The following is a 54,176-nucleotide window of genomic DNA, read 5'->3' as shown; positions in this document are numbered from 1 at the left end:
CGATCAGGCCGCGGAAGGAGGCGAGAAACTTCGACGGAGCCGTTCCGGTCCCTGCGATCATGGCCACTCCTTCCGTGTTGCCCACAATATAGGCTCTTCTTCGGCAAACCACACTCCCGATTGCGGGCAGGGCCGGCATGCCGCCCTATCCTGGCCTGGACGCCCCTGCTGCCGAGTTGACGGCGGCGCCCGCGCGGTCTAGGGGAAGACCTTTCCGTTGCGGAGATTTCCAAGCCATGTCCTTCACCCGCCTGTTGTGCGCCGCGGCGGCACTCGCCGCCTTCGTCGGTCCGATCGCCGCGCCGGTTTCGGCCATGGCGCAGAGCAAGACCGTCGCCATCACCGCCATCGTCCAGCACCCGGCGCTCGACGCCACCCGCGACGGCATCGTGGAGGCATTGAAGGACGCCGGCTTCGTCCAGGGCCAGACCCTGAAGGTGGAATACCAGAGCGCGCAGGGCAATCCGGCCACCGCCGCGCAGATCGCCCGCCAGTTCGTGGGATCCCGCCCGGACGTGATCGTGCCGATCTCCACTCCTTCGGCCCAGGCGGTGGCGGCGGCGACCCGCGACATCCCCGTCGTCTTCACTGCGGTGACCGATCCGATCTCGGCCCAGATGGTGAAGTCGATGGAGAAGCCCGGCGCCAACATCACCGGCCTGTCCGACATGGCCCCGGTGGGCGAGCATGTGGCGCTGATCCGCGAGATCCTGCCGCAGGTCAAGCGCATCGGCGTGCTGTACAACCCCGGTGAGCCCAACTCCATCGTGCTGGTCAAGGCGCTGAAGGACGAGGCGGCCAAGGTTGGCCTGAGCGTCGTCGAGGCCTCCGTGCCGAAATCGTCCGATGCCCAGCAGGCGGTGCGCAGCCTCGTCGGCAAGGCCGATGCCGTCTACATCCCGCTCGACAACACCGTCGTCTCGGCCCTGGAAAGCGTGATCGCGGTCGGCCAGCAGGCGAAGCTGCCGATCTTCTCCGCCGACACCGACAGCGTCGCGCGCGGCACGGTCGCCTCGGTCGGCTTCGATTATTTCCAGGTCGGCAAGCAGACCGGCGCCATCGTCGCCCGCGTCCTGAAGGGCGAGAAGCCGGGCGACATCCCGGTGGCGCTCGCCAAGGGCACCGACCTGTTCGTCAATCCCAAGTCCGCCGCCGCCATGGGCGTCACCCTGCCCGACGCGGTGGTGAAGCGCGCGACGAAGGTTGTCGGGCAGTAAGCGAACATCAGGGGGAGCGGAACGCTTCCCCCGCCAAGCCCTTTCAAAAGCACCGCAATGACTGAAATCGCCCTGTTCGGCGCCATCGAGATCGGCCTCGTTTACGCGCTGGTCGCCATTGGCGTCTATCTGTCCTTCCGCATCCTGGACTTCCCCGACCTGACGGTGGACGGAAGCTTTCCGCTGGGGGCGGCCGTCTGCGCGGTGCTGCTGATCGCCGGGGTCAACCCGTGGCTGGCCAGCCTCGCGGCGGCACTTGCCGGTGCGGCGGCCGGGCTGGTCACGGCGACGCTGAACGTCCGCTTCAAGATCCTGCATCTGCTCGCCAGCATCCTGACGATGATCGCGCTGTTCTCGGTCAACCTGCGGGTCATGGGCCGGCCGAACGTCGCGCTGCTGATGCAGGACACCGTGCTGACGCCCTTCTATGGGCTGGGGATTCCCGACCACATCGTCCGTCCGCTGGTGGTCGGCGTCATCGTCGCGGCGGTCGTCCTGCTGCTCGCCCGCTTCCTGGGCAGCGAGTTCGGGCTGGCGATGCGGGCCACCGGCGTGAATGCGCGGATGGCGCGGGCGCAGGGGGTCGACACCGATGCCCATGTCTATGCCGGCATCGCCCTGTCGAACGCCCTGACCGGTCTGGCCGGCGCCCTGTTCGCCCAGACCAACGGCTTCGCCGACGTCACCACCGGCATCGGCACCATCGTCGTCGGGCTGGCCGCCGTGATCGTCGGCGAGACCGTTCTACCCGCCCGCGCCCTGGCCCTGGCGCTGATCGGCTGCGTCGCCGGGTCGATCCTCTACCGTCTCGCGGTCCAGCTGGCGCTGTCGGCCGACGCCATCGGCCTGCAGGCCTCCGACCTCAATCTGGTGACCGCGGTGCTGGTCGCCGTCGCCCTGATCCTGCCGCGCCTGAAGGCGAAGGCCAGCCGTAGCACGAAAGCCGCCCGATGATCGTCGTCGAAGACATCCATGTCACCTTCGGGCGCGGCACGCCGCTGGAAAAGCATGCACTGCGCGGCGTCGATTTGACCATTCCCGAAGGCCAGTTCGTCACCGTCATCGGCTCCAACGGCGCCGGCAAGTCGACCTTCCTCGGCTCGCTGGCCGGCGACGTTCTGGCGGAGCAGGGGCGCATCGCTATCGACGGCACCGACGTCACCCGCTGGGACACGCCGCGCCGCGCCGGTCTGGTGGCCCGTGTCTTCCAGGATCCGATGGCCGGCAGCTGCGCCACCTTGACCATCGAGGAGAACATGGCACTCGCCGCTGCCCGCGGACGCCGCCGCGGTCTGGCGCCGGCGCTGGGCGGCGACCGCCGCAAGGGCTTCCGCGACCGCATCGCTGCGCTAGGGCTGGGGCTGGAGAACCGGCTGCACGACCGCATGGGCCTGCTGTCCGGCGGCCAGCGTCAGGCGGTCAGCCTGCTGATGGCGACGCTCGCCGGTTCCAAGATCCTGCTGCTGGACGAGCATACGGCGGCACTTGACCCGGCCACTGCCGACTTCGTGCTGGATCTGACCCGCCGCATCGTCCGCGACAACCGCCTGACCACGCTGATGGTCACACATTCGATGCGGCAGGCGCTCGACTATGGCGACCGCACGCTGATGCTGCACGAGGGCCGCGTCGTGCTGGACGTGGCGGGAGAGGAGCGCGCCGGACTGGACGTGCCGCACCTGCTGGCGCTGTTCGCCAAACAGCGCGGCGGGGCGGAGATCAGCGACGACAGCCTGCTGATCGGTTAGGCGCTGGCGGTTCTCGGTTCCGCCTCTCCCTGCACGGCGTCCTCGCGGTCTGCCTCGAACAGCGACTGAAGCTCGGCGGCGGCATCGCGCGAGGTCTGGATCAGCTTGGTCTCGTCATTGTGGACGGCATGCTGGCGGATCAGGGTGCGCTCGTCATGGGCGCGGAAGGTCTCCAGCGTCCGCCCGACCTCACCCTCCGGCATGCCCATCTGGCGCAGCACGTCGCCGGTCAGCCGGATGCTGCTGTCGAAGGTCTCGCGCACGATGTGGGTGACGCCGCGGTCCATCAGATGGTGGACATGGCGGCGGTTGCGGGCGCGGGCGAAGATGGTCAGGTTGGGGAAATGGCGCGTCGCCATCTCCACCACCCGCAGCGACTGCTCCATGTCGTCCAGCGCCACCACCAGCACCCTGGCCTTGTCCGCCCCGGCGGCGCGCAGAAGCTCGACGCGCGTCGGGTCGCCGTAATAGGCCTTGCTGCCGAACTTGCGAACGAAGTCGACCTGCGCCGCACTGCTCTCCAGCGCGGTGAAGGCGATGCCGCGCATCCGCAGCACGCGGCCGACCACCTGCCCGACCCGGCCGAAGCCGCAGATGATGACCGGCGGATTCTCGTCGGGCGGGGTGTCGAAGGGCCGCTTGGGCTTGCCGCTCATCAGGCGCGGCGCGAGCCAGCGCTCTTCCGCGGCGAACAGGAAGGGGGTCGCCAGCATCGAAAGCGTGACCACCAGCATGGCCGCCGACGCCTGTTCCCCCGCCATGGCGCCGCCGCCGACCGCCAGCCCGAACAGGACGAAGCCGAACTCGCCGCCCTGGCTCAGCACCGTCGCCATTCGCCCCGCCCCGGCCCAGGGCACACCGGCGATGCGGGCCAGAACCAGCAGAACCGCCCCCTTCACCACCAGCAACGCCACGGCAAGGCCGAGGAAGCGGATCGGGTGCGCCATCAGCGTCGGCACGTCAGCCCCCATCCCGACCGAAACGAAGAACAGGCCGAGCAGAAGCCCCTCGAACGGCTCGATGTCCGCCTGCACCTCGTGCCGGTATTCCGAATCCGACAGCAGGACGCCGGCCATGAAGGCGCCCAGCGACATCGACAGGCCGGCCTCCTGGATCAGCACGGCGGTGCCGATGACGATCAGCAGGGCGGTGGCGGTGAAGATCTCCGGCGCGCCGGCCCGGTCGACGGCATGGAAGATCGGCCGCAGCAGATAGCGCCCGCCGATCAGAACCAGCACCACCGCGACCACCGCCTTGGCCACCGCCATCCAGGCGCCGTCGGCCTGCGGAACGGAGCCGTTGCCCAGCAGCGGCAGCAGCGCCACCGCCGGGATGATGGCGAGGTCCTGGAACAGCAGGATCGAAAAGGCGTTGCGCCCGGACTGGTTGGCGAGCAGACCGCGCTCCGCCATCATCGGCAGGGCCATGGCGGTCGAGGACAGGGCGAAACCGAAGCCCAGCACCACCGCGGTCGGCCAGGCGAGCCCCAGCCCCCAGCCGCACAGCGCGGCGATTACCGCACCGGTGACGGCGACCTGCGCACCGCCCAGCCCCAGCACCGATTTGCGCATGACCCACAGGCGGGCGGGCCGCAACTCCAGCCCGATCAGGAACAGCAGCATGACGACGCCGAGTTCCGAGGCGTGGGCGATCGCCCCCACATTGGTCACCAGCCCAAGGCCCGCAGGCCCCACCGCCAGTCCGGCAGCGAGATAGCCGAGCGGCGCCCCGAACCCGAACCTTTTCGCCACCGGCACGGCGACCACCATCGCCGCCAGCAGCACAACCAACGTCACAAGCTCCGCCATATTCCCCGCCGCTCGACTGTCGCAGCGGCACTATGACGCGATTTCAACGGGCAAGGCCAGACGCTTGACCGTCAGCCCGGCCCTACACCGTCATGCTATTGATCATTCCGCGGCGGACGCAACCCGCGACCGGTTGGACGGCGAATTGCCGGCCGCCCAGCGGGTCAGCAGCAGAATGCCGACGACCACGCCGACATAGGCGATCAGCTGCGCCTCGGTCGGACGGTCGGTGTAGCCGACCAGAACATGCAACGCCTGCCCGATCAGGCTGTTGTCGCGCAGAATGGCCGAGCTGTCCCACAGCACCGTCCCGCCTGCATTCAGCATACCGCCCTGCGCCAGGAAATTGACCGCTGTGGCGGCCATGCCGGCGGCCAGCAGTGTCAGCAGCCAGGTGGTTGTGGCGAACAGGTGCCGCGTCGGGATCTGCACCAGCCCGGCATAGAGCAGGATCGAGACAAGCCCACCGAGCGCCACGCCCCCAAGCCCACCGGCGGCCACAGTGGCGATGCCGCCCTCCTCCGAGGCCAGGATTCCGGTCAGGAACAGCACGATCTCCGACCCTTCACGGAGGACGGCGACGCCGATGACGATGGCCAGTGCGGCCAGCGATTTCTCGCCGCTCCGCACCGCATGGCCGACCGCCTTCATGTCACGCGCCAGCTCGCGGCCATGCTGCGCCATCCAGGCATTGTGCCAAGCCAGCATGACGACGGCGATCAGCAGGACGGTGGCGTTGAACAGCTCCTGCCCGGTGTCGGCGAACAGCGAGCTGATGCCGTCGGCGAAGGCGGCGACGATGCAGGACCCGATGATGCCGCCGACGATGCCGAGCGCGATCCACCGGCCGCGCCCGGCCACCCCCTGGGTGGCGGCCAGCACGATGCCGACGATGAGGCCCGCTTCGAGGACCTCGCGAAAGACGATGATCAGACTGGCGAGCATGGTCGTCTCCGGTACGGGGCGGTCTCTGGCTTAAGACTGCGCCCTAAGACTGCATCGAACGGTCTTAAGACTGCGTCACTCGGCGATCACGGCACCTTGCGCCGTCGCCTCGTGGAACTCGCCGAAGAAGGGATAGCGCCCCGGCTTCAGCGGACCGACCATGACCTTGATCTGCTTGCGGCCGCCGACGATCTTCTCGACCTTCATCTCGCCGCTCTCGAACTCTTCCGACGTGGCGTCCTGGTTGTCGACCAGCAGGGTCACCCGCTTGTTGGCAGGCACCTTGACCTCGGCCGGTTCAAACTTGTGGTCCTTGATGACGATGGTGATCGCATCGTCGGCCCGGACCGGAGCGGCGCTCAGGAACGCAGCGCCGGACAGAGCCATGGCGCAGGCGGCGGAGAGCAGGGAAACACGGCGCATTCGCGGAAAACCTCGGGGGCTGGGGGCCTTTGCTTCTGAAAATCATTCTCACCCCAACCACCGAGGGTCAAATGAAAAGGCACCCGCAGGCTCCGCAACGCACCTGCGACGGAAACGCGCACCCGGCAGGAATGCGGCCGTCCACAAACAACTGTCCTCGCTGACTTTCCGTGCTTGAAATCCCGGCCCGTCTATTCCGGTTCCGACGACCCCGGGAACTGTTCCAGCCCGTCGGCGATCTCGTAGTAGTCGGCCTTGCCGGCGACATAGCCATGGCGGAGCGTCGTCAACCCGGTCGGCTGGTCCAGGCTGCCGGCCGCGATTTCGATCTCGCTTTTGCCGTCGCCCTTCCAGAACAGCGACGATCCACACCGGCCGCAGAATCCACGCTCCGCGATGCCGGACGAGCGGTACCAGGACAGGGTCGCGTCGGCATCGAAGGCGACCGTGTCGCGCGGCACGGTGATGTAGGCGCCGATATGACCATGGAAACGGCGACATTGCCCGCAATGGCAGGTCACCACCCCGTCCGGCCGTTCGGCCAGCAGGAAGCGCACGCCACCGCACAGGCAGCCCCCGGAAAGTGCCCTGCCCTGTTCGCTCATTCCACCGTCTCTCCCGTGCTGGCCCGGCGTTCGACGCCGTCGTCGCCGATGTCGTAATAGGCGCCCTTGTGGTCGACAAAGATGTGGCGCTCGACCCGGAGCCCCGACGCATCGTCCAGGCTGCCGGCGGTCACGGTGATGCGCGGACCATCCTCGGCGCCGCTCTGGTTGAGCGCCTCCCAGAACAGCCCGGCACCGCAACGCGCACAGAAGCCGCGCCGCGCCCGGTCGGAAGAGGCATACCATGTCAGCGTGGCGTCGTTCAGCAGACGCAACGCCGCACGCGGCAGGCCGGTGTAGGCGCCGACATGGCTGTGCTGGCGCCTGCACTGGGAACAGTGGCAGAAGGAGATCGGCTCAGGATGCGTGTCGATGGCATAGCGCACACCGCCGCACAGGCAACCGCCGGTCCAGACCTGCTCTCCCCCTGCCGTCGCGTCGGTCATCGCTCAACCCCGCCAAAACGGCTTCTCGGCCTCATGGTCGGCATCGGCACGGGAAATGCCGATGTCCGACAACAGATGATCGGGCAATGCCTCCAGCGCACGGCGCTGCCGGCGGCGCTCGTTCCAGGTTGCGAGACGGTCGAACAGCGACACAACGCGCTCGCCCAGACCGGGGTTGGCCTGCACCGGCTTGGCGACGAACAGCTCTGCGGCGGAAAACTGCGACTGCGTTCCCTTTGCCATGATCCTCTTTCCTTCGCTGGAGGGGGAGCGGGGCATCGGCCTCGCCGCTCCGTTCAGTGTGATCGCTTGTGGAACTGAGGATGGGGCACGGGACGCTTGCCGACAAACGACGCTTTCTCATAGAATTGATTAGCCCTGCTAATCCGAATCCACCTCCGGCCCAGAACCGCCCCATGTCCCGCCGCCTGCCCCCGCTGAACGCGCTGCGCGCCTTTGAAGCCGCCGCCCGCCATCTTTCCTTCACAAAGGCCGCCGAAGAGCTGCATGTGACGCAAGCCGCCGTCAGCCATCAGATCAAGGCTCTGGAGGAGTGGCTCGGATTACCGCTGTTTCGCCGAATGAACCGGGCTTTGGCGCTGACCGAGGCGGGGCAGAGCTACCTGCCGCCGGTGCGCGAGGCGATGGACACGTTGTCCCAGGCGACCGACCGGCTGATCCGCGCCGACAGCAGCGGCACGCTGACCATCTCCACCATGCCCAGCTTCGCGTCCAAATGGCTGGTGCCGCGGCTGGTCCGCTTCCAGAAGCGTCATCCCGATATGGATGTGCGGGTCCACAGCACGGCGCAGGTGGTCGATTTCGCCCGTCACGACGTCGATCTGGCGATCCGCTTCGGCAACGGACTGTGGCCGGATCTGCGGGTCGAACGGCTGTTGACCGAGGACATCTTCCCGGTCGGCCATCCGTCCCTGTTGTCCGGCAAGCGGCCTCTGGTCAATCCGGAGGATCTGCGGCACCACACACTGCTGCACGACGACTACAACATTTCCTGGGCGGTGTGGTGCCGGGTGGCGGGGATCGAGGGGGTGGACACCGAACGCGGCCTGCGCTTCGACGATTCGTCCTTCACGCTCCAGGCGGCGATCAACGGCCATGGCATAGCGCTGGCCCGCGGCGTGCTGGTGGCCGACGACATCGCCGCCGGACGGCTGGTCCGCCTGTTCGATGTGCGGCTGCCGGGAAGCCTCGCCTATTACGTCGTGGCACCGCAGCATTACTTTTCCCGGCCCAAGGTGAAGGCCTTCTACGACTGGTTGTTCGAGGAAGCGGGAGCGGTGTGAAACCCTTCGCATGGAGCGGCTTGCGGGCGTAACGGACCGCTCCTATAGTCCGCGCCCATGAGCGCGAACCCGCCCCCCGACACGGTCTTCCCGCACCGCCACCTTCTCGGAATCGAGGGGCTGCGGGCCGGCGAGATCACCCGGATTCTCGACCTCGCCGATGGCTATGTCGAGCAGAACCGCCGACCCGTGAAGAAGTCCAACCTTTTGGACGGCCGCACGCAGGTGAACCTGTTCTTCGAGAACTCCACCCGCACCCGCACCAGCTTCGAGCTGGCCGGCAAGCGGCTGGGGGCCGATGTCATCAACATGTCGACCGACAGCAGTTCGGTGAAGAAGGGCGAGACCCTGATCGACACGGCGATGACGCTGAACGCCATGCACCTCGACGCGCTGGTGGTGCGCCACGCCGATTCGGGTGCCGTCAAGCTGCTGGCCGACAAGGTCAACTGCTCGGTCATCAATGCGGGCGACGGCCACCACGAACACCCGACCCAGGCTCTGCTCGACGCCCTGGCGATCCGCCGCCGCCTCGGCCGGCTGGACGGGCTGATCGTGGCGATCTGCGGAGACATCCTGCACAGCCGCGTCGCGCGCTCCAACATCCACCTGCTGAACGCCATGGGTGCCCGCGTGCGCTGCGTGGCGCCGCCGACCCTGCTGCCCTCGCAGATCGAACGGCTGGGCGTCGAGGTCCATCACTCGATGAAGGCCGGCCTGCGCGATGCCGACGTGGTGATGATGCTGCGCCTTCAGACCGAGCGGATGAGCGGCCAGTACGTCCCCTCCACCCGCGAGTACTTCTACTTCTACGGCCTCGATTACGAGAAGCTGGAGGTGGCGAAGCCCGACGCGGTCATCATGCACCCCGGTCCGATGAACCGCGGCGTGGAGATCGATTCGGAGGTCGCAGACGATCTCAAGCGCTCGATGATCCTCGATCAGGTGGAGCTGGGCGTGGCCGTCCGCATGGCCGTGCTCGACCTGCTGACCCGTGAACGCCGCCAGTCCGACCTTGCGGGAGCCGTCTGATGAGTGCGCGTACCGTCTACCGCAACGCCCGCCTGCTCGATCCGGCAACAGGCCTCGACCAACGCGGCGACCTGCTGATCGATGGCGAGACCATCGCCGATTTCGGCCCCGGCCTGTTCAACGACTCCACGCCCGAGGGCGCGGAGGTGATCGACCTTGCCGGCCAGTGCCTCGCCCCCGGCCTCGTCGACATGCGCGTGCTGATCGGCGAACCGGGTGAGGAAGAAAAGGACACGATCAAGAGCGCGTCGCGCGCCGCGGCGGCCGGCGGCATCACCGCCATGGCGCTGCTGCCCAACACCGACCCGGTGCTGGACGAGGTCGCGGGACTGGAGTTCATCGCGCGGCGTGCCCGCGAGGTGAAGCTGGTCAAGGTCTTCGCCTACGGCTCCGCCACCCGCGGCACCGAAGGCAACGAGATCACCGAGATGGGCCTGCTGGGCCAAGCCGGTGCGGTCGCCTTCACCGACGGCATCAAGGCCATCGTCAGCGCCAAAACGATGCGCCGGGCACTGAGCTACGCCAAGACCTTCGGCAAGCTGATCGTCCAGCACCCCGAAGAGCCCTCGCTGGCGTCGGGCGGCATGATGAACTCCGGCGAGATCGCCACCCGCCTCGGCCTCGTCGGCATCCCGCGCGAGGCCGAGATCATCATGATCGAGCGCGACCTGCGGCTGGCCGAGCTGACCGGCGGGCGCCTGCACTTCGCCCACGTCACCACGAGCGAGTTGGTCGACCTGATCCGCCGCGCCAAGGCGCGCGGGCTGAAGGTGACCTGCGACACCGCCCCGCATTACTTCGCCCTGACCGAGACCGACGTCGGCGATTACCGCACCTACGCCAAGGTGTCACCGCCGCTGCGCGGCGAGATGGACCGCCGCGCCATCGTCGAGGGGCTGGCCGACGGCACCATCGACGCCATCGCGTCCGACCATGTGCCGCAGGACCAGGACCAGAAGCGCCTGCCCTTCGCCCAGGCCGCCCCCGGCGTCATCGGGCTGGAGACCCTGTTCCCGCTGACGCTGGAACTGGTGCACAAGGGCAGGATGCCGCTCCTGAAGGCGCTGGCCTGCGTCACCGCCAACCCGGCGGCGATCCTCGACCTGCCGCTCGGCCGCATCGTCAAGGGCGGGCCGGCCGATCTGGTCGTCTTCGATGCCGACGTGCCATGGCAGATCGACGTCAGCCGCTTCAAGTCGAAGTCGAAGAACTCGCCCTTCGAGAACCGTCCGGTCCAGGGCCGGCCGCTGCGCACCATCGTCGACGGCCGCACCGTCTGGCAGGCGGAGGGCTGATCCGGTGCTGACTCCCATCGCTGGCGTGCTTGCCGCCCTGCTGGGCTACCTGCTGGGCTCGATCCCCTTCGGGCTGGTGCTGACCCGGATGGCCGGCCTGGGCGACATCCGCCAGATCGGCTCCGGCAACATCGGCGCCACCAACGTGCTGCGCACCGGCAACAAGCCGCTGGCGCTGGCGACCCTGCTGCTCGACAGCGGCAAGGGCGCCATCGCGGCTCTGCTGGCTCTGTGGTGGGCCGGGCCGGAGGCGGCGGTTCTGGCCGCCGGCGGCGCCATGCTGGGCCACAGCTTCCCGGTTCTGGCTGGGCTTCAAGGGCGGCAAGGGTGTCGCGACGGCAATCGGCGTCCTGCTGGCCGTGTCCTGGCCGGTCGGGCTGCTGGCCTGCCTGACCTGGATCGTCATGGCGGCGCTGTTCCGCATCTCGTCGCTGTCGGCGCTGACGGCTCTCGGCCTCAGCCCGCTGACCGGCTGGTATTTCGGCGGACCGCTGGTCGCCGGCCTCTGCCTGTTCATCGCCGTGCTGGTCTTCATCCGGCACGAGGCGAACATCCGGCGCCTGCTGAAAGGCGAGGAGCCGAAGATCGGCGCCGGCAAGAAGAAGGCCGCCTGACCGGCGGTCCGATTGACCGAAGGCACGGGGGGCGGGGAGGAAACTCCCCGCCCTTTTTCTTTTGCAGCGCCTTGATTCCGTTACCGTTGCCCTCCGTCACCCTATCCGATTTCGCCCACCCGGACGCAGACAACCGGTGCGGCCATGCGCTATGCTGCACGGCAATCCGGGGCACGAACAAGCAACCCGGCAGGAGAGCCGGCCGCTGGGGCCGGCGGAAAACGAGACGCTGAGGGAACCGAGAATGGACACTCCGCTGTGGAGCCCGAGTGAGGAGCGCATCGCGCAGGCCAACCTGACCGTCTTCCGCGAGGCGGCGAATGCGCGATTCGGACTGCGGCTGGACGATTACGACGCGCTCTACAACTGGTCGATCGCGGAGAAGGAACGGTTCTGGCGCTTCCTGTGGGAATGGGCCGGGCTGACCGGCGATCTCGGTGGCGTCGATCTGCTGGACGGCGACAAAATGCCGGGCGCCCGCTGGTTCCCGGAAGCCCGCCTCAGCTATGCCGAGAACCTGCTGGCCAGCGCGCCGGACGACACTGCGGTCGTCTTCTGGGGCGAGGACAAGGTGAAGTATCGCTGGAGCGGGGCGGAGCTGAAGGCCACCGTCTCCCGCCTGCAGCAGGCGCTGAAGGCCAAGGGCGTCGGCAAGGGCGACCGTGTCGCCGCCATCATGCCGAACATGCCGGAAACGCTGGCGGCGATGATCGCCACCACCAGCTTGGGCGCGGTGTGGTCCTCCTGCTCGCCCGATTTCGGCATCCAGGGTATCACCGACCGCTTCGGCCAGATCGAGCCGAAGGTGGTCTTCGCCCCCGACGCCTACTGGTACAACGGCAAGAGCCACGACGTCCGCGCCAAGGTGGCCGAAGTCCTCAAGGATTTGCCGACCGTCGTCGCCACCATCATCGTCCCCTATGTCGACAAGGCGCCCGACCTGTCGGCGATCCCCGGCGCCGTCGGCTTCCAGGAGTTCATGGCGCCCCATCCGGTGGCCGAGCCGACCTTCGAACGGGTCGAATTCGACCACCCGCTGTTCATCCTCTATTCGTCCGGCACCACCGGAAAGCCGAAATGCATCGTCCACGGCACCGGCGGCACCATCCTTCAGCATGTGAAGGAACATCGGCTGCACTGCGACCTCAAGCCCGGCGACCGGCTGTTCTATTTCACCACCTGCGGCTGGATGATGTGGAACTGGCTGGTGACCGGACTGGCCAGCGGCACGACGCTCGTCCTCTATGACGGCTCGCCCTTCGCTCCCACCGGCAACATCCTGTTCGACTATGCCGATGCGGAGCAGGTGACGCTGTTCGGCACCTCGGCCAAGTTCATCCAGTCGCTGGAAAAGTCCGGGCTGGAGCCGCTGAAGACCCATTCGCTGGCCAGCGTCCGCGCCCTGGCCTCAACCGGGTCGCCGCTGATGCCAGAGAATTTCGAGTTCGTCTATCGCTCGATCAAGCAGGACCTCCATCTCGCCTCGATCAGCGGCGGCACCGACATCATGTCCTGCTTCGTGCTGGGCAACCCGATCTCTCCGGTGTGGAAGGGCGAGATCCAGACGCGCGGCCTCGGCATGGCGGTGGAAGCCTTCGATGACAACGGCCATGCCGTCCGCGGCGAGAAGGGCGAACTGGTCTGCACCCGCCCCTTCCCAAGCATGCCCATCGGCTTCTGGGCCGATCCGGACGGGTCGAAATACCGCTCCGCCTATTTCGACCGCTTCCCCAACATCTGGGTCCATGGCGACTTCATCGAGCAGACGGAGCATGGCGGCTGGGTAATCTACGGCCGGTCGGACGCGGTGCTCAACCCCGGGGGCGTGCGCATCGGCACGGCGGAGATCTACCGCCAGGTCGAACAGTTGCCGGAAATCATGGAGGCGGTCTGCATCGGCCAGGAATGGGACGGCGACGTGCGCGTCGTGCTGTTCGTCGTTCTGCGCGAAGGGATGACACTGGACGAGGCCCTTGCCGCCACCATCCGCAAGCGGATCAAGGACAACTGTTCGCCCCGCCATGTCCCGGCGAAGATCGTGCAGGTCACCGACATCCCGCGCACCCGCTCCGGAAAGATCACCGAACTGGCGGTGCGCGACGCCGTCCACGGCCGGCCGATCAAGAACACCGAGGCGCTGTCCAACCCACAGGCGCTCGACGAGTTCCGCGAGCGGACGGAACTGAGCGGGGCCTGACATGGCGCCGCCGCTGTTCCTCGACCTCGACGGCGTGCTTGCCGATTTCGACCGCGGCGTCGTCGCGGTCACCGGCAAGCGGCCGGAACAGCTGGCGATGAAGGAGATGTGGCGGGCGCTGTCCCGGCATGCCGACTTCTTCGGCACGCTGGAGTTCATGCACGACGCGCAGGAGCTTTGGAGCTTCTGCGCACCGCACCGGCCGACCATCCTGACCGGCCTGCCGCTGGGCAGTTGGGCGCCTGCGCAGAAGACGCGCTGGGTCGCCCGCATGCTGGGGGCCGACATCCCGGTCATCACCTGCATGGCCCGGGACAAGGCCCGCTATGCCACTCCCGGCGCCATCCTGGTCGACGACCGCGAGAAGGCCCGCGAGCCTTGGGAAACGGCCGGCGGACGCTTCATCCTCCACCGCACTGCCGCGGACAGCATCGCCGAACTGGCGAAGCTGGGGTTCTGAGACGGACGGGAAGGGCGGCATCGGCGTGCCGCCCCCCAGCGTCGACCGTCGCGGTTACTCGGCCGCCACCGCCTTGTTTTCGCGGCTGGTCTTCCACAGCGACACCGCCACGCCGCCGCCAATGAGAGCGAAGGTCACGCCAAGCGCGATCAGCGGGTCGGGCTTGCCGAAGACCTGCGTGTAGAAGATCTTGCCGCCGATGAACACCAGCACCAGCGCCAGGGCATATTTCAGGTAACGGAAACGGTGGACCATCGCGGCCAGGGCGAAATACAGCGCGCGCAGGCCCAGGATGGCGAAGATGTTGCTGGTATAGACCAGATACGGGTCGGTGGTGATGGCGAAGATCGCCGGCACGCTGTCCACCGCGAAGACCAGATCGGCCAGTTCGACCATGATCAGCGCCAGCAGCAGCGGCGTCGCCGTCCAGCGCATCGTGCCGCTGTCGCCCACCGGCTCCTTGATCAGGAAGTGATGGCCGTGGAAGCGGTCGGTGACGCGGATGTGGCGCTTCACGAACCGGAGCGCGACATTCTCGCCCAGGTTGGTCTCCTCGTCCTTGGCGAACAGCATCTTGATGCCGGTCAGCACCAGGAAGGCGCCGAAGAGATAGAGAATCCAGTGGAATTCCGACACCAGCGCCGCGCCGGCGCCGATCATCAGGCCGCGCAGCACGATGACGCCCAGGATGCCCCAGAAAAGCACCCGGTGCTGCAATTCACGCGGCACCGCGAAGTAGCTGAATATCAGCGATATGACGAAGACGTTGTCGAGTGACAGGCTCTTTTCGACGAAAAAGCCCGTGTAATACTGCAAGCCGGCTTCGCCGCCCATCGACCACCAGACCCAGCCGCCGAACAGCATAGCGACCGCGATGTAGAAGGCCGAGAGCTTCAGGCTTTCGCCGACGCCGATGACATGGTCGCGGCGGTTCAGAACACCAAGGTCCAGGACCAGAAGGGTCAGGACAATGCCGACGAATACCAACCAAATCCAGACCGGCTTTCCCATAAATTCGAGAAAAACAGTCGCTAACAAACTGTCCATCGTAAAACCCACTTGATGACGCTGCGTGAGCGGAGAGATCAAGCGGTTCCGACATCACGACCGACGCCTCGATCGTCAGAGGGGCCCGGACCCGAACTTGCCAGCAGATGGTGTCGCTCTGCCGCGGGTCAAGACCGCGATAAGGAGCGAACGCACCCGACAAGCAAAAGCAGCGCTCAGCGTCTTTCGCTGACCTTTGCGAGTTGCAGTCCCGACAGCGTGCCTGAGATGCCAAAGCCCTGGAAATCTGCGGCGATGACGAACGAAACGCCATCCGGACCCGCTACTTGATGCAGCGACGCCACAGATGGCGAACGAATGATGCGCAAGAAAAACACCAACGGTTGCCCAATCTGTGTTCGCTCTTGTGCGGATGGTGCCGTTCTGCCAATAACTCCGAAAAACCGAAACCAAACCGAACAAATGGAGTTTTGCATGAACCAGGCCGAGCTGATCGAAACCGTCGCCACCAACGCCGGCATCAAGAAGGCCGACGCGGCCAAGGTCGTTCAGGCTGTGTTCGAGGGCATCTCCGGCGCGCTGGGCCGCGGCGAAGATGTGCGCCTGGCCGGTTTCGGCATCTTCGAGGTGGCCGAGCGTGCCGCCCGTGAAGGCCGCAACCCGCGCACCGGCGAAGTCGTGGCGATCGCCGCCTCCAAGGCTCCGAAGTTCAAGCCGGCCAAGCAGCTGCGCGATCTGGTGAACGGCTGATCCGCCCGCATCCGCGTCACAAGGGGATCGCAGCCATGACCATCGATCAAACCGAACTGCAATCGCTGACCGCCAAGGTCGTTGCCGCCTATGTCGGCAACAACTCAGTGCCGGTTCAGGAATTGCCCACGCTGATCAACAGCGTCCAGATCGCCTTCCGCAATTTGGGCGACGACAAGCCGGCCCCGGCCAAGGCCGAACTGGTCCCGGCCGTCGCGATCAAGAAGTCGGTCACGCCGGAATTCATCGTCTGTCTGGAAGACGGAAAGAAGCTGAAGATGCTCAAGCGGCATCTGAAGACCGTCTATGACATGACGCCGGACGAATACCGCGCCAAGTGGGGCCTGCCGCCGGAATACCCGATGGTTGCCCCGAACTATGCCAAGGCGCGTTCGGAGATGGCGACCAAGCTCGGGCTTGGCCGCAAGCGTGCGGCGGCCGAATAACGGCTCTCCGTCCATCGCTGCTCGATCGGGCGCGTCCTTCGGGACGCGCCTTTTTCTTTGCCCGGCCCCGGCTCCGCCCGGCGCCGCCCCACTCCCCCCGGGCTACCTCCTTGCCCATTGTTGTCATATGACCAATGTTCTGGTGGCGAAGTGGCTCGGCCTTCCCATCTAGGGTTCCGGTATGGTTGAGGAACCACGGGCGGTTCTATCACCATCCTCATCGCAGAGGCATAGTCGCCTCCCGCCAATCCGGTCGACCCGGGAACTGCCTGCCTCCGTTCCCTTTCGCAGATGCGGTATAGCGATGTTGTCCGGTCCGACGTCCGGCCGGCCGATTGGGGATGAACCGCTCGCCCGTACGTCACCCGGCCGAAGGTCAGGGGTCATAGAAATGCCCCTCCTCCAGACTGCCGGTGCGGGTGGAAGAAGAGCCTGGGTATACGCCGAAAAACACCCGGAACACGCCCTTTACAGGGTTGATCCGTCGCATTTCTGCGGCCACATTAACAGTGTCATAAGGACGCAGTTCCTTAAGACGCCAAGCAAATACAGACCCCAATACAAACCAAAGCCGGCCAGAGCCGATAAAGACGGACGATATTCCTGCGTCCGCCAATGGATCATCGCCTCTAAGGCGATCCCCGCCATGGGCCCCGACCGGGCCGGCCTTGCGAAAGAGGCCGTTTCGGGAAGCGTTGGAGAGGAGGCAAACACGTGCTGAAGAAACTGCTGATCGGTGAAAACGCCAGCTTGACCCGCTACATCGAGGAGTCGAAGCGCTTCCCGATCCTTGCCCCGGATGTCGAGCGCGACCTCGCCATCGCCTGGCGGGAGCGCGGCAATCCGCAGGCCCTGGAACAGCTCGTTGGCAGCCATCTCCGCCTCGTCATCAAGATCGCCCGCGGCTTCGGCGGCTATGGCCTGCCGCTGGTCGATCTGGTGGCAGAGGGCAATGTCGGCCTGATGCAGGCGGCCCAGAAATTCGATCCGCAGCGCGGGTTCCGCTTCGCCACCTACGCCACCTGGTGGATCCGCGCGGCGATCCAGGAATACATCCTGCACAGCTGGTCGCTGGTGAAGATGGGCACCACCGCCGCGCAGAAGAAGCTGTTCTTCAACCTGCGCCGCCTGAAGAGCCAGATGGCCGAGCTGGAACAGGGCGACCTGTCGCCGGAGACCGTCGCCACCATCGCCGCCGAACTGGACGTGCCGGAGACCGAGGTGGTGGAAATGAACCGCCGCCTCGCCGCCAACGACAGCTCGCTCGACGCCACCCTCTCGTCGGATGGCGAAACCAATTGGCTGGAACTGCTGGCCGATGACCGGCCCACCCAGGATGCCATGCTGGCCGAGGCCGACGAACTGGCGCTGCGCCGCCGGCTGGTCGGACAGGCGCTGGACCGGTTGGACGCCCGCGAACGCCGCATCCTCTTTGAACGCCGCCTGAAGGACGACCCTTCGACCCTCGAAGCGCTGAGCCAGCAATTCTCGGTTTCGCGCGAACGGGTTCGCCAGATCGAAGTGCGGGCTTTCGAAAAGCTCCAGAAGGCGGTGCTCAGCGCCGCACAGGCCCTGCGCCGCCCGGTCACCCCCATGGTGGCCTGACCGGACATCGTTTTCCCGTCCGTCTGCCACACTGCCGGACGGGACATATGCGGGACCGGCTTTGCCGTGCTCCGCATCGTTCCAGCGGGTTGTCGGCCCGCCTGTTGCCTCCAGACCTGTAACCTTCACGCCGGCGGTGCCCCTGGGCTCGCCGGCCTTTTCTTTTATGGACTGTTTCGGCTTCGATCCCAACCGGCCGCGATCCGTTGCCCTTGCTGCCGCTTGAAGATGCCATGCGACAAAGTGACAGGTTCAAAGTTGGGAATGCTTGCGCATGATGTGCGGCCCGCGGAGAAAATTGCATTTTCGCCAATTTATAGTACGCTAGTCATATCACATATGGGAGAGGGCTCCATGTCGAACGCTGCCCAGACTCAATCGATTATCGACCGCATCACCTTCCTGCGCATCGACGAAGCGACGAAGGCAACCCTGCGGGAGTTCCAGCCTTATCTGGCGCAGCGCATCGATCAAATTCTGGAAGAGTTCTACGGCTACCTGCGCGCCGTGCCGCAGGTGGCGCCGATGCTGGTCAATCCCGTGGTGACCGGCCGCGCCCGCGACCTGCAGAAGCAGCATTGGCTGCGCAACGTCTTCACCGGCACCTTCGACGAGGCCTACGTCAATCAGGTTTTGAAAATCGGCCAGACCCACCAGCGCATCGGGCTCGAACCGCGCTGGTACACCGGCGCCTATTGCTTCACCCTGAACAAGCTGATTGAACTGGCGACCCAGATCTACCGCAAGAAGCCGGAAAAGCTGTCGCAGCTTCTCCAGGCGATCAACAAGGCGGTGTTCCTGGACATGGATCTCGCCACCTCCGTCTATATCGACCTGAACACCGCGGCGATCATCGCGCGGGAACTGGGCAGCACTGCCGACAGCTTTGAACGCGAGGTCAAGGGCGTTGTCCAGGCGGTGGCCAGTGCAGCCCAGCAGTTGCAGGGCACTGCCCAGGCGATGAGCCGCACGGCGGAAACCACCAGCGAGCAGTCGACCCAGGTCGCCGCCGCCGCCGAGGAGGCCTCGGTCAACATCCAGACCGTCGCCGCGGCGGCTGAGCAACTGACCGCCTCGATCGGCGAAATCAGCCATCAGGTGACCCAGTCGGCGGCCATCGCCAACGCCGCGATGACCGAGGCCGAGCGGACCAACGCCACCGTTCAGGGCTTGGCAGATGCTGCCAGCCGGATCGGGCAGGTGGTCAAGCTGATCCATGACATCGCCAGCCAGACCAACCTGCTTGCCTTGAACGCCACCATCGAGGCGGCACGTGCCGGGGAGGCCGGCAAGGGCTTCGCCGTCGTGGCGAGCGAGGTCAAGAGCCTCGCCAACCAGACCGCCAAGGCGACGGAGGAGATCAACTCGCAGATCGGCGCCGTCCAGGGGGCGACGCAGGAGGCGGTCGGGGCCATCCGCTCGATCTCCGGCACCATCGCCCGCATCAACGAGATCTCCACCTCCATCGCCACGGCCATGGAAGAGCAAGGTGCCGCCACGACGGAGATCGCCCGCAACGTGCAGCAGGCTTCGATCGGCACCCGCGAGGTCAGCGAAACCATCGTCGCGGTAAACGCATCGGCCAACAATGCCGGTGAAGAGGCCCGTCAGGTTCTGGAGGCGACCAACGAACTGTCGCGCCAGTCGGGTACCCTGAGGTCCGAGGTCGAGCGCTTCCTGACCCGCGTCCGCGCCGGCTGATCCGCTTCACGGTGCAGGTTCGAGGAAAGGGCGCGCTCCCCCAAGGAACGCGCCCTTTTTTTAATGTCCGGGCTTTGCGGCGATGCGACCGCTCAAGCCAGCGTGCGGACCACGAGATCGCTGACCGGAACATTCTCCGCCAGCGCGGCGCGGCGAACCTCGTCGGCGCTGCGCCAATGGCTGTGACCGCCCAGGCTGGTCATTACTCCACCGCGCATCGCCACGAACAAACCGGTACGCCCCAGATTGACGATTCTCGTCATGATGCAATCCCCCGCCTGATGTTGAGAATTTTAGGTAAAATTGCTTTATTCTTCATACGCAAGAGAGAGTTAATCTCTTCCGACAGATTTATCAAACTGCGTCTTACAACGTCAATAAGACTTCCGGCATTCAACCCATTGCTGTTTTCATAGATCAGCTTTCATCCCAGAGAACAAACCCTCTCCACAACACAAGCAGCGCCCAGTAATTTCTTATTATAGTAAAATTTTATTTGTTTTATATAAAACCACGAAAATGGGGTGTCCCACCGAAAGCCTTATCCCAACCGCGCAGCGTGGGAACGTCCGCATGGCGTGTAGGGTTGTCAGCGAAGCCGCCATCCGATCCATCGGCGGCACAGTGCGGGGAAAAACCTGCGAGGCATCGGCATCATGGCAACAGCACAGCGCCGCGTCGGCATCCGCGGCACAGCCACCAACGCTCACTTCGGACTGGATGCGGCAGAGGAGGACGGCAGTGAGGGCGGGAACAGCGAGACGCTCGATTTGCCGCTGACCATCCGTCCGGCAAGGCAGGAGGATTTGTCGACGCTCGAATGGTACGGCCTGCACACACCCCATCGCGAAATCATCGCCGGCGCATTCCATCTTCAGGAACGCGGTGACGGCGCCATGCTGCTGGCCGACGTCAACGGTTTTCCGGTCGGCCAGATCTGCATCGATTTCCTGCGCAAGCGGCCGAGCGGCCGAGCGACCCTATGGGCACTGCGGGTGTTCCAGCCCTTCCGTGGCATCGGCATCGGTGTCCGGCTGGTGCGGGCAGCCGAACGGGTGGTGTTCCAGCGTGGCGTGCCCTTCGCCGAACTGGGGGTGGACCGCGACAATGTCGGCGTGCTGCCCTTCTACGAACGGCTGGGGTACGACCATTGCGGGCGGGAGCGCGGGCACTTTCTCTACCACACGCCGGAAGGCCGGCTGGTTCGCGTCGCCATCGACCAGTGGCTTCTGCACAAACGGCTGCCCGAAGCCAGTGGCGCGACCGGCGCCCCCTCGGACCGCAGCCAGAGCCTGAAGATGGCGGGCGACTGACCCCTGCTCCGCCACTCTCTATTCGGCCGCCATCGCCATGTCGCCCATGGTCGGGCCGGTTGCCGGCGTCACCAGCCGTGCCGCCCGTCGGCGCGGCAGGAAGATGCGTGCGCCATCCAGCACGCCGCCCAGTTCAGCCATCGCGTCGGTCGCCATGAGCAGTGCGACCGGCGGCAGCCAGCGGTCGAGCAGTTGTGTCGCGACCTCCGCATCGCCACTCTGCACCGCGGCGAGGGAGTCCAGCAGGGCGGCTTCGTCGATGCTGATCCGGCTGCAGGCCGGGCAGCGGATCTCCGGCCGGCGGGCGCCGGCAACCGCAAAGGTGCCGAGCAGGGCGAAGAGCGGCAGCAGTGCGGTGTTCGGCACGCCGGCCACATTCAGACCGATGCGCATCGATGCCATCGCCCCGGCGGTGCCAGCACGGAACCACTGGCGCACGCCGGTCAGCAATGCCCGTTCGGCGGTCGTCAGGTCCGCCACCGTCCAAGGCGAGTACCGCCCCTCATCCACCGTCCCGCACATGCCGATACTCCTTCATCCGGTTGCAGGAAGACCCTACCGCTTCCCGTCACTAATTGCGAGTCATTCTTATTTGCGAAAATAGCCTGTGACAAAAAGCGTCCGTGCGTGACAGTGAAAACCATGGAAAGGTCGCGTTAACGAACGGCGGCAATCCTGAAGCGACTAAGCAGTTCAGGGGGATCGCTGGGCATGAGGCGGACGATTCGGGGGGGTGTTCTCGCACTGGTCGCGACGATCGGATTGGCTGTCGCCGGGGGCCTGACGGTCGCCCACCCGGCAATGGCCCAGATCGTTCTCAAATCCGCCTACGGCGAGGCCTCGCTGGCCGGTCCGGCAAAGGCCCGCGGCGCGGTGGTCTGGAGCCACGGCCGCTCGGTGGACTCCGAAGATTCGGAAGCCCCCACCCCGCTCTTCATGAAAGCGATGCGCGACGCCGGCTGGGACGTGTACCGGCTGGACCGCATGCGGGTCAGCGACACCCTGCCCAACAGCTCCCGCGCGCTCGCCGGCTATTCGGAGGCGCTGAAGGCCAAGGGCTATCGCCGGGTCGCCCTGACCGGCCAGTCATTCGGCGCCTTTATCTCGCTGATCGCTGCCGGCCAGACCAACGCCATCGACGCCGTCATCGCCACTGCACCGGCCGCCTTCGGCAACTTCACCGAGGCGTTCGACAGCTACCGCGAGAACGCCGCCCAGCTCTGGCCGATCCTGCGCGAGGTCCGCCGGGCGCGGGTGATGATGTTCTTCTTCCACGGCGACGATTTCGATCCGGGCGGGCGCGCCGAACCGGCCCGCAACATCCTGACCCAGCGCGGGTTGAGCAGCCTGATCGTCGACCAGCCGTCGCTGCTGACCGGCCATGGCGCCGCCAACACCGGGCTGTTCGTCCGCCGCTTCGGCGCCTGCATCGTCCGCTTCGCGGAGGAGCCGCCAACCCCCAACGATCCGCCCTGCGACGAGACCTGGGGACGCAGCCCGAGTGCCGAGATGCTGCAGGCCGCTCTGCCCGCGAACGCATCGGGCTCGGCCAGGGGCAACGACGCGACGGCCACGCTGCGCCCCTACATGGGCATGTGGTACGGCAGCTACATCAATGGCCGCGAGGTTGCCCTGTCGGTGGAGAAGGCCGAGGGCGACGCCGTCTATGCCGACTATGTGCTGGGCGCCGGCATGGAATCGGACCAGCCCGCCGAACGGGTGCGCCGCAAGGGCCGCATCGAGAATGGCGAGCTGGTCTTCGACGAAAAGGGCCGCAACATCCTGCGCTACCGCCTACGCCCCGACGGCCGCGTCGCCGCCAGCTGGCTCGACAAGGACGGCCATGGCCGGCTCGACACGGTGCTGCGCCGGGTGAATTGATTGCCTGCCCCGGAGGGTGCTCAGCCCTCCGCCAGGAAGCTGCGGACGATGGCGATCTGTTCGTCCGTCATCAGGGACGGGGCGTGGCCGGTGTTGGCAAACTCCACCACCTGCACCAGACCGGCGGCTCCCGGTCCACGTTCCGCCATCCGCTCCGCCGTTTCGGCGCTCAGCAGATCGGAGTCCGCGCCGCGAAGGACCAAGACCGGGCAGCGCACCCGATCCCACAATGCCCACAGATCGACATCGCCGATGGGCGCGGTCTTGAACGCATCGCCGATGGCCGGATCGTAGGCCAAGCGGAACCGCCCGTCGGGCAGCGGCCGGGCGCTGTGCTGCGCCATATGGCGCCAGCACTCGTCACCGATTGTGCCGAAGCCCATCAGGACGAAACGCAGGTAGGATTCCAGCGCCGGCAGATCCTCGAACACCGGGTCCTTGCCGACATAATCGGCGATCCGCTGCAACCCGGCCTGGGCAATGAAGGGGCCGACATCGTTGATCACCATGCGGCGGATCGGGCTGTTCGCCTGCGCCGCCAGGGTCATGCCGATCAGCCCGCCCATCGAGGTACCGATCCAATCGACCGTCTCCACCCCCATGCGGGCGATCAGCGCCACCATGTCGGAGCAGTATTGCGGATAGCCGTAGAGCGCCGGCACCGGCAGCCAGTCGCTGCGGCCGCGCCCGACCACGTCGGGGCAGGCCACCCGCCAGCCATCCGCCAGGGCCAGCGCCAGCCGGTCGAAATCCCGGCCGTTGCGCGTCAGCCCATGGACGCAGACCGCCGTGCGCGCGGCATCGTCACGCCCCCACTGGGTGTAGGCCATCCTGTGGAACCCGGCGGCGCTGAGGCCGAGGACGTTGCGTTCGGACATCGGCACGGGCGGGCACTCCTGTTCAGAATTGACGGGACTATCCCTTTTTCGGCGATTTGGCGCCGCGTGGCAACTCCGCCTCGACCGCGCGTTCCGCCGCGGCACGGATGGCTGGCATGGCCGACGACGGCTCCGCCACCGACCCGTCGAAGGGATGGCGGGTGTTTTCATAGATGCGGCGGATGATGCGGACGTAGTTGCGCGTCTCGTCATAGGGCGGAACGCCCTTGTAGCGGTCCACCGCCCCCTCCCCGGCATTGTAGCCGGCCAGCGCCAGCGTCACGTCGCCCTGGAAATAGGCCAGCAGCCAGCGCAGGTACTTCACCCCTCCGGTGATGTTCTGCTTGGGGTCGAAGACATCGCCGACGCCGAAACGGTCGGCCGTGTCGGGGATCAGTTGCATCAGCCCGGCGGCGTCCTTGGGCGACACCGCATCGGTGCGGAAGGCGCTCTCCGCCTGGATCACCGCCAGCACCAGCGCCGGGTCGATGCCGTATTTCGGCGCGATGCCGTTGACCAGGGCCACCACATCCGCCGGGGGCGGCCCCATCTCCCGCACCGGGCCAGCGCCGGGGCGGCACCAGGGACGGATGCGCCCCATGCGGCCGGGAACATAATTGACCAGCCGCCGCGCCTCCGGATGTCCACGCGAGGCGGCGGCGCGCAGCCAGGCGGTGCCGAGCCGGCGATCCTTGCGCACCCCCTTGCCGAACAGATAACGGCGGGCCAGCCGGAATGCCGCATCGGCGTTGCCCTGCTCCGCCAGTTCGCAATCGCCGGACTTGGTCTTGAGCGACGGCGGCGGCAGTTCGGCCACTGCGTTCGGCTTCGCCGCCGATTTCGCATCCGCCGCCGCGGCGATGGATGCCGACCCGATGCCGACGCCACACAGCGCCAGCGCAATCAGCGGCACCCTCACGACACGACGAACGAACAAGCCACGACCCTCCTGCGATCCCGCGCCACCCTACGGGAAGCGGAAGTATGGTGTTGCAACCTGTTCAGGACAAGGGTGGGTCAACAACAGGTGGATCACGGCCCCCGCCGGCGCCTGTCCTGCTTCTTCGGCGCCCCTTCCGGAATGCCGCGACCCTGGCGGGCACTGCTGATGCCGATGCTGCCGGGAGTCTCCAGCCCCAGATCCATCGCTTCCAGCCGGCGCAACTCGTCGCGCAGACGGGCGGCCTCCTCGAACTCCAGGTCGGCGGCGGCGGCCCGCATGCGCTTTTCCAGGTCGGCGATGACGCTCTTGAGGTTGTGCCCGACCAGTTCGTTGGAGTTCAGGCCGGTCTTGACCGTCACATGGTCGCCGCGCTCGTACACGCTTTCCAGAATGTCGCCGATGGCCTTCTTCACCGATTCCGGCGTGATGCCGTGTTCCAGATTGTAGGCCATCTGTTTCTCGCGGCGGCGTGCCGTCTCGTCGATGGCGTACTTCATGCTGTCGGTGATCTTGTCGGCGTAGAGGATCGCCCGTCCGTCGACGTTGCGGGCGGCACGGCCGATGGTCTGGATCAGCGAGGTCCTGGACCGCAGATAGCCTTCCTTGTCAGCGTCGAGGATCGCCACCAGAGCGCATTCCGGGATGTCCAGCCCCTCGCGCAGCAGGTTGATGCCGACCAGCACGTCATAAGCACCCAGCCGCAGGTCGCGGATGATCTCGATGCGCTCCAGCGTCTCCACATCGGAGTGGATGTAGCGCACGCGCAATCCCGCCTCGTGCATGTATTCGGTCAGCGCCTCCGCCATCTTCTTGGTCAGGGTGGTGACCAGAACGCGATAGCCCTTGGCGACCACCTCCTTGCACTCGCCGATCAGGTCGTCGACCTGGGTTTCGGTCGGGCGGATGATCACCGGCGGATCGATCAGGCCGGTCGGGCGGACCAGCTGCTCGGTGAAGACGCCGCCGGTGCGCTCCATTTCCCAGGGACCGGGCGTGGCGGAGACGAAGACCGTCTGTGGCCGCATGCCCTCCCATTCCTCGAACTTCAGCGGGCGGTTGTCCTTGGCGCTGGGCAGGCGGAAACCGTAGTCGGTCAGCGTCGATTTGCGCATAAAGTCGCCACGGTACATGCCGCCGATCTGCGGCACCATGACATGGCTCTCGTCGACGATCAGCAGCGCGTCGCCCGGCAGATATTCGAACAGCGTCGGCGGCGGATCGCCCGGGGCGCGGCCGGTCAGGTAGCGGGAATAGTTCTCGATGCCGGCGCAGGAGCCGGTCGCCGCCATCATCTCGATGTCGAAGGTCGTGCGCTGCTCCAGCCGTTGCGCCTCCAGCAGCTTGCCTTCGGCAGCGAACTCCTCCAGCCGCTCCTTGAGGTCCCTCTTGATCTGGCTGATCGCCTGATTCAGTGTCGGCTTCGGCGTCACATAGTGGCTGTTCGGATAGACGCGCACCGCCTCCAATGCCGCCAGCTTCTCGCCGGTCAGCGGGTCGATCTCGTGGATGGCCTCGATCTCGTCGCCGAACAACGAGATGCGCCACGCCCGGTCTTCCATGTGGGCCGGGAACAGTTCCACCGTGTCGCCGCGGACGCGGAACAGGCCGCGGCCGAAGGCGGCGTCGTTGCGCTTGTACTGAAGCTCGGTCAGCTTGCGCAGCAGCTCCGGCTGGGCGATCACCTCGCCCTTGCGCAGGTCCACCGTCATCTCGGAGTAGGTCTCGACCGAACCGATGCCGTAGATGCAGGACACCGACGCGACGATGATGACGTCGTCGCGTTCCAGCAGGGCCCGCGTCGCCGAGTGGCGCATGCGGTCGATCTGCTCGTTGATCGACGATTCCTTCTCGATATAGGTGTCGGTGCGCGGAACGTAGGCTTCCGGCTGGTAGTAGTCGTAGTAGGAGACGAAGTATTCCACCGCGTTGTTCGGGAAGAAGGATTTCATCTCGCCATACAGCTGTGCCGCCAGCGTCTTGTTGGGCGCAAGGACCAGCGTCGGGCGCTGCACCGTCTGGATGACATGCGCAATGGTGAAGGTCTTGCCCGACCCGGTGACGCCCAGCAGCACCTGGTCCTTCTCGCCCTGCCGCAGGCCGCCGGTCAGTTCCTCGATGGCGTTGGGCTGGTCGCCCGCAGGCGTGTAGTCCGACACGATGACGAATTGCTTTCCGGCTTCCAGCTTCGCGAGAGGCTTGGCGGGAATGGCGGACAGGACAGGGCTTGCCATGGGGCGGCGATCCGATCGAAGGAATGGTACGGAACGGGAACCGATTATATGGCTGCATTGCCCCCGTCTGTCGAGCGCAGGCTTGGCGGGAATTGCGATAGGGCCCATGCCCTGCCACGCCTCCGACGGTCTGGTGCGCTTGCCCGCGGTGCACTCGCCCGGACTTCAACGCCTCGGACAAATGGCTTGGAAGTTGATGACACGGCATGGACAGACGCCCCAACTTGAACGCTGCATTAGGTTATGGCATCATACTGTTCAGAGTATGAAGTTGAGGCGGTTCACCAAGCGTATCCGGGATGGTCCGACGGCATTTGGCCCTTCCTCATGTACGGCCACAACGTTTCATAGACCCACTATTGTCGTGCAGTCGACGGATCCTCCATGTCAGACAAGTTTTTCTCCGAGATTTCCGAGACCCTGTCCTCCGCTCGGTCGGTTGAGGATTTGACCCGCCCGCTGCTGAGCCTGCTTGAAGCGGTAACGGAACTGGAGGCCACCTATCTGACCTGCATCGACCAGGAAATGGGCATACAGCGCGTTCTGTTCGCCTACAACACCAAGACGATGCAGATCCCCGAAGGGCTTGTCGTCCCCTGGGAGGGAACACTGTGCAAACGCGCGCTCGACGAAGGAAGATTCCATACCGAAGACGTGCCGGCGCTGTGGGGCGATTGCGACGCCGCCAAGGCTCTCGGCATCCAGACCTATGTCAGCACGCCGGTCAGGCTGAATGACGGCACGCTGTTTGGAACGCTGTGCGCGGCCGGTTCGGAACGCAAGCCGCTGACCCCGAAGGGGGAACAGACTCTTCGCCTGTTTTCCTCGCTGATCGGCCTGCATGTGGAACGGGAACAACTTCTCGAAAACCTGCAATCGGTCAACAGCGCGTTGGAGGCCCATTCCTTCACCGACGTCCTGACCGGATTGCCCAACCGGCGCTTCCTTCTGAAGGAGATGGACCGTCTGTTCGCCGGAGCCGAATCGACAGGGCAGACTGTGCTGATCGCCTTCATCGATCTGGATGGCTTCAAGGCGATCAATGACCGTCACGGCCATGAAGTCGGCGATGCGTTTCTGATCGAGGTGGGCACGCGCCTGTCGGCAGGCCTCCGGTCTGGGGACATCCTCGGACGCTTCGGCGGCGACGAATTCATCGTCACCGGCCTTGGCCCATCCGACGATGCTGCGGGTCAGGCGGCAGCGGAGACCCTCTGCAACCGTCTGGCGCCGCTGCTGATCGGCGACTACGAGTTGCGGGGCGTCACCCTGCACTATTCCGGCGCAAGCTTCGGCCCCACCGCCGTCGATCCACGCACCATCACCGTGGACGCAGCGTTGCGGAAGGCCGATGCCGCCATGTATGAGGTCAAGCGCGAACGGAAGGCACAGAGAGCCTGACCGGGAAGCGGGGCGCCGGGAGCGTCCCGCCCTCGGTACCTTTACCCCAGCGCCTTCGGGTTCGAGATGCCCAGCCGCGCTTCGACGATGGCCTCCAGCGCGTCCATCAGCACGTCCTGCCCCTCCTGGTCGAAATCGCCGGCGGCGATCTCGATGCACAGGCGGTGCTGCAAGGCCTCCACCCGCTTGCGCAGGTCGTCGCCGGACAGCGCGTCGTCGGCATCCTCGCCATAGAGCAGGGCGAGCGCGCCCAGCATCGAATGGCCGGCAGCGTCCAGCCCCTTCAACTCGCGCTCGGCGATCTCCAGCGCGTTGGCGACCATCAGCGCGGCGAACCGGGCCTCCGGCGCCACATGGGGAAGCACGTCGGCACGGAAGGTTGAGGCGGCGATCTCCATCAGGCCGCGGGCATCGGGATTGGCGCGCATCAGGCCACCTTCTCCACGGCACCCGCCGCCATGCCGCCGAGAGCGCTGATGGCACGCAGATGGCGCAGCATGTCCATCTCGATTTCCGGCAGCATCCGTCCGGTCAACGCCAGTTCCAGCGAGCGCTCGGCACCCGAGCTGTGGCGCAGCCCCTGTTCCACCGCGATCGCCGCCCAGCGCAGATAGGCCGCCGTTTCCCAGTAGGCGACGCGCGCCGGATCGACGCGGCGGCCTGAGGTTTCCTCATAGCCGGCATAGAAGTCGGCCCGGTCGGCGATGCCGCCCGCCTCGCGGTCGGGCCGGCGGAACCGCCAGGAGCGGGCGCAGAACCAGCCGAGATCCTCCATCGGGTCGCTGAATCCGGCGAACTCCCAATCCAGGATCGCGGTCAGCGCGCCGTCCTTGACCAGATAATTGCCGGTGCGGAAGTCGCGGTGGCACAGCACCACCGCACCCGGCTGCGGCGCGTTGACCTCCAGCCAGCGCAGCCCCCAGGCAATCACCGGATCGCGCCGTCCCAGATCGCCGAACCAGCGGCGGTACTGCGCCAGCGTCTCCTGCGCCGGGCAGTCGGGCGCCTCGCCCAGCCGCTCCAGCCCCTCGGTATCAGGCCTGATCCGGTGCAGCAGGCCAAGCTGCCGCCCAAGTTCGCGCGCCAGTTCCGGCTGCGCCGTATCCGACCGCGTCACCGCATGGCCGGCACCGAGCCCTTCGGCCCGCCGCATGATGTAGAAGTCATGGCCCAGCACCGCCGGATCGTCGCAGCCGAACAGCGGCTCCGGCGCTATCACTCCGGCCGCGAAGGCGGCGCGCAGCACCACGAACTCCCGCAGCTTGCCGATGCTGGCCGAGATACGCCCGCCACCTTCGGCCCGCAGCACGCAGGCATGGCGCCCGGCCAGCGGCCCGCCGACAATATCCAGAGTCACTGCCAGATTCAGGGAGATCGCCCCGCCGCCGAGCCGTCCATCCTCCGTCACCGTGACGCGGGATGCGCCGGCCTGCGCGGCCAGCCATTGCTCCAGTCGAACCCGGTTGTCGCCGGACAACAGCGAAGGCGGGGACTGGTCGGACGCTTTCACGACGTGCATGACATTCTCCCTCCGAAGGTGGCTGGGCGCGTTGGTTCGCGCGTCTTTATCGGTTTGAGCCGCCGATGGTAGGCACGAAGCGCTGTTGCAGACAAGTTTCACCTTGGTGGGAAAAGCGATTCCACCCCCAAAAAAGTCGGCCCCTCCCCCACCGGTCAGGCGGGGAAGGGGCCGTTTTTGCATGAGGGAAGGAGGAGAGGCCTTACGCGGCGACCGGGTGGCTCGTGCCCTGCTCCTGGCCGGCCGTGTTGCCCTGCTGGACCGCCGGAACCGGGGCCGGCTTGGCTTCGCGGACCGGAAGCATGTCACCGATGCCGAAGGCGACGGCCATCAGGTTCGGCACCGCCATGGCCGCGAGCAGCACCGACCACAGTTCCAGCGACAGGGTGCCCAGCGGGTTGACCAGGGCGGCGGTGGCGGCCGAGGCGACCAGAGCGGCCGAGAGCCAGGCTTCCGGCTTGGCGCAGAAGCGGCCGGCGGTGCGCTTGCCACCCTTGGCGGTCACCCGGAAGGCGTCCTGTTTGCGGAACAGGCCGCGGACAACGGCCAGGGCGACGGTGGTGGACAGCGCCATGCCGACGGCGCAGGCACCCAGGCTTTCCTTCCAGCTGTTGCCCGAGGCATAGCGCGAGGCCAGCAGGCTGGAACCGGCGCGCAGGACCAGCGCACCCAGCACGGCGGCGGTGGCGGCCACCGGCGGCAGGTGCAGCGGCAGAACCAGCGAGGCGAAGGTCCAGACCACGGCGGCGGCGGCGGCGAACAGGCCGACGGCATCGGACCACCAGCGGATCCAGTTGGTGACGTAGCCCAGCTTCTGCCGCGCGCTCAGCTCGGCCGCACCCGGCAGGAACTTCTTCCAGTGGGCGCGAACGATCTGGGTCGAGCCGAACACCCAGCGGTCACGCTGCTTGCGGAACTGCATGAAGTTGTCCGGGGCCAGACCGGCGCCGAGCCGCTCGTCGGTGTAGGCGGCGCGGTAGCCGGCCGACAGGATGCGCAGGCCCAGTTCGGTGTCCTCGCAGATGCCGGCTTCCGACCAGCCGCCGACCTGATCCATCGCCGAGCGGCGCAGCATGATCATCGTGCCATGGCAGATGAAGGCTTGGCTCGACACGCCTTCCTGCATGCCGACGTCGAAGAAGGGACGGTACTCGGCGGTCATCGCCGACTTCAGCACCGTCTCGTGGCCGTCGCGGTGTTCCTGCGGAGCCTGGACGATCCCGACCGACGGATCGGCGAAGGTCGGAGCCAGCTTCGACAGCCAGTCGGGCGACACGGTGTAGTCGGCGTCCAGCACGGCGACGATCTCGGCCGACGGATCGGTGTGGCGCAGCGCGGCGTTCAGGGCGCCGGCCTTGAAGCCGGAGATCTTCTTGTACCAGTGGAACTTGAACTTCGGCCCCAGCGCTTGGCACATCTCCTCCACCGGGCGGACAAGATGCTCCTCCTCGGTGTTGTTGATCAGGACGACGACCTCATAGTTCGGGTAGTCGAGCCGCGACAGCGAGGCCAGCGTAGCGTTCAGCACGTCCGGCTGCTCGCGGCAGGCGGCGACGTGGATCGAGACCATCGGCTTGTGCTCGGTGCTCGGCACCGCGTGCGGCAGCAGGGCCGGGGCGCGGCCGGTCAGCAACCGGCGGGCGACGTCCACCAGATCGGCGAAGGCGACGCTCATCATCAGGGTGCCGAGCGCGAAGGCCGAGCCCCAGGTGGTGACCGCACCGAAGGTCAGATATTCCGAGAAGGCGCCGGCGACGGCGGAGCCGATGGCGAAGCCGATGATGTTGGCGCCCAGCGAGGCGGCCAGTGCAAAGCCGGCATTGGTCCGGCGGCGGAACACGGCGAAGGCCGACAGGGCGAGGCCGACGGCGATGGCGACGCCCGCGGCGACCCGCTCGCCATAGGGGGCGGCGACGGCACCGGTCATCGACCATTTCGGCTGGCGGTCGGCATCCAGCACGCCCCAGGTCGGGCCGGGCGAGCCTTCGATGGTCGACTTCCAGATTCCGTCGAAGGCCTCGACGACGTTGTAATGCAGGCCGAGCGCGTTGGCTTCCGCCGCGAAGCCGCGGACGACGGCGGCCTGGGCCTCCGGCGTCGGGTAGGCGTCATGGAAGTTCTCGCCGCCCGACGGCCAGCCGACCTCGCCGACGAACAGCGCCTTGCCCGGATGGGCCTTGCGCACGGTGTCGAGCCGGTCGCGGATCCAGGTCAGCGCATCGGACACCGGCACGCCTTCCCAGTAGGGCAGGACGTGGACGCCCATGAAGTCGGACGCCTTCACCGTGGCGTCGGCCTTGACCATCTCCGACCACACGTCGGCGGTGCCGACCTTGATGTTGGCCGGGACGGCGGCGCGCACGCGCTTGATGTAGGAGGCCAGTTCGGCATCGGTCAGTTCGGCGCGCAGCAGCGTCTCGTTGCCGACGACGATGCGCTTGATGCCGCGGAATTCCTTGGCGAGCGCGATGCCGTGCAGCACCTCCCGCTCGTTCCGGGACTTGTCCTTGCTCAGCCAGATGCCGAGCGTGACGTCCAGCCCCTTGGACACCGCGATCTCCGGCACCTCGCCCTGCGAGCCGAGAGTCGAGTAGGTACGGACGCCGTCGGCGAAGCCGGCGATGGCGGTCATGTCCTTCTCAATGTCCTTGCGCGGCACCACCGGCTGGTGGTTCGGGTCATAGCTGCGGCCCGACGGCGAATAGGACACCGATTCGATACGTCCCGGCTCCGCCTCCACAGGCGTCGGCGCATTGCGCCAGGACCAGAAGGACGCGTGGCCCGCAGTCACGGCCAGCATGGCGGCGGCGATGGCTGCGCGCCGGATCGAGTTCTTCGGGTTGCTCATGGGGAGTTCGCGTGCCCTGTTGCTGGGTGGCCGCTCGCCACCGGACAGCCACACAAACGGGTGGACCGACTTCCCTATTCCGTCACTTCCAAAAATTTTTTGTGCAGTGCGGAGAGCGGAACCCCGGCAGGCGGCTCCTGTTGGACAACGACAGTTTTCTCAATGCTCAAGCCAAAGGAGAACGCCCCATGGCCACCCGCCACGAAGACAGCCCCGAACACAAGAAGGCCCACGATCTGGCCGAGCAGGCGCTGGACAAGGCCGCCGACGGCGATGCCCGCAAGGCGCGCGACCTGATCGAGGAAGCCAAGAGCATCGATCCGAAAATCGGCGAGGAAATGGCCCGCGAGGCCGCCGAGGATCAGAAGAAGGCCGACAAGTTCGTCGACAAGTCCGACAGGTAAGCGTCAGGAAGACGCTCCCCCTTCCTATGCAGGAAGGGGGAGCGTCGTTTCCACCCTTACTCCGCCGCCAGAGCCTCCGCCGGCACCGGCGGGGTCCAGCGCAGCACCGGCTTGCGGGCCGCAGCGGTTTCGTCCAGACGACGGCGCGGAGTCAGACGCGGCGCGGCCTGGAAATAGGCGACATCGCCAGACTTCGCCCGCTCGGCCAGCGCACGCAGCGCATCGACGAACTGATCCAGGCTGGCCTTGCTTTCCGTCTCGGTCGGCTCGATCAGCAGGGCACCGTGGACGACCAGCGGGAAATACATGGTCATCGGGTGGAAGCCCTCGTCGATCAGCGCCTTCGCCATGTCGAGCGTGGTGACCCCCGTCCCCTTCAGGAAGCGGTCGTCGAACAGGCACTCGTGCATGCACGGCCCCTCGAAGGAGGCCGTCATGACGTCCTCCAGCCGCGCCATGACGTAGTTGGCGTTCAGCACCGCATCGCCCGACGCCTGCCACAGCCCGTCGGCACCATGGCTCAGCATGTAGGACAGGGCGCGGACGAACATGCCCATCTGGCCGTGGAAGGCTTTCATGCGGCCGAAGGCGGGGCCTTCGCCGGCGTTCTCGACCAGCGCGAAGCCGTCCTTGCCGTGGGTGACGTAGGGCACCGGGATGTAGGGCGCCAGCGACTCCGCGAACACCACCGGCCCCGACCCCGGACCGCCGCCGCCATGCGGGGTGGAGAAGGTCTTGTGCAGGTTGATGTGCATGACGTCGATGCCGAGGTCAGCCGGACGCACCCGCCCGACGATGGCATTGAAGTTGGCGCCGTCGCAGTAGAAATAGCCGCCGGCCGCATGCACCGCCTCGGCGATCTCGATGATATCGCGCTCGAACAGGCCGCAGGTGTTCGGGTTGGTCAGCATCAGCCCGGCCACGTCGGGACCGAGCTTGGCCTTCAGCGCCTCCAGATCGACGCGGCCGTCGGCGGTCGCCGGGATGGCATCGACGCTGTAGCCGCAGGCGGCGGCGGTCGCCGGGTTGGTGCCGTGGGCGCTTTCCGGCACCAGGATCTTGGTGCGACCGCTGTCGCCCTTCGCCTCATGGGCGGAGCGGATCGCCATGATGCCGCACATTTCGCCATGGGCACCGGCGGCGGGCGCCAGCGTCACGGCGGCCATGCCGGTCAGCGTCTTCAGCCAATAGGCCAGCTGGTCCATCAGTTCCAGGGCACCCTGCACGGTGCTGACCGGCTGCATCGGGTGCACGTCGGAGAAGCCCGGCAGCCGCGCCATCTTCTCGTTCAGGCGCGGGTTGTGCTTCATCGTGCAGGAGCCCAGCGGATAGAATCCGCTGTCGATGGCGTAGTTCTTCTGCGACAGGCGGGTGTAGTGGCGGACCACCTGCGGCTCGGCGAGGCCGGGCAGCCCCACCTTGGCGCGCGGCTTCACCGCACCCAGGCGCGAGGCCACCTTCGGCAATTCGGGCAGATCGACGCCGGTGCGGCCTGCGCTGTCCTGCTCGAAGATCAGCGGCTCTTCGATCTGGAGGCCGCGGTTGCCGGTGACGGTGCCGGTCACGCCGTCGAACGAGGCGGCACCGGCCGGAATGGCCGACGGACGGCCCTGGTTGTTCATGCTCATGCCAGAACCTCACTCAGAGCGGCAGCGAAGGCGTCCATGTCGGCGTCGGTGTTGGTCTCGGTGACGGCGACCAGCAGCAGGTCTTCCATCTCGCCCGGATAAAGGCGCGACACCGGCACGCCGCCGAGGATGCGGCGCTTGGCGAGTTCCTCGACCACCGCGGCGGCCGGCTTCGGCAGCTTGACGGTGAATTCGTTGAAGAAGCCGTCGTTCAGCACCTCGACACCCGGAACCGCCGCCAGCTTGTCGGCCATCTGGACCGCCTTGGCGTGATTCAGCTGGGCCAGCTGCGTGATCCCCGCTTCGCCCAGCAGGCTGACATGGATCGAGAAGGCCAGCGCGCACAGACCGGAGTTGGTGCAGATGTTCGAGGTCGCCTTCTCGCGGCGGATGTGCTGCTCGCGGGTAGAGAGCGTCAGCACGAAGCCGCGGCGGCCGTCGGCATCCACCGTCTCGCCGCACAGGCGGCCCGGCATCTGGCGGACATATTTGTCCTTCACCGCGAACAGCCCGACATAGGGGCCGCCGAAGTTCAGCGCGTTGCCGAAGGACTGTCCTTCCGCCGCGACGATGTCGGCGCCCATGTCGCCCGGCGGCGTCAGCAGGCCGAGCGACAGCGCTTCGGTCACCACGACGATCAGCAGCGCGCCCTTGGCCTGGCAGGCGGCGGCCAGATCGGTGTAGTCGCGGACATGGCCGAACACGTCCGGGTTCTGCACGACGACGCAGGATGTCTTGTCGTCGACCAGCGCCAGCAGATCCTCGCCGCCGGTCGGGGCGGCCGGCAATGCCACCGCCTCGAAGCCGATGAAGCGGGCGTCGGTGGTGGTCACGTCGCGGTAATGCGGGTGCAGGCCGCCGGATAGGATCGCCTTCTTCCGCCGGGTGACGCGGTTGGCCATCATGACGGCCTCGGCGCAGGAGGTGGCGCCGTCATACATCGAGGCGTTGGCCACATCCATCCCGGTCAGCAGCGCGACCTGGGTCTGGAACTCGAACAGGACCTGAAGCGTGCCCTGGCTCACCTCCGGCTGGTACGGCGTGTAGGCGGTCAGGAACTCGCCGCGCTGGACCAGATGGTCGACGGTGGCCGGAACATGATGACGGTAGGCGCCGGCGCCGAGGAAGCTCGGCACCGACCCCGCCGGCACATTCTTGGCCGCCATGGAGCCGAGCAGCCGTTCGACCTCAAGCTCGCCCATATGGTTGGGCAAGCCCCCGATCGGGCCGGCCAGACGGGCCGCCTTTGGAACGTCGCGGAACAGGTCTTCGACCGATGTTGCGCGGATGGCCTCCAGCATCGACTGCCGGTCGGCCTCGGTCAGGGGCAGATAGCGCATGTTAGTGGGATTCCTCCACGAAGGCCTTGTAGGCCGCTTCGTCCATCAGACCATCCAGTTCGGAGGCGTCCTTGAGCTGAAGCTTGAAGAACCAACCATCGGTTTCGGCGGCGCTGTTGACCATCGACGGGTCGTCCACCAGGGCCTGGTTGGCCTCCACGACGGTGCCGGACACCGGGGCGTAGACGTCGCTGGCGGCCTTCACCGATTCGACGACGGCGGCTTCCTTGCCCTTCTCCAGCACGCGGCCGGCCTCGGGCAGCTCGACGAACACCACGTCTCCCAGCTGGCTCTGGGCGAAATCGGTGACGCCGACGGTGGCGACATCGCCATCGACCTGAACCCACTCGTGGTCCTTGGTGAATTTCTTGGTCATCTGAAGATTTCCCTGTTCGAAACGGTTGCTTGTGGTTGGAAACGCCGAGGCATTAGCCCCGGTAATAGCGTTGCGGCACGAAGGGCGTGGCGGCGACGCGGGCGGGCAGCGGCTTGCCGCGCACGATCAGAGTCAGAGGCGTGCCCACCGCGGAGTTCGCGATGTCGACATAGCCCATGGCGACCGGCGCGCCGGCGGTCGGGCCGAAGCCGCCGCTGGTGATCTCGCCGATGACGGTACCCTTGGCATCCTGGATTTCGGTGTGCTCGCGGGCCGGCTGTCGGCCTTCCGGCTGGATGCCGACGCGGCGGCGCGCGGCGCCCTCAGTCAACTGCCGGTGGATGATGTCGTAGCCGGGGAAACCGCCCTCGGCGCGGCGGCGCTTCGGCAGCGTCCATTCCAGCGCACCGTCGACCGGCGTCGTGGTGGTGTCAATGTCGTGGCCGTAGAGGCAGAGCCCGGCCTCCAGCCGCAGCGAGTCGCGGGCGCCCAGACCGATGGCCTCGACCTCCGATTCGCCCAGCAGCGCACGGGCGATCATCTCCGCGTCCGCCTTGTCGCAGGAGATCTCGTAGCCGTCCTCGCCGGTGTAGCCGGAGCGGGTCAGGATCACCGGCACGCCCTTGAAGGTGGCGGACAGGTAGCTCATGAACTTCATGGTGGCGGCTTCCGGGACGAAGCGGGCCATCACCTCGGCCGCCATCGGACCCTGGAGCGCCATCAGCGCCAGATCGTCCAGCAGCTCCACCTCGGCCTTGCCGGCCAGCTTCTCGCGCAGGTGGGCGACGTCCTGCTCCTTGCAGGCGGCATTCACAACCAGGAAAAGGTGATCGCCGGCATTGGTCACCATCAAATCGTCGAGGATGCCGCCCTGCTCGTTCAGGAACAGCGTGTAGCGCATGCGGCCCTGCGCCAGCCCCTTGATGTCCCCGGGAACCAGCGTTTCCAATGCGGCGGCCGGATCGGCGCCGGTCAGGCGGACCTGCCCCATGTGGGACACGTCGAACAGCCCGGCCTTCTCGCGGGTGTGCTGGTGTTCCTTGAGGATGCCCAGGGGATACTGCACCGGCATGTCATAGCCGGCGAAGGGGACCATGCGGGCGCCAAGCTCGACATGGAGCGCGTGCAGCGGGGTGGTCTTGAGAGCGGTTGCGGCCTCGGTCACGCTGGTCCTCCGACAGGGTTACGGCACCCGCACCGGGATCGGTGCAGGAAGCTGCCCCCTCTGTCTTGGACCTGAGAGATTCACCGCCGTCCGGTCGAGCCGGGCACCCGGTTTACTCCTTCGGTGAGTCGCGGCGACTGGGCGCCGAGGCTGCTTTCCAGAGTTGCCTTATCCCCTTGCGGTCCTTTTGCCTGAGAGTTTCCGGGGGCGGTTGCTCCTTCGGCGCCGCCTGCGGACCTGCCGATTTACGACAAACTCACAAGCGATCTCTCCCGCGAGGGATCATCGGCGTGATGGCGGCACACTGTCGCGAATGGACAGGTTTGTCAATTGGAGGGATTGGGCTCCACGCCCGCCCTGCCCCGACCGTCATCCCCTCTGAGACGGGAATGACAGTCGGAAAGAGAAGGTTCCGGCACCGATGAGCAGAAGCGCTTACTTCTTCACCTGCGTCCGGTTGAAGTTCAGCTGCTCGGGCGTCAGCTGGAAGCCGAGATAGATCTTCCAGTCCTTGGCGTTGGCGTCCTTGGGCAGCGGGATCTTCGGCGTCAGTTCCTCGCGGGTGCCGGCGCGCGGCTGGCCGGGGACGAAGGTCACGTCGGTGTCGAAATAGGCCTTCGACACCAGCGTGTCGTCCGGCTGGGCCACGGCGACGAAATACTGGTACTTGGCCGTGGTGCCCTGGAGCGCCGGACCGCGTTCCGCCACCAGATAGACGTTCACGTTCACGGTGACGCCGCTGCTGGTGTAGTCGCAGCTGCCGGTGAAATCGGTCAGGGCGGCGCGCGACTCCAGATCGGTCAGATCCTTGCCGCCGGGACGGAACACCGTCACTTCCTGCAGGTCGCGGACGATGTTGACCTTCGGGCAGGCCAGCGCCGCTTCCGACGGGTTCGTCGGCCCCAACCCCATGCCGGAGCAGCCGGAAAGCACCAGAACGGCCCCGGCCGCGAGCAACGCAGGGCGGCCCATCCCAAAGAGGGACGCCAGCGGGCTTTTCCGGGCGGGGGTTCCTATATTACGGTCGCGGCGGTCCATCGGTTCGGCCTGATCGGTTAACGGGCTGTTGGATCGCGACTTTAGTGTCCCAGCTTGACCGGCACAAGACCGCGCGGCGGTTCTATCCCTTGTGACCGTTCAGCACAGGATTACCTAAGGGCGACCCAATCCACGCAAGGGCGGTACAGCGCATATGACCACGACCAATTCCCCAACCCGCCAGCCCCTGACCATCCTGCTGGCGGCACCGCGCGGTTTCTGCGCCGGGGTGGACCGGGCGATCCAGATCGTCGAGACGGCGCTGGAGCGCTTCGGGGCGCCGGTCTATGTGCGGCACGAGATCGTCCACAACCGCTTCGTGGTCGAAAGCCTGGAGGCCAAGGGCGCCGTCTTCGTCGATGAGCTGACCGAGGTGCCGGACGGCCGCCCGGTGGTCTTCTCCGCCCATGGCGTGCCGAAATCGGTGCCGCAGGCGGCGGAGGCGCGCGGGCTGTTCTATCTCGACGCCACCTGCCCGCTGGTCAGCAAGGTCCACCGCGAGGCCGAGCGCCATCACGAGGACGGCAAGCAGATCGTCCTGATCGGCCATGCCGGCCATCCCGAGGTCATCGGAACCATGGGCCAGCTGCCCGCGGGCGCTGTGGTGCTGGTGGAGACGGTGGCCGACGTCGCGACGCTGGAGGTGAGCGACCCGGAAAACCTCGCCTACGCCACCCAGACCACCCTGTCGGTCGACGAGACCACGGAGATCCTGGCCGCGCTCCAGGCCCGTTTCCCCGCCATCGCCGGGCCGAAGAAGGAGGACATCTGCTACGCCACCACCAACCGTCAGGCGGCGGTGAAGGCCATCGCGCCGAAGGTGGAGGCGCTGCTGGTCCTGGGCGCGCCGAACTCCTCCAACTCCAAGCGTCTGGTCGAGGTGGCGAAGACCCATGGCTGCCCGGCCGCCCAGCTGGTCCAGCGCGCCGCCGACATCGACTGGAGCGCGCTGGCCGGCGTCGCCCGCCTCGGCATCACCGCCGGCGCGTCCGCCCCGGAAGTGCTGGTGGAGGAGGTCATCGAGGCTGCCCGCAGCCGCTTCGACGTGACGGTGGAAGAACTGCGCACCGCGACCGAGAACATCGTCTTCAAGCTGCCGCGCGCGTTATCGGTGGAGCAGGAGGCGGTTTGAGGGGGCGTCGCCCCCTTCCCTCACCCCTGCGCAACTGTCAGCAGCCCGTCCACATCCAGCACGCTCTCCAGCCGGTCGGCAACCGCGTCCAGCGCCCGCTCGACCGCCACACCATAGCCGAGATCCGACCCGGCGCTTCCCAGCCGGCGCAGATAGGCCGAGCGGAAGCCGTCGGCGGTGAACAGGCCGTGCAGGTAGCAGCCCGCCACCCGCCCGTCCGCCGACTCCGCCCCATCGGTTCCGCCGCCGGCAAGCTCCAGCATCGGCCGCGCCCGGTCGGCCCCCTCGGTGCGGCCCATATGCATCTCGTAGCCCGCCACCGCGGCACCGGTGCGCCGCTCCGTGCCGCGGGCCTCCTCCAGCACCTTGGGACCTTTCAGCACCGTCTCGACATCCAGCAGCCCGAGCCCGGCGGCCTCGCCGGGCGGGCCTTCGATGCCGTCGGGATCGGCAATGCGCCGGCCCAGCATCTGGTAGCCGCCGCAGATGCCCAGCACCCGGCCGCCGCGCCGCCAATGGGCCATCAGGTCGATGTCCCAGCCCTGCGCCCGCAGGAAGGCAAGGTCGGCGACGGTCGCCTTGGTACCGGGCAGGATCACCAGATCGCAATCGCCGGGCAGCGGCTGACCCGGACGCACCATGGTCAGGGCGACGCCCGGCTCCTGCGCCAGCGGATCGAAATCGTCGAAGTTGGCGATGCGCGACAGCATCGGCACGGCGATCCGCAGCGCCCCATTGCCGGCCTCCCGCGGCCGGTCGAGCGCCACCGCGTCCTCGGCCGGCAGGGTCGCCGCTTCCTTCAGCCAGGGCACCACGCCGAATCCGCGCCAGCCGGTGTGGCTCTCGATGATCCGCAGCCCTTCATCGAACAGGCGAACATCGCCGCGGAACTTGTTGATCAGAAAGCCCTTGATGCGCTCCTGTTCAGATTTCGGTAGAAGTGCGTGGGTGCCCACCAGACTGGCGATCACGCCGCCACGGTCGATGTCTCCGACCAGCAGGACCGGCACGTCGGCGGCGGTGGCGAAGCCCATGTTGGCGATGTCGCCGGCCCGCAGATTGACCTCCGCCGGGCTGCCGGCCCCCTCGACCACCACGATGTCGGCCTCGCCCCGCAGCCGCTCGAAACTGTCCAGAACGGTGCCGAGCAGTTCGCGCTTGCGGGCCTGATAGTCGGCGGCGCGCGCGGTGCCGACCACCACGCCGCGCACCACCACCTGACTGCCGATGTCCGACTGCGGCTTCAGCAGCACCGGGTTCATGTGGACGCTGGGCGCCACGCCGCAGGCCCGCGCCTGGAGCGCCTGGGCACGGCCGATCTCGCCGCCGTCCGCCGTGACCGCGGCGTTGTTGGACATGTTCTGCGGCTTGAACGGCCGGACGCTCAGCCCGCGCCGCACCAGCGCCCGGCACAGCCCGGCCACCAGCAGCGACTTGCCGACGTCGGAACCGGTGCCCTGCAGCATGATCGCCCTAGATCGTATCGGCTGTGACGGCATGGCGTCAGAACTCGATGCCGGCCTGGGCCTTCACCCCGGCCTCGAACGGATGCTTGACCAGCGTCATCTCGGTGACGAGGTCGGCGGCGGCGATCAGTTCTGGCTTGGCGTTGCGGCCGGTGATGCAGACATGCAGGTCCGGCCGGCGGGCGGCCAGCGTCGCCAGCACCTCGTCCAACGGCAGATAATCCATGCGCAGCACGATGTTCAGCTCGTCCAGCACGATCAGGCGATAGCGCGGGTCGGCCATCAGCTCCTTCGCCTTGGTCCAGGCGGCTTCGGCGGCGGCGATGTCGCGGGCGCGGTCCTGGGTGTCCCAGGTGAAGCCCTCGCCCATCGTGTGGAAATCGACCAGATCCTCGAAGCGCTCCAGCGCCACCGTCTCGCCGGTGGACCAGGCGCCCTTGACGAACTGCACCATGCCGACGCGCAAGCCATGGCCGACGGCGCGCATCATCAGGCCGAACGCGGCTGTCGATTTGCCCTTGCCCTTGCCGGTGTGGACCATCAGCAGGCCCTTCTCCACCGTCTTGGAGGCGAGCGCCCGCTCCTGCAACGCTTTGCGCCGCTTCATCTTCTCGGCGTGGCGGCGGTTCAGCTCGTCTGTATCGGCAGTCATGCAGGAGTCCCTTTCACGAACATCGGCAGACCGGCGACGGTCAGCACGACGCGCGGCGCCACGGCCGCGATGGATTGGTGCAGGCGGCCGGCATGGTCGCGAAAGCGGCGCGCCAGCGCGTTGTCGGGCACGATGCCGAGCCCGACCTCATTGGAAACGAGCACGACCCGGCCGGGAAGCGTCGGCAGCAGTTCCACCAGCGCCGCGGTCTCCGCCGCGATGTCGGCCTCAGCCATCATCAGGTTGGTCAGCCACAGGGTCAGGCAATCGACGAGGACGCCGGTGCCCTCGGCGGCCTGCCGGCGCAAGCTTCCGGTCAGGTCGCGCGGCTCTTCCACCGTCCTCCAGTCCGGGCCGCGGTCGTCGCGGTGCTGCGCCACCCGCTCGGCCATCTCGGCGTCCCACACCTGCGAGGTGGCGATGTAAATGCGCGGCCCGCCCAGCGCCGTCACCAGCCCCTCGGCATAACGGCTCTTGCCCGAGCGGGCGCCGCCCAGCACCAGGGTGACGTCGGCACTCATTCCCAGACGGTCCCGTCCCGGTGGTGGTAGGCGCCGTCGCGCCAGACCATGTCCTCGTCGGAATAATCGATCTCGTCGCCGCCGCTGCGGTCGCCGACCTCCAGATAGCTGGCGGGCCGGTCGCTGCGGTTGATCAGCCGGTGCCCGTCGGCGACGCCATGCGGAAATCCTGCGCACATGCCCGCGGTCAGCAGCGTCTCGCCCGCATCGGTCACCAGCGTCAGGTCGCCGTCCACCACATAGACGAACTCGTCCTGCCGGCTGTGCCAGTGGCGCAGGGCGGAGGAGGCGCCGGGCGCCAGCGTGGTCAGGTTGACGCCGAAATTGATCAGCCCCAGCGGATCGCCCAGCACCACCCGGTGCCGCCCGGCGACCTGCGGCCGGAAGGGCTGCGGATAGTCGGTGGTGCCGGTTTCGGCGGTCAGCGTCGCGGGGTCGAGGACCGGTGGGTTCGGCACGGGCGCTCTCCGGCTCTGTGTTGTGGGTCCGGACTGTCGCAAACCGGACCGGCGGCGTCAAACGCTGCCAAGTCCCCTTACAAAGCAGGCCTTTACAAAGCAGGGTTGCCGGTGCCGCCGCTGGACAGGCGCCGTTTCGCCCACCATGCTTATTGCGGTGCAAAACAACAACCTGCGATCCGATGTCCCGCCTGGAAATCATCAGCCGCCGTCCCTCCGGAACTGCCCCCTCCGGAACTGCCAAGTTGCCGCCGCTCCTGTTCGTCCATGGCGCCTTCAGCGGCGCCTGGATCTGGGACGCCAAGTTCCTGCCCTGGTTCGCCGAACGGGGATGGGAGGCGCATGCCGTCTCGCTCCGCGGCCACGGCAACAGCGAAGGACGCGACCGGCTGCATGAGTTCGGCATCGCCGACTATGTCGACGACGTGCTGGAGGCGGCGGGCCGCCTGTCCGCTCCCCCGGTGCTGATCGGCCATTCGATGGGCGGCATGGTGGTGCAGCGCGCGCTGGCGAAGCGCCGCTTTCCGACCGGCGTGCTGATGGCGTCGGCACCGCCCTACGGCCTGCTGACCTCCACCATGGGGCTGGCCTGGCGTTCGCCCTACGTGTTCCAGCAGATGTCGATGCTGATGGCCTTCGGCGAGACCGCAATCAACCCCGAGGCCATCCGCCGGGCCATGTTCTCCGACAAGATGCCGCACGCCGAAGCGGCCAAGTACGAGAGCTATCTTCAGGAGGAATCGCGCCGCGTCCTGCTCGACATCGGCGGCTGGATCCCCTTCCCAATCCTGCCGCCGCGCGACATGCCGGTGCTGGTGATGGGGGCCGAGGAGGATCTGCTGTTCCCGCCCGCCGAGATCGTCGCCACCGCCATAGCGCTGGGCACCCAGCCGGTGTTCATGCCGGGCATGGGCCATGCGATGATGCTGGAACAGGACTGGCAGGCGGCGGCCGAGCGTCTGGAGACGTGGATCGCAGCGACCGTGACGGCCGAAACCGCCCCGTCCGGCTCGGCCGTCTGACCCTGCCCGCCCCTGTCTAAACCTTCGGCCGTTCCGACCGGGAATAGTTGCTGAAATGCCCCTCCCTGGAAGCCTGCCGGCGGGCGGACTGGAGGATGGCACCGGACTTGCCCTCCGGCGCCACGTTCGACAGCTGGCGGGTCAGATCTGCACCGCCGCAGGACGGGCAGGCAGGCATCTCACCGGAGCGGACCAGGGTCTCGAACCCCTGGCCGCAGGACTGGCAACGGTAGGAATAGAGCGGCATCGCACCCTCGCGGAACGGATCGCATCGGTCCGAGCATGCCGCAATACCCACAACAAGAAAACGGTTTTGTTGCGCCGCAACAGCAGCACGATCAGGCCGCCGCTCCGCCGAAATCGAATCCCGCAGCCTCGACCGCCTGCTGCACCAGTTCGGCCGGGATGCTGCCGGCGACCACGACTGTGCCGGTTGCGAGATCGACGGTCACCGCGGCATTCGGGGCCGCCTTGGTGATCGCGTTGGAAACGGAGCGGGCGCAGCCGCCACAGGTCATCCCATCCACCTTGTACGCATCGGTCATCGTTACAGGCATCGCCACGGGCTTCCTTTGGGTCGGGTCAACCTCCGGCATGGTGCGTCCGCACCACCGCGCTGACCGGGACAAGAACGAAGCCACGCTTTTGCACATCCGGCAACCAGGACGCCAGAGCCTCGATTGTCGCATCATGCGGGTGGCCGATGGCGACGGCGTAGCCCTGACGCTTCGCAACCTGTTCGGTCTTGGTCAGCTGGGCCTTCACCGCCGCCACGGTTTCGACATTGTCGAGGAACACGTCGCGCCCGATCCAGGGCATCTTCAGTTCCTGCGCCAGCCCGATTCCGGCGCTGTTGGGCGTCGTCCGGCTGTCCAGCCACAGCAGCCCGCGCCGGTGCAGTTCCGTCAGCACCGGCGCCAGAGCCGCGCGGTCGGCGGTAAATCGGCTGCCCATATGGTTGTTCACCCCGACATAGCCATCGAAGCTGTCCAAAGCCGCGCGGAACCGCTTCACGATCTCGCCCTTGTCCAGCGAGACCAGCAGCGCGTTCGGACCGGGATCGGCCTTCACGCTGGGCTCCATCGGCATGTGCAGCATCAGCTCATGCCCGTTGGCGCGGGCCGCCTTCGACTGGGCCGACAGGTCGCGGGCATAGGGCAGCCAGGACAGCGTCAGCGGGCCGTGAAGCCCGGCCATCCGGGACGAGCGCTTGCGGTCCAGCCCCATGTCGTCGATGACGATGGCGATGATCGGCCGGCCCTGCGGAACCTCGGCCGGCAGCGCATTCCTGCGCCACAATGCCGCATTGCCCGAAGGCGCCTGCACCGGCGGCTGGGCCGGGGGAACCGGCGGTGGCAGCATCGCCACGGTGGTGGCGGGCGGACGCGCTTCCGCCTGGGCCGGCTTTTCCGGCACCGCATGCTCCGGGCCGTCCGCCGCATGCTGTGCGGGCGCCGGGGCCTCCGCCTTCGCCGCCGGCAGCGAGGGGGGAGCCGGCGGCACGGCAGCCTGCTGGGGTGGGGCCTGCTGGGCCGGACTCTGCTGAACGGAGGCCTGCTGGACACGCTCGCCGCCGGACCGTCCGCCGGTCAGCGTCGCCACGCCGATCGCCACAGCGAACACCGCGGCGACTGCCGCCAGAGCCAGGACGAAGGGATTCGACAGAAAGGGGGGAAGCGGAACCTTGCGGGCTTTCGAAGGCGCCTTGCGGGCCATGGTGACGATGTCCATCCTGCGACCGGGGCGGCGCACAGTGGCACCCTGCCGCCGCGACCGCAATTGCTCAAACGACACAAGACGGCCGCCGCAACGGCACCGTCTTTCCACTGGCCCGACCAGTCTCCGGAGACCGCCCGATGCGCCCTTTCCTCGTCATCGTCCCGCTGCTGCTGGCCACCGCCTCTCCGGCATTGGCTGCCGGCGGCCCGCAATGCCCGCCGACCGTCAGCGTGACCGCCCAGCCGGAGGCGCCCGGCGGCTGGGCGCCCTATCCGGGCCGTGACAGCCACGGCTTCATCGGCATCACCCTGATCGAGGGCGACCGCGCCCAGCAGATGGCCAGCGCCGCGCGCACCACCCTGGCGCCCGACAGCGAGACCAGGCATGCGCGCCGTCTGGTCCAGCTCTGGGAGTTCGACGCCGCGCAGCGCGGCAAGCTCTTCGTGCTCTGCCGGTATCGCGGCACCGAGGCGACGCTCGCCGCCGACCTGCCGCGCCAGACCCGCCGCTGCACCCTGACGCTGGAAACCGACATCCGCGGCAACGTCCTGGACGAGCCGAAGACGCCGCCGCAGCTCGACTGCCGGTGAGGACGCGGGGGCCCAGGGGCAAAGTTCTGCGCGGAGGCTGGAAATCCCCCTTTTCAGCCGCTAGGGTGTCCCTCGTTGGAACGGGGCCGGAACGGCCCGGACGACCCGGGCGACGGTGGCCGGGCAAAGGTGGAAGGCGGAAGGCGCATGCTGCTGCTCATCGATAACTACGACAGCTTTACCTACAACCTCGTCCATTACCTCGGCGAGCTTGGCGCCGACGTGCAGGTCCGCCGCAACGACGCCCTGACGGTGGACGAGGCGATGGCGCTCCGCCCCGACGGCATCGTCCTGTCCCCCGGCCCCTGCGATCCCGACCGCGCCGGCATCTGCCTGCCCCTGATCGACGCCGCCGCCAAGGCCCGCCTGCCTCTGATGGGCGTCTGCCTCGGCCACCAGTCCATCGGGCAGGCCTTCGGCGGCCGGGTGATCCGCGCGCCGGTTCCCATGCACGGCAAGGTCGACAACATCCGGCACGAGGGCCGCGGCGTGCTCGCCGGCCTGCCCAGCCCGTTCCGCGCCACCCGCTACCATTCGCTGATCGTCGAGCGCGACTCGCTGCCGGCCTGCCTGGAGGTGACCGGCGAGACCGCCGACGGCCTGATCATGGCGCTGGCCCACCGCGAGCTGCCGATCCACGGCGTGCAGTTCCATCCCGAAAGCATCGAGAGCGAGCACGGCCACCAGATCCTGCAGAACTTCCTGGATCTGACCCGTCCCCGCCCGGTGAACGCGGGCCTGGAGACCGCGGCATGAGCGGCGATCTGTCCGACATGAAGGCCATCCTGGGCAAGGTCGCCACCGGCGCCGCCCTGACCGAGGCCGAGGCTGGCTTCGCCTTCGACATCATCATGTCCGGCAACGCCACCCCGTCGCAGATGGGCGGCTTCCTGATGGCGCTGCGCGTCCGCGGCGAGACGGTGGACGAGATCACCGGCGCCGCCCGCGTCATGCGCGCCAAGGCGATCCCGGTCGAAGCGCCTCCCGGCACCATCGACACCTGCGGCACCGGCGGCGACGGTGCGGGCACCTACAACATCTCCACCGCCGCCGCGCTGGTGGTGTCGTCCTGCGGCGTGCCTGTCGCCAAGCACGGCAACCGCGCCATCTCGTCGAAGTCCGGTGCCGCCGACGTGCTCGGCTCGCTCGGCGTCAACCTCGACTGCGACTTCGCGCTGGTCCGCAAGGCGCTGTGGGACGCCGGCATCGCCTTCCTGATGGCGCCGCGCCACCACCTCGCCATGCGCAACGTCGGCCCGACCCGCGTCGAGCTCGGCACCCGCACCGTCTTCAATCTGCTGGGTCCGCTCGCCAACCCAGCGACCGCCAGGCGGCAGGTGCTTGGCGTCTTCTCCAAGCAGTGGGTGGAGCCGCTGGCCCAGGTGCTGAAGCGGCTGGGTTCCGAGGCCGCCTGGGTCGTCCATGGCTCCGACGGGCTGGACGAGATCACCACCACCGGCCCCACCACCGTCGCCCAGTTGAAGGACGGCGAGGTGACGGTGTTCGAGGTGACGCCGGAGGATGCCGGCCTGCCCCGCGCCCGAATCGAGGAGTTGAAGGGCGGCGACGCCCAGGTCAACGCCGAGGCGATCCATGCCCTGTTCGACGGGGTGCGCAGCCCCTACCGCGACATCGTCCTGTTGAACGCCGCCGCCGCCCTGCTGGTGGCCGGCAAGGCCGCGACCCTGAAGGACGGTGTCGCCCTGGCCGCCGACGCCATCGACAGCGGCGGCGCCCGCGACCGGCTGCGCCGGCTGGTCGCCATCACCAACGAGGCAGTGGCCTGATGAGCGACGTTCTGACCCGCATCAACGACGACAAGCGCGCCCTGGTGGCCTCCCGCAAGGCCGCCCGCCCTTTGTCGGAGGTGGAGGCCGCCGCCAGGGCCGCCAACGAGAGCAACCCGCCGCGTGGCTTCATCCGGGCGCTGAGCGCCGCGGTCGAGGCCGGGCGTTACGGGCTGATCGCCGAGATCAAGAAGGCGAGCCCGTCCAAGGGCCTGATCCGCGCCGACTTCGACCCGCCGGCCCTGGCCCGTGCCTACCGCGAGGGCGGTGCCACCTGCCTGTCGGTGCTGACCGACGAGCCCTATTTCCAGGGCAGGGACGAATATCTGGTGGCGGCCCGTGCCGCAGTGGATTTGCCGGTTCTGCGCAAGGACTTCATGGTCGATCCTTACCAGATCGTCGAAGCCCGCGCGCTGGGCGCCGACTGCATCCTGATCATCATGGCCTCCTTGTCCGACGCCCAGGCGGCGGAGATCGAGGACGCCGCCATCGCCCAGGGCCTGGACGTGCTGGTCGAGGTGCATGACCGCGCCGAGCTGGACCGCGCGCTGCTGCTGAGGACGCCGCTGCTGGGCGTCAACAACCGCAATCTCAAGACCTTGGCGGTCGATATTGCGACGACGGAGGAACTGGCCGCCAACGTGCCGGCCGACCGCATGCTGGTGGCCGAAAGCGGGCTCTACAACCCCGTCGATCTGGCGCGGATGGCGAAGGTCGGGGCGCGCTGCTTCCTGGTCGGCGAATCGCTGATGCGGCAGGCCGATGTGACCGCCGCCACCCGTGCCCTGCTGGCTCCGGTGTGATGCGATGACCGAGATGGTGGCCGATGTGACAGACGATGTGCTGATCGCTGCGGAGAGCCCGCGCCAGGATGCCGTGATCGCGCTGGTGGCGGCGCTCGACCGCTATCTGCTGGATCTCTATCCGGCGGATACCTGCCACCTGCTCGACATCGGCGAATTGGAAGCGCCGGACCTGCGCTTCCTCGTCGCCCGCAAGGACGGCGTTCCGGTCGGCTGCGCCGCACTCCGCGTCGATCCGACCGGCTATGGCGAGATCAAGCGGATGTATGTCGATCCCGCCACCCGCGGACAGCGCATCGGCGACCGTCTGCTCGCCCGGCTGGAGGATCTGGCGCGGGCGGAGGGCTTGGACGCCCTGCTGCTCGAATCGGGCATCCACCAGCCCGAAGCGCTGGCGCTCTACCGCAAGGCCGGCTTCACCGACCGCGGCCCCTATGCCTGCTACGAAGACAATGGCGTCAGCGTCTTCATGGAAAAATTTCTGACGGAGACCGCCCGATGACCGGCTTCACCCATTTCGACGCCGAGGGCAAGGCGGTGATGGTCGACGTCTCCGACAAGGCCGACACCGAACGCACCGCGACAGCCGCGGCGACCGTGCTGATGCAGCCGGAAACCCTTGATCTCATCATGCAGGGCGGGGTGAAGAAGGGCGACGTGCTGTCGGTCGCCCGGCTGGCCGGCATCATGGGGGCCAAGCGCACGCCCGACCTGATCCCGCTGTGCCACCCGCTGATGCTGACCTCGGTCAAGGTCGACCTGTCCTGCGACCCCGCCCGCAACGCGGTGGACGTGACGGCGACCTGCAAGCTGAAGGGCCAGACCGGCGTGGAGATGGAGGCGTTGACCGCCGTCACCATCGCAGCATTGACGGTCTACGACATGTGCAAGGCGGTGGACCGCGGCATGACCGTCACCGATGTGCGCCTGCTGCACAAGGCCGGCGGCAAGAGCGGCGAGTGGGGCGCGTCCACATCCTCCTCCACCGGAGCCTGACGCGATGATCTCCGTCGCCGAGGCGCGCGCCCGCATCCTGTCGGCCTTCGCCGCCCTCCCGGCGGAAACCGTCGCCCTGCCCGACGCGCTCGGCCGTGTGCTGGCCGAACCGGTGGTCGCCCGGCTGACCCAGCCGCCCTTTCACGCCGCCGCCATGGATGGCTGGGCCGTGCGTGCCGCCGACATCGCCGCTGCGACCGCCGAGGCCCCCGTCCCGCTGCGCCGCATCGGCGAATCCGCCGCCGGCCATGCCTTCACCGGCAGCGTCGGCCGGGGCGAGGCGGTGCGCATCTTCACCGGCGCGCCCCTGCCCGGCGGTGCCGACGCCGTGGTGATGCAGGAGGATTGCAGCGCCGACGACGCCACCGTGCGGATCGGCCGCGCCGTGGCCGCCGGCCGCTTCGTCCGCGAGGCCGGATTCGACTTCACGGCCGGTCAGGAGCTTCTGCCAAAGGGCCGGCGCCTGACCGCGCGCGACATCGCGCTGGCCGCCGGCGGCAACGTGCCTTGGCTGTCGGTCCATCGCCGGCCGCGCATCGCCGTGCTTGCCACCGGCGACGAGATCGCCCTGCCCGGCGACCCGCTGGGTCCGAGCCAGATCGTCAGCACCAATGCGCTTGGCCTCTGCGCCCTGGTGACCGCCCAGGGTGGGATCGCCCACAATCTGGGCGTCGCCAGGGACACGGCGGAGAGCGTGGCGGCACTGGCGAAGGGTGCGGCCGGTTGCGACCTGCTGGTCACCACCGGAGGGGCGGCACAGGGCGATTACGACCTCGTGCGCGATGTGCTTGCCGAACGCGGCGTGGCGCTGGAGGTGCAGACGGTGGCGATGCGTCCGGGCAAGGCGCTGATGTTCGGCCGTGCCGGGTCTGTGCCGCTGCTGGGATTGCCCGGCAACCCGGTGTCCACCGGCGTCACGGCGCTCCTGTTCCTCCGCCCGGTCCTGCGCGTGCTGCAGGGCCTGCCGCCGGAGGACGACCGTCTGCCGCTGCGCGCCCGCCTGACCGGCCCGTTGAGGGCCAACGACCGGCGCGAGGAGTATCTGCGCGCCACGCTGGCCGCCGGCCCGGACGGTGTCCTGACCGTGACACCCTTCGCCCGGCAGGACAGCGCCATCACCACCCTGTACGCCCAGGCCGATTGCCTGATCCCCCGCCCGCCCCATGCCGACCCGGAACCGGCCGGCGCGATGGTGACAGTGCTTCCTTTGACGGATGGGGCGCTCAGCATCTAGACTTCAGCAGAGCGCCTGAGCAGAGCGCCGGAACGGCCGGCTGGAACAGTTGAACATCACCCGGAAAACTGTTTCATGCCGTTCCAGATGTTCCCCTCAAGTTCTAAAAGATGCCGATGGAGGGCTTGACGCGCGGCAGGAACCAAACTAGAACATGGAGCAACGTTTAGTTTTTGTTCCATCTTCAGTCTGGCCGAGGCCGGGAGGCATCCATGCTCACGCGCAAGCAGCACGAATTGCTGCTGTTCATCCACGAACGGCTTGGCCAGGGCGGTGTCTCGCCGTCGTTCGACGAGATGAAGGACGCCCTGGGCCTGAAGTCCAAGTCGGGTATCCATCGCCTGATCACCGGGCTCGAGGAGCGCGGCTTCATCCGCCGCCTGCCCCACCGGGCCCGTGCGTTGGAGGTTCTGCGCCTTCCCGAGGGTCTCGACGCTTCCCGCAACCGGACCGCGGCTCCCAAGCCGAAGTTCCAGCCCAACGTCATCAAGGGCGATTTCGCCTTCGCCGGCCGCGACGCCGCTCCCCCCGCACCGACGCCGGCCGCCGCGAACGAGACGGTGCAGCTCCCGCTCTATGGCCGGATCGCCGCCGGTACGCCCATCGAGGCGCTGCGCGACAACAGCGCCTTCGTCGATGTCCCCGCCTCCATGCTGACCGGTGGCGACCATTATGCGCTGGAGGTTTCCGGCAACTCGATGATCGAGGCCGGCATCCTCGACCACGACACCATCGTCATCCAGCGCTGCGATGCGGCGGAGAACGGCACCATCGTCGTCGCTCTGGTGGACGAGGGCGAAGTGACGCTGAAGCGCCTGCGCCGCAAGGGCAACACCATCGCCCTGGAACCCGCCAACGCCGCCTATGAAACCCGCATCTTCGGCGCCGACCGCGTCCGCGTGCAGGGCAAGCTGGTCGGTCTCGTGCGCAAGTACTGAGCTTTTCGAGCCCAACCGCCGATCCTCTCCTCCGTCCCCGCGGCGGATGGGATCGGCGATGTCCAAGTTCCTCTCACTTTCCTCCGGTCCAGGGCCGATCTCCCCGCAGCCCGCGCACCGTCTCCACCGTCACCCCCTCGGCGGTCACCGTCAGCGTATGCGCGCCCTCATGGCGCAGGGTCCAGCGGTCCACCACCAGAATCCGCCCGGCAGCGCCGCGCCACCTCCGCCGTCACCACCGCATCAGCTGCCCCACAGTCCTCGTCCAGCGCATCCGGCAGCCGCGGCAACGCCACTGTCTTTCCCTGCACCCGGTACAGGCAGCCAAACGCGTCGCAGTCCAGCGACCGCCCTCCCCCGCTCCATCCCCCGTCGGCCGGCCAGGGATCGGCCACCGACCGCTCGCCATCGCGCTCCCGCCAGGTTTCGGTCATCCGGCCGCCGCCCTTGACCGATGCGCTCAGTCGTCCGTCCGGCAGCCTGACCGCCATCACCGTCCCGTCGCCGGCCACCAGCACATCCGGCCGCACCGCCAGCATCGGCGAGGCCAGCCCGGCCAGGACCGGCAGCATCCCCAGCCACCGCCACCAGCGCGTCCAAAGACAGAGCCAGATCCCTCCCATCACCAGCACCGCAAAGCCTTCCGCCGGCATCGCCGGCACGGTCAGCGAAGCCCAGGGGAGACGGCCGAAGAATTCCGCCGTCCAGATCACCGCCCGGTCGCCCCAGTTCATGGCGATCAGCGCCGGCGCCTCCAGTCCGAAGGGCAGCAGCGCGTAGGCGATCAGAACTCCACGGCATGACCCAGAAGGACGTGATGGGAATGGCGATCAGGTTCGACAGCACGCCATAGAAGGCGATCTGCTGGAAATGGAAGAGCGAGAAGGGCAAGGTCGCCAGCGTCGCCACCACGCTGGTCAGCAGGATCCCGCCGACATAGAACAGCCCGCGCACGATCCATCCCGCATCGCGCCGCCAGTCCGCCAGCCTGGCGCTGCCCTTCTCGAAGGCGGCGATCAGCGCCACCACCGCGGCAAAGGACATCTGGAAGCTCGGGCCCAGCATCCCCTCCGGATCCATCGCCATGGTGACCAGCCCGGCGAAGGCGACCAGCCGCATGCTCAACGGGTGACGGTCCAGCATGATCGCTCCCATCACCATGCCGGTCATCAGCACCGACCGCACCGTCGGCAGCGGCGCCCCGACCAGGAGCGTGTAGCCAAGCGCCGACAGGATGCCGAACAGCGCGGCGATCTTCTTGATCGGCCACCGCAGCGCGATGTAGGGCACCGACGCCAGCAACGCCCGCACGACATAGAACAGGATGCCGGCGGCGATGCCGACATGCAGGCCGGAGATCGACAGCAGATGCGCCAACCCGCTGTTGCGGAAGTCGTCCATCGTCGCTTCCGGGATGCCGAACTCCTCGCCGTTCAGCAGCGCCGTGGTGACGCTCGCCTCCACCGGGTCGCCGATGGCTGCCGCCACCCGCTCGGCAATCGCGCCGCGCGCCTTCTCGAAGGCGATGGCGACCGTGCTCCATCCCGTCACCGGCGGCGCCTCGACCAGTTCCGGCGCACCGGTGGCGAAGCCCGTGCCGCCCAGCCCCATGAACCAGGCCCGCCGCTGGAAGTCGAAGGCGCCTGGTTCGGCCGGCGCCTGCGGCGGCAGCAGCGTCGCCCGCAGCCGCACCACCGACCCGGGCGCTGGTGCCGGAAAGCGGTCCGACAGGCGGATGCGCACGGCGGCCGGCGTCCGTTCCGGCGCCAGCCTGCTGACGCTCACCTCCCGCAGTGTGATCCGCGTCGCGCCCGGCCGCCGTTCCACCGCCATCACCCGGCCGGTGACGGTCGCCCCGGCGATGCTGCGGCTCAGCACCGGTGCCGCCATGCGGATGGTGTGCGCCTGCGCCACCAGGAACCCCGCCGCCAGCATCAACAGCGCCATCGCCACACCGGTCATGGCGAACCATCGCCGCAGCGCCAGAACCAGCACCGCGCAGCCGCCGACCGCAGCCGCGCCAATCCACCAGTCGGGCTCCTGCCGCAGGCCGAAATAGAACGATACCCCCGCCCCGAAGGCGACGGGCAGCCACAGCACCCAGCGCTCGCCCTCCGCCTCCGCGAGCGCCACGAGTTGCCCACCCACGCGCGCCAGCAGGCGCCGCCAGCCTCCGCCGAGCGCCGGGGGGCCGTCGGTTTCCTCCTCCGGCCAGCCGGCGGCCGTCACCGGTAACGGATTCCGGGCGCAGCGATGCCACCCGCGAGCCCCTCAACGACCGTCCATGCG

Annotated in this window: 55 protein-coding genes, 1 pseudogene and 1 riboswitch (1 of these 57 cut by a window edge); of the genes and pseudogenes, 27 read left to right on the top strand and 29 right to left on the bottom strand. The window is 67.5% G+C overall.

Annotation, left to right across the window (positions count from 1 at the left end):
• On the bottom strand, positions 1-61 hold the start of the coding sequence (locus tag ACWPN8_RS08390) for a DUF983 domain-containing protein (RefSeq protein WP_492240490.1). 332 nt of this gene lie to the left of the window's left edge; the window shows 61 of its 393 coding nt (coding positions 1-61); its start codon is at positions 59-61; its stop codon lies off the left edge, out of view.
• Positions 62-236: 175 nt separating this feature from the next.
• On the opposite strand from ACWPN8_RS08390, the gene ACWPN8_RS08385 reads away from it, so the two are divergent.
• The 3 genes from ACWPN8_RS08385 to ACWPN8_RS08375 are packed head-to-tail and all read left to right on the top strand — an operon-like array spanning position 237 to position 2,965.
• Positions 237-1,217: an ABC transporter substrate-binding protein gene (locus ACWPN8_RS08385; RefSeq protein ID WP_492240489.1), complete on the top strand. Its 981-nt coding sequence runs from the start codon at positions 237-239 to the stop codon at positions 1,215-1,217.
• Between the two features lie 57 nt (positions 1,218-1,274).
• Complete coding sequence (locus tag ACWPN8_RS08380) at positions 1,275-2,171, top strand: ABC transporter permease (protein ID WP_109096315.1); 897 nt, start codon at positions 1,275-1,277, stop codon at positions 2,169-2,171.
• Complete coding sequence (locus ACWPN8_RS08375; RefSeq protein ID WP_109096314.1) at positions 2,168-2,965, top strand: ABC transporter ATP-binding protein; 798 nt, start codon at positions 2,168-2,170, stop codon at positions 2,963-2,965. The genes ACWPN8_RS08380 and ACWPN8_RS08375 overlap by 4 nt, the downstream gene beginning before the upstream one ends.
• On the opposite strand, the gene ACWPN8_RS08370 is transcribed toward ACWPN8_RS08375, so the two are convergent.
• The 6 genes from ACWPN8_RS08370 to ACWPN8_RS08345 form a co-directional block, all read right to left on the bottom strand.
• Positions 2,962-4,773, bottom strand: a complete 1,812-nt coding sequence (locus tag ACWPN8_RS08370; RefSeq protein WP_492240488.1) for a monovalent cation:proton antiporter-2 (CPA2) family protein — start codon at positions 4,771-4,773, stop codon at positions 2,962-2,964. The two genes, ACWPN8_RS08375 and ACWPN8_RS08370, sit on opposite strands and share 4 nt — an antisense overlap.
• A 102-nt stretch (positions 4,774-4,875) precedes the next feature.
• Positions 4,876-5,718 carry an FTR1 family iron permease gene (locus ACWPN8_RS08365; protein WP_109096312.1) on the bottom strand — a complete coding sequence of 281 codons (843 nt, stop codon included), beginning with the start codon at positions 5,716-5,718 and terminating at the stop codon, positions 4,876-4,878.
• A gap of 75 nt (positions 5,719-5,793) precedes the next feature.
• Positions 5,794-6,141 carry a cupredoxin domain-containing protein gene (locus tag ACWPN8_RS08360; RefSeq protein ID WP_109096311.1) on the bottom strand — a complete coding sequence of 116 codons (348 nt, stop codon included), beginning with the start codon at positions 6,139-6,141 and terminating at the stop codon, positions 5,794-5,796.
• Positions 6,142-6,332: 191 nt separating this feature from the next.
• Complete coding sequence (locus ACWPN8_RS08355; protein ID WP_492240487.1) at positions 6,333-6,746, bottom strand: GFA family protein; 414 nt, start codon at positions 6,744-6,746, stop codon at positions 6,333-6,335.
• Positions 6,743-7,192 (bottom strand): GFA family protein, encoded by a 450-nt coding sequence (locus ACWPN8_RS08350; RefSeq protein ID WP_492240486.1) that lies wholly within the window; start codon positions 7,190-7,192, stop codon positions 6,743-6,745. The genes ACWPN8_RS08355 and ACWPN8_RS08350 overlap by 4 nt, the downstream gene beginning before the upstream one ends.
• A 3-nt stretch (positions 7,193-7,195) precedes the next feature.
• Entirely contained in the window at positions 7,196-7,435 is a 240-nt protein-coding gene (locus tag ACWPN8_RS08345; protein WP_109096308.1) for a DUF1127 domain-containing protein, read from the bottom strand.
• 173 nt (positions 7,436-7,608) lie between these two features.
• Between ACWPN8_RS08345 and ACWPN8_RS08340 the strand changes: the two genes are divergently transcribed.
• The 6 genes and pseudogenes from ACWPN8_RS08340 (at position 7,609) to ACWPN8_RS08315 (ending at position 14,094) form a co-directional block, all read left to right on the top strand.
• A complete protein-coding gene (locus ACWPN8_RS08340) occupies positions 7,609-8,496 on the top strand; it encodes a transcriptional regulator GcvA (RefSeq protein WP_098739923.1) in 888 nt (295 codons plus the stop codon).
• A gap of 57 nt (positions 8,497-8,553) precedes the next feature.
• On the top strand, positions 8,554-9,528 hold the full coding sequence (locus ACWPN8_RS08335) for an aspartate carbamoyltransferase catalytic subunit (protein WP_109096307.1): 975 nt from the start codon (positions 8,554-8,556) through the stop codon (positions 9,526-9,528).
• Positions 9,528-10,823: a dihydroorotase gene (locus ACWPN8_RS08330; protein ID WP_492240485.1), complete on the top strand. Its 1,296-nt coding sequence runs from the start codon at positions 9,528-9,530 to the stop codon at positions 10,821-10,823. Before ACWPN8_RS08335 ends, ACWPN8_RS08330 begins: the two co-directional genes overlap by 1 nt.
• 7 nt (positions 10,824-10,830) lie before the next feature.
• Positions 10,831-11,437: pseudogene (plsY, locus tag ACWPN8_RS08325) on the top strand (glycerol-3-phosphate 1-O-acyltransferase PlsY).
• 244 nt (positions 11,438-11,681) lie between these two features.
• Positions 11,682-13,634 carry an acetoacetate--CoA ligase gene (locus tag ACWPN8_RS08320; RefSeq protein WP_492240484.1) on the top strand — a complete coding sequence of 651 codons (1,953 nt, stop codon included), beginning with the start codon at positions 11,682-11,684 and terminating at the stop codon, positions 13,632-13,634.
• Between the two features lies 1 nt (position 13,635).
• Positions 13,636-14,094: a hypothetical protein gene (locus ACWPN8_RS08315; protein WP_492240483.1), complete on the top strand. Its 459-nt coding sequence runs from the start codon at positions 13,636-13,638 to the stop codon at positions 14,092-14,094.
• 54 nt (positions 14,095-14,148) lie between these two features.
• On the opposite strand, the gene ACWPN8_RS08310 is transcribed toward ACWPN8_RS08315, so the two are convergent.
• Positions 14,149-15,141, bottom strand: a complete 993-nt coding sequence (locus ACWPN8_RS08310; protein ID WP_492241381.1) for a TerC family protein — start codon at positions 15,139-15,141, stop codon at positions 14,149-14,151.
• A gap of 435 nt (positions 15,142-15,576) precedes the next feature.
• Here ACWPN8_RS08310 and ACWPN8_RS08305 point away from each other — a divergent pair, with 435 nt between their 5' ends.
• From ACWPN8_RS08305 to ACWPN8_RS08290, 4 genes are all read left to right on the top strand, one after another.
• Entirely contained in the window at positions 15,577-15,852 is a 276-nt protein-coding gene (locus ACWPN8_RS08305; protein WP_012974184.1) for an HU family DNA-binding protein, read from the top strand.
• 35 nt (positions 15,853-15,887) lie between these two features.
• Entirely contained in the window at positions 15,888-16,298 is a 411-nt protein-coding gene (locus ACWPN8_RS08300) for a Ros/MucR family transcriptional regulator (RefSeq protein ID WP_109096302.1), read from the top strand.
• Between the two features lie 714 nt (positions 16,299-17,012).
• A complete protein-coding gene (gene rpoH, locus ACWPN8_RS08295) occupies positions 17,013-17,903 on the top strand; it encodes an RNA polymerase sigma factor RpoH (protein ID WP_109096301.1) in 891 nt (296 codons plus the stop codon).
• A 354-nt stretch (positions 17,904-18,257) separates the two neighbouring features.
• On the top strand, positions 18,258-19,604 hold the full coding sequence (locus ACWPN8_RS08290) for a globin-coupled sensor protein (RefSeq protein ID WP_109096300.1): 1,347 nt from the start codon (positions 18,258-18,260) through the stop codon (positions 19,602-19,604).
• Positions 19,605-19,696: 92 nt separating this feature from the next.
• On the opposite strand, the gene ACWPN8_RS08285 is transcribed toward ACWPN8_RS08290, so the two are convergent.
• The gene (locus ACWPN8_RS08285; protein WP_158285358.1) at positions 19,697-19,867 is read right to left on the bottom strand and encodes a hypothetical protein; all 171 of its coding nucleotides are present in this window, start codon (positions 19,865-19,867) and stop codon (positions 19,697-19,699) included.
• A gap of 393 nt (positions 19,868-20,260) precedes the next feature.
• Here ACWPN8_RS08285 and ACWPN8_RS08280 point away from each other — a divergent pair, with 393 nt between their 5' ends.
• The gene (locus ACWPN8_RS08280) at positions 20,261-20,917 is read left to right on the top strand and encodes a GNAT family N-acetyltransferase (protein ID WP_492240482.1); all 657 of its coding nucleotides are present in this window, start codon (positions 20,261-20,263) and stop codon (positions 20,915-20,917) included.
• 18 nt (positions 20,918-20,935) lie between these two features.
• Here the strand turns inward: ACWPN8_RS08280 and ACWPN8_RS08275 are convergent, their stop codons facing one another.
• Positions 20,936-21,439, bottom strand: a complete 504-nt coding sequence (locus ACWPN8_RS08275) for a hypothetical protein (protein ID WP_492240481.1) — start codon at positions 21,437-21,439, stop codon at positions 20,936-20,938.
• A gap of 189 nt (positions 21,440-21,628) precedes the next feature.
• Between ACWPN8_RS08275 and ACWPN8_RS08270 the strand changes: the two genes are divergently transcribed.
• On the top strand, positions 21,629-22,798 hold the full coding sequence (locus ACWPN8_RS08270; protein ID WP_492240480.1) for an alpha/beta hydrolase: 1,170 nt from the start codon (positions 21,629-21,631) through the stop codon (positions 22,796-22,798).
• A 20-nt stretch (positions 22,799-22,818) separates the two neighbouring features.
• Here ACWPN8_RS08270 and ACWPN8_RS08265 read toward each other — a convergent pair whose 3' ends face one another.
• The 3 genes from ACWPN8_RS08265 to uvrB all read right to left on the bottom strand — a co-directional run bounded on the left by ACWPN8_RS08265 (position 22,819) and on the right by uvrB (position 26,850).
• Positions 22,819-23,682 (bottom strand): alpha/beta fold hydrolase, encoded by an 864-nt coding sequence (locus ACWPN8_RS08265; RefSeq protein ID WP_492240479.1) that lies wholly within the window; start codon positions 23,680-23,682, stop codon positions 22,819-22,821.
• 31 nt (positions 23,683-23,713) lie between these two features.
• On the bottom strand, positions 23,714-24,613 hold the full coding sequence (locus ACWPN8_RS08260; protein WP_492240478.1) for a lytic transglycosylase domain-containing protein: 900 nt from the start codon (positions 24,611-24,613) through the stop codon (positions 23,714-23,716).
• A gap of 95 nt (positions 24,614-24,708) precedes the next feature.
• On the bottom strand, positions 24,709-26,850 hold the full coding sequence (uvrB, locus tag ACWPN8_RS08255; RefSeq protein WP_492240477.1) for an excinuclease ABC subunit UvrB: 2,142 nt from the start codon (positions 26,848-26,850) through the stop codon (positions 24,709-24,711).
• Positions 26,851-27,234: 384 nt separating this feature from the next.
• Between uvrB and ACWPN8_RS08250 the strand changes: the two genes are divergently transcribed.
• On the top strand, positions 27,235-28,251 hold the full coding sequence (locus ACWPN8_RS08250; protein ID WP_109096293.1) for a GGDEF domain-containing protein: 1,017 nt from the start codon (positions 27,235-27,237) through the stop codon (positions 28,249-28,251).
• A 41-nt stretch (positions 28,252-28,292) separates the two neighbouring features.
• On the opposite strand, the gene ACWPN8_RS08245 is transcribed toward ACWPN8_RS08250, so the two are convergent.
• From ACWPN8_RS08245 to ACWPN8_RS08235, 3 genes are all read right to left on the bottom strand, one after another.
• Positions 28,293-28,679 carry a DUF6285 domain-containing protein gene (locus tag ACWPN8_RS08245; protein WP_109096292.1) on the bottom strand — a complete coding sequence of 129 codons (387 nt, stop codon included), beginning with the start codon at positions 28,677-28,679 and terminating at the stop codon, positions 28,293-28,295.
• Positions 28,679-29,770, bottom strand: a complete 1,092-nt coding sequence (locus tag ACWPN8_RS08240) for a phosphotransferase family protein (protein ID WP_492240476.1) — start codon at positions 29,768-29,770, stop codon at positions 28,679-28,681. Before ACWPN8_RS08240 ends, ACWPN8_RS08245 begins: the two co-directional genes overlap by 1 nt.
• A gap of 202 nt (positions 29,771-29,972) precedes the next feature.
• Positions 29,973-32,618: a glycosyltransferase gene (locus tag ACWPN8_RS08235; RefSeq protein WP_109096290.1), complete on the bottom strand. Its 2,646-nt coding sequence runs from the start codon at positions 32,616-32,618 to the stop codon at positions 29,973-29,975.
• Positions 32,619-32,806: 188 nt separating this feature from the next.
• Here ACWPN8_RS08235 and ACWPN8_RS08230 point away from each other — a divergent pair, with 188 nt between their 5' ends.
• A complete protein-coding gene (locus ACWPN8_RS08230; RefSeq protein WP_492240475.1) occupies positions 32,807-33,022 on the top strand; it encodes a hypothetical protein in 216 nt (71 codons plus the stop codon).
• A gap of 56 nt (positions 33,023-33,078) precedes the next feature.
• On the opposite strand, the gene gcvPB is transcribed toward ACWPN8_RS08230, so the two are convergent.
• The 5 genes from gcvPB to ACWPN8_RS08205 all read right to left on the bottom strand — a co-directional run bounded on the left by gcvPB (position 33,079) and on the right by ACWPN8_RS08205 (position 38,488).
• On the bottom strand, positions 33,079-34,650 hold the full coding sequence (gene gcvPB / locus ACWPN8_RS08225) for an aminomethyl-transferring glycine dehydrogenase subunit GcvPB (protein ID WP_492240474.1): 1,572 nt from the start codon (positions 34,648-34,650) through the stop codon (positions 33,079-33,081).
• On the bottom strand, positions 34,647-35,990 hold the full coding sequence (gene gcvPA, locus ACWPN8_RS08220; protein ID WP_492240473.1) for an aminomethyl-transferring glycine dehydrogenase subunit GcvPA: 1,344 nt from the start codon (positions 35,988-35,990) through the stop codon (positions 34,647-34,649). Before gcvPA ends, gcvPB begins: the two co-directional genes overlap by 4 nt.
• A gap of 1 nt (position 35,991) precedes the next feature.
• Positions 35,992-36,366, bottom strand: coding sequence for a glycine cleavage system protein GcvH (gene gcvH / locus ACWPN8_RS08215; RefSeq protein WP_492240472.1), 375 nt, complete (start codon positions 36,364-36,366; stop codon positions 35,992-35,994).
• Between the two features lie 52 nt (positions 36,367-36,418).
• Complete coding sequence (gcvT, locus tag ACWPN8_RS08210; protein ID WP_492240471.1) at positions 36,419-37,531, bottom strand: glycine cleavage system aminomethyltransferase GcvT; 1,113 nt, start codon at positions 37,529-37,531, stop codon at positions 36,419-36,421.
• 169 nt (positions 37,532-37,700) lie between these two features.
• Positions 37,701-37,816, bottom strand: a riboswitch (glycine riboswitch).
• A 150-nt stretch (positions 37,817-37,966) separates the two neighbouring features.
• Positions 37,967-38,488, bottom strand: coding sequence for a hypothetical protein (locus tag ACWPN8_RS08205; protein WP_247872814.1), 522 nt, complete (start codon positions 38,486-38,488; stop codon positions 37,967-37,969).
• A 235-nt stretch (positions 38,489-38,723) separates the two neighbouring features.
• Between ACWPN8_RS08205 and ispH the strand changes: the two genes are divergently transcribed.
• Positions 38,724-39,701: a 4-hydroxy-3-methylbut-2-enyl diphosphate reductase gene (ispH, locus tag ACWPN8_RS08200; protein WP_174469829.1), complete on the top strand. Its 978-nt coding sequence runs from the start codon at positions 38,724-38,726 to the stop codon at positions 39,699-39,701.
• Positions 39,702-39,721: 20 nt separating this feature from the next.
• Here ispH and ACWPN8_RS08195 read toward each other — a convergent pair whose 3' ends face one another.
• From ACWPN8_RS08195 to ACWPN8_RS08180, 4 genes are read right to left on the bottom strand one after another with little or no spacing between them, the layout of a single operon-like run.
• Entirely contained in the window at positions 39,722-41,167 is a 1,446-nt protein-coding gene (locus ACWPN8_RS08195) for a cobyric acid synthase (RefSeq protein ID WP_492240470.1), read from the bottom strand.
• A gap of 37 nt (positions 41,168-41,204) precedes the next feature.
• Complete coding sequence (gene cobO / locus ACWPN8_RS08190) at positions 41,205-41,819, bottom strand: cob(I)yrinic acid a,c-diamide adenosyltransferase (RefSeq protein ID WP_492240469.1); 615 nt, start codon at positions 41,817-41,819, stop codon at positions 41,205-41,207.
• Positions 41,816-42,340 carry a bifunctional adenosylcobinamide kinase/adenosylcobinamide-phosphate guanylyltransferase gene (gene cobU, locus ACWPN8_RS08185; RefSeq protein WP_492240468.1) on the bottom strand — a complete coding sequence of 175 codons (525 nt, stop codon included), beginning with the start codon at positions 42,338-42,340 and terminating at the stop codon, positions 41,816-41,818. The genes cobO and cobU overlap by 4 nt, the downstream gene beginning before the upstream one ends.
• Positions 42,337-42,798, bottom strand: a complete 462-nt coding sequence (locus tag ACWPN8_RS08180; RefSeq protein ID WP_492240467.1) for a cupin domain-containing protein — start codon at positions 42,796-42,798, stop codon at positions 42,337-42,339. Before ACWPN8_RS08180 ends, cobU begins: the two co-directional genes overlap by 4 nt.
• Before the next feature lie 245 nt (positions 42,799-43,043).
• Here ACWPN8_RS08180 and ACWPN8_RS08175 point away from each other — a divergent pair, with 245 nt between their 5' ends.
• A complete protein-coding gene (locus ACWPN8_RS08175) occupies positions 43,044-43,820 on the top strand; it encodes an alpha/beta hydrolase (protein WP_492240466.1) in 777 nt (258 codons plus the stop codon).
• 16 nt (positions 43,821-43,836) lie between these two features.
• Here ACWPN8_RS08175 and ACWPN8_RS08170 read toward each other — a convergent pair whose 3' ends face one another.
• From ACWPN8_RS08170 to ACWPN8_RS08160, 3 genes are all read right to left on the bottom strand, one after another.
• Complete coding sequence (locus ACWPN8_RS08170) at positions 43,837-44,067, bottom strand: FmdB family zinc ribbon protein (RefSeq protein WP_492240465.1); 231 nt, start codon at positions 44,065-44,067, stop codon at positions 43,837-43,839.
• A gap of 91 nt (positions 44,068-44,158) precedes the next feature.
• Positions 44,159-44,377: a heavy-metal-associated domain-containing protein gene (locus ACWPN8_RS08165; RefSeq protein ID WP_492240464.1), complete on the bottom strand. Its 219-nt coding sequence runs from the start codon at positions 44,375-44,377 to the stop codon at positions 44,159-44,161.
• Positions 44,378-44,402: 25 nt separating this feature from the next.
• Entirely contained in the window at positions 44,403-45,551 is a 1,149-nt protein-coding gene (locus tag ACWPN8_RS08160) for a divergent polysaccharide deacetylase family protein (RefSeq protein ID WP_492240463.1), read from the bottom strand.
• 125 nt (positions 45,552-45,676) lie between these two features.
• Between ACWPN8_RS08160 and ACWPN8_RS08155 the strand changes: the two genes are divergently transcribed.
• The 8 genes from ACWPN8_RS08155 to lexA all read left to right on the top strand — a co-directional run bounded on the left by ACWPN8_RS08155 (position 45,677) and on the right by lexA (position 51,887).
• Positions 45,677-46,129 (top strand): STY0301 family protein, encoded by a 453-nt coding sequence (locus ACWPN8_RS08155; protein ID WP_109096275.1) that lies wholly within the window; start codon positions 45,677-45,679, stop codon positions 46,127-46,129.
• A gap of 147 nt (positions 46,130-46,276) precedes the next feature.
• On the top strand, positions 46,277-46,885 hold the full coding sequence (locus ACWPN8_RS08150; RefSeq protein ID WP_492240462.1) for an anthranilate synthase component II: 609 nt from the start codon (positions 46,277-46,279) through the stop codon (positions 46,883-46,885).
• Positions 46,882-47,916 carry an anthranilate phosphoribosyltransferase gene (gene trpD, locus ACWPN8_RS08145; protein WP_109096273.1) on the top strand — a complete coding sequence of 345 codons (1,035 nt, stop codon included), beginning with the start codon at positions 46,882-46,884 and terminating at the stop codon, positions 47,914-47,916. Before ACWPN8_RS08150 ends, trpD begins: the two co-directional genes overlap by 4 nt.
• Positions 47,916-48,719 (top strand): indole-3-glycerol phosphate synthase TrpC, encoded by an 804-nt coding sequence (gene trpC / locus ACWPN8_RS08140; RefSeq protein ID WP_492240461.1) that lies wholly within the window; start codon positions 47,916-47,918, stop codon positions 48,717-48,719. Before trpD ends, trpC begins: the two co-directional genes overlap by 1 nt.
• Before the next feature lie 4 nt (positions 48,720-48,723).
• Positions 48,724-49,221, top strand: coding sequence for a GNAT family N-acetyltransferase (locus ACWPN8_RS08135; protein ID WP_492240460.1), 498 nt, complete (start codon positions 48,724-48,726; stop codon positions 49,219-49,221).
• Positions 49,218-49,715 carry a cyclic pyranopterin monophosphate synthase MoaC gene (moaC, locus tag ACWPN8_RS08130; RefSeq protein WP_109096270.1) on the top strand — a complete coding sequence of 166 codons (498 nt, stop codon included), beginning with the start codon at positions 49,218-49,220 and terminating at the stop codon, positions 49,713-49,715. Before ACWPN8_RS08135 ends, moaC begins: the two co-directional genes overlap by 4 nt.
• A 4-nt stretch (positions 49,716-49,719) precedes the next feature.
• Positions 49,720-50,949, top strand: coding sequence for a molybdopterin molybdotransferase MoeA (locus ACWPN8_RS08125; protein WP_109096269.1), 1,230 nt, complete (start codon positions 49,720-49,722; stop codon positions 50,947-50,949).
• A 212-nt stretch (positions 50,950-51,161) separates the two neighbouring features.
• Positions 51,162-51,887: a transcriptional repressor LexA gene (lexA, locus tag ACWPN8_RS08120; RefSeq protein ID WP_492240459.1), complete on the top strand. Its 726-nt coding sequence runs from the start codon at positions 51,162-51,164 to the stop codon at positions 51,885-51,887.
• A 243-nt stretch (positions 51,888-52,130) separates the two neighbouring features.
• Here the strand turns inward: lexA and ACWPN8_RS08115 are convergent, their stop codons facing one another.
• Entirely contained in the window at positions 52,131-54,116 is a 1,986-nt protein-coding gene (locus ACWPN8_RS08115; RefSeq protein WP_492240458.1) for a ComEC/Rec2 family competence protein, read from the bottom strand.
• Between the last annotated feature and the right edge of the window lie 60 nt (positions 54,117-54,176).

It is taken from the genome of Azospirillum sp. UENF 112521 (genome assembly GCF_058780665.1).
This window is presented reverse-complemented; position numbering and strand designations above follow the sequence as displayed.

What these genes read in the sequence shown, in the direction of transcription:
- ACWPN8_RS08335 (WP_109096307.1), top strand. Translation starts at nt 8,554, where the DNA reads ATGAGCGCGAACCCGCCCCCCGACACGGTCTTCCCGCACCGCCACCTT.
- ACWPN8_RS08305 (WP_012974184.1), top strand. Translation starts at nt 15,577, where the DNA reads ATGAACCAGGCCGAGCTGATCGAAACCGTCGCCACCAACGCCGGCATC.
- gcvPA (WP_492240473.1), bottom strand. Translation starts at nt 35,990, where the DNA reads ATGCGCTATCTGCCCCTGACCGAGGCCGACCGGCAGTCGATGCTGGAG.
- gcvPB (WP_492240474.1), bottom strand. Translation starts at nt 34,650, where the DNA reads ATGAGCATGAACAACCAGGGCCGTCCGTCGGCCATTCCGGCCGGTGCC.
- ACWPN8_RS08285 (WP_158285358.1), bottom strand. Translation starts at nt 19,867, where the DNA reads ATGACGAGAATCGTCAATCTGGGGCGTACCGGTTTGTTCGTGGCGATG.
- ACWPN8_RS08170 (WP_492240465.1), bottom strand. Translation starts at nt 44,067, where the DNA reads ATGCCGCTCTATTCCTACCGTTGCCAGTCCTGCGGCCAGGGGTTCGAG.
- ACWPN8_RS08355 (WP_492240487.1), bottom strand. Translation starts at nt 6,746, where the DNA reads ATGAGCGAACAGGGCAGGGCACTTTCCGGGGGCTGCCTGTGCGGTGGC.
- ACWPN8_RS08330 (WP_492240485.1), top strand. Translation starts at nt 9,528, where the DNA reads ATGAGTGCGCGTACCGTCTACCGCAACGCCCGCCTGCTCGATCCGGCA.
- ACWPN8_RS08280 (WP_492240482.1), top strand. Translation starts at nt 20,261, where the DNA reads ATGGCAACAGCACAGCGCCGCGTCGGCATCCGCGGCACAGCCACCAAC.
- moaC (WP_109096270.1), top strand. Translation starts at nt 49,218, where the DNA reads ATGACCGGCTTCACCCATTTCGACGCCGAGGGCAAGGCGGTGATGGTC.
- ACWPN8_RS08195 (WP_492240470.1), bottom strand. Translation starts at nt 41,167, where the DNA reads ATGCTGCAGGGCACCGGTTCCGACGTCGGCAAGTCGCTGCTGGTGGCC.
- ACWPN8_RS08300 (WP_109096302.1), top strand. Translation starts at nt 15,888, where the DNA reads ATGACCATCGATCAAACCGAACTGCAATCGCTGACCGCCAAGGTCGTT.
- ACWPN8_RS08250 (WP_109096293.1), top strand. Translation starts at nt 27,235, where the DNA reads ATGTCAGACAAGTTTTTCTCCGAGATTTCCGAGACCCTGTCCTCCGCT.
- ACWPN8_RS08230 (WP_492240475.1), top strand. Translation starts at nt 32,807, where the DNA reads ATGGCCACCCGCCACGAAGACAGCCCCGAACACAAGAAGGCCCACGAT.
- ACWPN8_RS08135 (WP_492240460.1), top strand. Translation starts at nt 48,724, where the DNA reads ATGACCGAGATGGTGGCCGATGTGACAGACGATGTGCTGATCGCTGCG.
- ACWPN8_RS08160 (WP_492240463.1), bottom strand. Translation starts at nt 45,551, where the DNA reads ATGGACATCGTCACCATGGCCCGCAAGGCGCCTTCGAAAGCCCGCAAG.
- ACWPN8_RS08350 (WP_492240486.1), bottom strand. Translation starts at nt 7,192, where the DNA reads ATGACCGACGCGACGGCAGGGGGAGAGCAGGTCTGGACCGGCGGTTGC.
- ACWPN8_RS08290 (WP_109096300.1), top strand. Translation starts at nt 18,258, where the DNA reads ATGTCGAACGCTGCCCAGACTCAATCGATTATCGACCGCATCACCTTC.
- ACWPN8_RS08385 (WP_492240489.1), top strand. Translation starts at nt 237, where the DNA reads ATGTCCTTCACCCGCCTGTTGTGCGCCGCGGCGGCACTCGCCGCCTTC.
- trpC (WP_492240461.1), top strand. Translation starts at nt 47,916, where the DNA reads ATGAGCGACGTTCTGACCCGCATCAACGACGACAAGCGCGCCCTGGTG.
- ACWPN8_RS08340 (WP_098739923.1), top strand. Translation starts at nt 7,609, where the DNA reads ATGTCCCGCCGCCTGCCCCCGCTGAACGCGCTGCGCGCCTTTGAAGCC.
- cobU (WP_492240468.1), bottom strand. Translation starts at nt 42,340, where the DNA reads ATGAGTGCCGACGTCACCCTGGTGCTGGGCGGCGCCCGCTCGGGCAAG.
- ACWPN8_RS08240 (WP_492240476.1), bottom strand. Translation starts at nt 29,770, where the DNA reads ATGCACGTCGTGAAAGCGTCCGACCAGTCCCCGCCTTCGCTGTTGTCC.
- ACWPN8_RS08125 (WP_109096269.1), top strand. Translation starts at nt 49,720, where the DNA reads ATGATCTCCGTCGCCGAGGCGCGCGCCCGCATCCTGTCGGCCTTCGCC.
- ACWPN8_RS08165 (WP_492240464.1), bottom strand. Translation starts at nt 44,377, where the DNA reads ATGCCTGTAACGATGACCGATGCGTACAAGGTGGATGGGATGACCTGT.
- ACWPN8_RS08345 (WP_109096308.1), bottom strand. Translation starts at nt 7,435, where the DNA reads ATGGCAAAGGGAACGCAGTCGCAGTTTTCCGCCGCAGAGCTGTTCGTC.
- ACWPN8_RS08380 (WP_109096315.1), top strand. Translation starts at nt 1,275, where the DNA reads ATGACTGAAATCGCCCTGTTCGGCGCCATCGAGATCGGCCTCGTTTAC.
- ACWPN8_RS08275 (WP_492240481.1), bottom strand. Translation starts at nt 21,439, where the DNA reads ATGTGCGGGACGGTGGATGAGGGGCGGTACTCGCCTTGGACGGTGGCG.
- ACWPN8_RS08360 (WP_109096311.1), bottom strand. Translation starts at nt 6,141, where the DNA reads ATGCGCCGTGTTTCCCTGCTCTCCGCCGCCTGCGCCATGGCTCTGTCC.
- ACWPN8_RS08155 (WP_109096275.1), top strand. Translation starts at nt 45,677, where the DNA reads ATGCGCCCTTTCCTCGTCATCGTCCCGCTGCTGCTGGCCACCGCCTCT.
- ACWPN8_RS08150 (WP_492240462.1), top strand. Translation starts at nt 46,277, where the DNA reads ATGCTGCTGCTCATCGATAACTACGACAGCTTTACCTACAACCTCGTC.
- ACWPN8_RS08370 (WP_492240488.1), bottom strand. Translation starts at nt 4,773, where the DNA reads ATGGCGGAGCTTGTGACGTTGGTTGTGCTGCTGGCGGCGATGGTGGTC.
- ispH (WP_174469829.1), top strand. Translation starts at nt 38,724, where the DNA reads ATGACCACGACCAATTCCCCAACCCGCCAGCCCCTGACCATCCTGCTG.
- lexA (WP_492240459.1), top strand. Translation starts at nt 51,162, where the DNA reads ATGCTCACGCGCAAGCAGCACGAATTGCTGCTGTTCATCCACGAACGG.
- ACWPN8_RS08310 (WP_492241381.1), bottom strand. Translation starts at nt 15,141, where the DNA reads ATGGACAGTTTGTTAGCGACTGTTTTTCTCGAATTTATGGGAAAGCCG.
- cobO (WP_492240469.1), bottom strand. Translation starts at nt 41,819, where the DNA reads ATGACTGCCGATACAGACGAGCTGAACCGCCGCCACGCCGAGAAGATG.
- ACWPN8_RS08245 (WP_109096292.1), bottom strand. Translation starts at nt 28,679, where the DNA reads ATGCGCGCCAATCCCGATGCCCGCGGCCTGATGGAGATCGCCGCCTCA.
- trpD (WP_109096273.1), top strand. Translation starts at nt 46,882, where the DNA reads ATGAGCGGCGATCTGTCCGACATGAAGGCCATCCTGGGCAAGGTCGCC.
- ACWPN8_RS08235 (WP_109096290.1), bottom strand. Translation starts at nt 32,618, where the DNA reads ATGAGCAACCCGAAGAACTCGATCCGGCGCGCAGCCATCGCCGCCGCC.
- uvrB (WP_492240477.1), bottom strand. Translation starts at nt 26,850, where the DNA reads ATGGCAAGCCCTGTCCTGTCCGCCATTCCCGCCAAGCCTCTCGCGAAG.
- ACWPN8_RS08375 (WP_109096314.1), top strand. Translation starts at nt 2,168, where the DNA reads ATGATCGTCGTCGAAGACATCCATGTCACCTTCGGGCGCGGCACGCCG.
- ACWPN8_RS08320 (WP_492240484.1), top strand. Translation starts at nt 11,682, where the DNA reads ATGGACACTCCGCTGTGGAGCCCGAGTGAGGAGCGCATCGCGCAGGCC.
- ACWPN8_RS08315 (WP_492240483.1), top strand. Translation starts at nt 13,636, where the DNA reads ATGGCGCCGCCGCTGTTCCTCGACCTCGACGGCGTGCTTGCCGATTTC.
- ACWPN8_RS08365 (WP_109096312.1), bottom strand. Translation starts at nt 5,718, where the DNA reads ATGCTCGCCAGTCTGATCATCGTCTTTCGCGAGGTCCTCGAAGCGGGC.
- ACWPN8_RS08270 (WP_492240480.1), top strand. Translation starts at nt 21,629, where the DNA reads ATGAGGCGGACGATTCGGGGGGGTGTTCTCGCACTGGTCGCGACGATC.
- gcvH (WP_492240472.1), bottom strand. Translation starts at nt 36,366, where the DNA reads ATGACCAAGAAATTCACCAAGGACCACGAGTGGGTTCAGGTCGATGGC.